The sequence below is a fragment of the Paracoccaceae bacterium Fryx2 genome (assembly GCA_032334235.1).
Classification (GTDB): domain Bacteria; phylum Pseudomonadota; class Alphaproteobacteria; order Rhodobacterales; family Rhodobacteraceae; genus JAVSGI01.
Map to the genome: position 1 here is coordinate 2,478,140 of JAVSGI010000005.1, position 57,671 is coordinate 2,535,810.

The 57,671-nt window shown below is 67.3% G+C and carries 50 protein-coding genes (2 of these 50 running past the window's edge); 35 read left to right on the forward strand and 15 right to left on the reverse strand.

Annotated elements, in window-relative coordinates; genetic code table 11:
• Together RNZ50_21180 and RNZ50_21185 are read right to left on the reverse strand one after the other, a co-directional pair.
• Window positions 1-564: the 5' portion of a MotA/TolQ/ExbB proton channel family protein gene (locus RNZ50_21180; GenBank protein ID MDT8857508.1), read on the reverse strand. Its footprint begins 57 nt before the window's first position; 564 of the gene's 621 nt are visible here — the first part of the coding sequence; the start codon lies at window positions 562-564; its stop codon lies off the left edge, out of view.
• Between the two features lie 3 nt (window positions 565-567).
• A complete protein-coding gene (locus tag RNZ50_21185) occupies window positions 568-1,020 on the reverse strand; it encodes a hypothetical protein (protein ID MDT8857509.1) in 453 nt (150 codons plus the stop codon).
• 180 nt (window positions 1,021-1,200) lie between these two features.
• Between RNZ50_21185 and tssA the strand changes: the two genes are divergently transcribed.
• The 19 genes from tssA to RNZ50_21280 all read left to right on the forward strand — a co-directional run bounded on the left by tssA (window position 1,201) and on the right by RNZ50_21280 (window position 24,316).
• Window positions 1,201-2,217, forward strand: coding sequence for a type VI secretion system protein TssA (tssA, locus tag RNZ50_21190; GenBank protein ID MDT8857510.1), 1,017 nt, complete (start codon window positions 1,201-1,203; stop codon window positions 2,215-2,217).
• Between the two features lie 59 nt (window positions 2,218-2,276).
• On the forward strand, window positions 2,277-2,789 hold the full coding sequence (tssB, locus tag RNZ50_21195) for a type VI secretion system contractile sheath small subunit (GenBank protein MDT8857511.1): 513 nt from the start codon (window positions 2,277-2,279) through the stop codon (window positions 2,787-2,789).
• A gap of 3 nt (window positions 2,790-2,792) precedes the next feature.
• Window positions 2,793-4,280: a type VI secretion system contractile sheath large subunit gene (tssC, locus tag RNZ50_21200; protein MDT8857512.1), complete on the forward strand. Its 1,488-nt coding sequence runs from the start codon at window positions 2,793-2,795 to the stop codon at window positions 4,278-4,280.
• Window positions 4,281-4,328: 48 nt separating this feature from the next.
• Complete coding sequence (locus RNZ50_21205; protein ID MDT8857513.1) at window positions 4,329-4,847, forward strand: type VI secretion system tube protein Hcp; 519 nt, start codon at window positions 4,329-4,331, stop codon at window positions 4,845-4,847.
• 92 nt (window positions 4,848-4,939) lie between these two features.
• Window positions 4,940-5,755 carry a type VI secretion system accessory protein TagJ gene (locus RNZ50_21210; GenBank protein ID MDT8857514.1) on the forward strand — a complete coding sequence of 272 codons (816 nt, stop codon included), beginning with the start codon at window positions 4,940-4,942 and terminating at the stop codon, window positions 5,753-5,755.
• Window positions 5,748-6,245 (forward strand): type VI secretion system baseplate subunit TssE, encoded by a 498-nt coding sequence (tssE, locus tag RNZ50_21215; GenBank protein ID MDT8857515.1) that lies wholly within the window; start codon window positions 5,748-5,750, stop codon window positions 6,243-6,245. Before RNZ50_21210 ends, tssE begins: the two co-directional genes overlap by 8 nt.
• A 3-nt stretch (window positions 6,246-6,248) precedes the next feature.
• The gene (gene tssF, locus RNZ50_21220; GenBank protein ID MDT8857516.1) at window positions 6,249-8,126 is read left to right on the forward strand and encodes a type VI secretion system baseplate subunit TssF; all 1,878 of its coding nucleotides are present in this window, start codon (window positions 6,249-6,251) and stop codon (window positions 8,124-8,126) included.
• Window positions 8,090-9,121 (forward strand): type VI secretion system baseplate subunit TssG, encoded by a 1,032-nt coding sequence (tssG, locus tag RNZ50_21225; GenBank protein ID MDT8857517.1) that lies wholly within the window; start codon window positions 8,090-8,092, stop codon window positions 9,119-9,121. Before tssF ends, tssG begins: the two co-directional genes overlap by 37 nt.
• 36 nt (window positions 9,122-9,157) lie before the next feature.
• Window positions 9,158-11,866: a type VI secretion system ATPase TssH gene (gene tssH, locus RNZ50_21230; protein MDT8857518.1), complete on the forward strand. Its 2,709-nt coding sequence runs from the start codon at window positions 9,158-9,160 to the stop codon at window positions 11,864-11,866.
• Between the two features lie 10 nt (window positions 11,867-11,876).
• On the forward strand, window positions 11,877-12,119 hold the full coding sequence (locus RNZ50_21235) for a hypothetical protein (protein ID MDT8857519.1): 243 nt from the start codon (window positions 11,877-11,879) through the stop codon (window positions 12,117-12,119).
• 27 nt (window positions 12,120-12,146) lie between these two features.
• Window positions 12,147-14,237 carry a type VI secretion system tip protein TssI/VgrG gene (gene tssI / locus RNZ50_21240; protein ID MDT8857520.1) on the forward strand — a complete coding sequence of 697 codons (2,091 nt, stop codon included), beginning with the start codon at window positions 12,147-12,149 and terminating at the stop codon, window positions 14,235-14,237.
• Window positions 14,238-14,250: 13 nt separating this feature from the next.
• A complete protein-coding gene (locus tag RNZ50_21245; GenBank protein ID MDT8857521.1) occupies window positions 14,251-14,862 on the forward strand; it encodes a hypothetical protein in 612 nt (203 codons plus the stop codon).
• Window positions 14,859-15,149, forward strand: coding sequence for a PAAR domain-containing protein (locus RNZ50_21250; protein ID MDT8857522.1), 291 nt, complete (start codon window positions 14,859-14,861; stop codon window positions 15,147-15,149). The genes RNZ50_21245 and RNZ50_21250 overlap by 4 nt, the downstream gene beginning before the upstream one ends.
• Before the next feature lie 4 nt (window positions 15,150-15,153).
• On the forward strand, window positions 15,154-16,659 hold the full coding sequence (gene tagH, locus RNZ50_21255) for a type VI secretion system-associated FHA domain protein TagH (protein ID MDT8857523.1): 1,506 nt from the start codon (window positions 15,154-15,156) through the stop codon (window positions 16,657-16,659).
• A 28-nt stretch (window positions 16,660-16,687) separates the two neighbouring features.
• Window positions 16,688-18,028 carry a type VI secretion system baseplate subunit TssK gene (tssK, locus tag RNZ50_21260; protein MDT8857524.1) on the forward strand — a complete coding sequence of 447 codons (1,341 nt, stop codon included), beginning with the start codon at window positions 16,688-16,690 and terminating at the stop codon, window positions 18,026-18,028.
• A 15-nt stretch (window positions 18,029-18,043) separates the two neighbouring features.
• A complete protein-coding gene (tssL, locus tag RNZ50_21265; protein MDT8857525.1) occupies window positions 18,044-19,417 on the forward strand; it encodes a type VI secretion system protein TssL, long form in 1,374 nt (457 codons plus the stop codon).
• A complete protein-coding gene (tssM, locus tag RNZ50_21270) occupies window positions 19,414-23,007 on the forward strand; it encodes a type VI secretion system membrane subunit TssM (GenBank protein MDT8857526.1) in 3,594 nt (1,197 codons plus the stop codon). Before tssL ends, tssM begins: the two co-directional genes overlap by 4 nt.
• Before the next feature lie 2 nt (window positions 23,008-23,009).
• Window positions 23,010-23,606: a type VI secretion system-associated protein TagF gene (gene tagF / locus RNZ50_21275; protein MDT8857527.1), complete on the forward strand. Its 597-nt coding sequence runs from the start codon at window positions 23,010-23,012 to the stop codon at window positions 23,604-23,606.
• On the forward strand, window positions 23,603-24,316 hold the full coding sequence (locus RNZ50_21280; protein ID MDT8857528.1) for a protein phosphatase 2C domain-containing protein: 714 nt from the start codon (window positions 23,603-23,605) through the stop codon (window positions 24,314-24,316). The genes tagF and RNZ50_21280 overlap by 4 nt, the downstream gene beginning before the upstream one ends.
• A 3-nt stretch (window positions 24,317-24,319) precedes the next feature.
• On the opposite strand, the gene RNZ50_21285 is transcribed toward RNZ50_21280, so the two are convergent.
• Together RNZ50_21285 and RNZ50_21290 are read right to left on the reverse strand one after the other, a co-directional pair.
• A complete protein-coding gene (locus RNZ50_21285; GenBank protein MDT8857529.1) occupies window positions 24,320-26,458 on the reverse strand; it encodes a serine/threonine-protein kinase in 2,139 nt (712 codons plus the stop codon).
• A gap of 54 nt (window positions 26,459-26,512) precedes the next feature.
• Window positions 26,513-27,076 (reverse strand): OmpA family protein, encoded by a 564-nt coding sequence (locus RNZ50_21290; protein MDT8857530.1) that lies wholly within the window; start codon window positions 27,074-27,076, stop codon window positions 26,513-26,515.
• Window positions 27,077-27,240: 164 nt separating this feature from the next.
• Between RNZ50_21290 and RNZ50_21295 the strand changes: the two genes are divergently transcribed.
• The 4 genes from RNZ50_21295 to RNZ50_21310 all read left to right on the forward strand — a co-directional run bounded on the left by RNZ50_21295 (window position 27,241) and on the right by RNZ50_21310 (window position 31,742).
• A complete protein-coding gene (locus RNZ50_21295) occupies window positions 27,241-28,089 on the forward strand; it encodes a M15 family metallopeptidase (GenBank protein MDT8857531.1) in 849 nt (282 codons plus the stop codon).
• 141 nt (window positions 28,090-28,230) lie between these two features.
• Entirely contained in the window at window positions 28,231-29,721 is a 1,491-nt protein-coding gene (locus tag RNZ50_21300; protein ID MDT8857532.1) for a caspase family protein, read from the forward strand.
• Window positions 29,722-29,736: 15 nt separating this feature from the next.
• Window positions 29,737-30,420 carry a hypothetical protein gene (locus RNZ50_21305; protein MDT8857533.1) on the forward strand — a complete coding sequence of 228 codons (684 nt, stop codon included), beginning with the start codon at window positions 29,737-29,739 and terminating at the stop codon, window positions 30,418-30,420.
• 74 nt (window positions 30,421-30,494) lie between these two features.
• A complete protein-coding gene (locus RNZ50_21310; GenBank protein ID MDT8857534.1) occupies window positions 30,495-31,742 on the forward strand; it encodes an MgtC/SapB family protein in 1,248 nt (415 codons plus the stop codon).
• Between the two features lie 11 nt (window positions 31,743-31,753).
• On the opposite strand, the gene RNZ50_21315 is transcribed toward RNZ50_21310, so the two are convergent.
• From RNZ50_21315 to RNZ50_21335, 5 genes are all read right to left on the reverse strand, one after another.
• Window positions 31,754-31,963, reverse strand: coding sequence for a twin-arginine translocase TatA/TatE family subunit (locus RNZ50_21315; GenBank protein MDT8857535.1), 210 nt, complete (start codon window positions 31,961-31,963; stop codon window positions 31,754-31,756).
• Window positions 31,964-32,016: 53 nt separating this feature from the next.
• Entirely contained in the window at window positions 32,017-32,319 is a 303-nt protein-coding gene (locus RNZ50_21320; GenBank protein MDT8857536.1) for a hypothetical protein, read from the reverse strand.
• Window positions 32,320-32,373: 54 nt separating this feature from the next.
• Entirely contained in the window at window positions 32,374-33,126 is a 753-nt protein-coding gene (locus RNZ50_21325) for a c-type cytochrome (protein MDT8857537.1), read from the reverse strand.
• A 33-nt stretch (window positions 33,127-33,159) separates the two neighbouring features.
• Window positions 33,160-34,089, reverse strand: coding sequence for a hypothetical protein (locus RNZ50_21330; GenBank protein MDT8857538.1), 930 nt, complete (start codon window positions 34,087-34,089; stop codon window positions 33,160-33,162).
• A gap of 71 nt (window positions 34,090-34,160) precedes the next feature.
• The gene (locus RNZ50_21335) at window positions 34,161-36,131 is read right to left on the reverse strand and encodes an FAD-dependent oxidoreductase (protein ID MDT8857539.1); all 1,971 of its coding nucleotides are present in this window, start codon (window positions 36,129-36,131) and stop codon (window positions 34,161-34,163) included.
• A gap of 363 nt (window positions 36,132-36,494) precedes the next feature.
• Here RNZ50_21335 and RNZ50_21340 point away from each other — a divergent pair, with 363 nt between their 5' ends.
• Entirely contained in the window at window positions 36,495-37,067 is a 573-nt protein-coding gene (locus RNZ50_21340) for a substrate-binding domain-containing protein (GenBank protein MDT8857540.1), read from the forward strand.
• Window positions 37,068-37,097: 30 nt separating this feature from the next.
• Here the strand turns inward: RNZ50_21340 and RNZ50_21345 are convergent, their stop codons facing one another.
• The 3 genes from RNZ50_21345 to RNZ50_21355 form a co-directional block, all read right to left on the reverse strand.
• Window positions 37,098-39,698, reverse strand: a complete 2,601-nt coding sequence (locus tag RNZ50_21345; GenBank protein MDT8857541.1) for an EAL domain-containing protein — start codon at window positions 39,696-39,698, stop codon at window positions 37,098-37,100.
• A 566-nt stretch (window positions 39,699-40,264) separates the two neighbouring features.
• Window positions 40,265-41,116, reverse strand: coding sequence for a sugar phosphate isomerase/epimerase (locus RNZ50_21350; protein MDT8857542.1), 852 nt, complete (start codon window positions 41,114-41,116; stop codon window positions 40,265-40,267).
• Entirely contained in the window at window positions 41,113-42,096 is a 984-nt protein-coding gene (locus RNZ50_21355; protein MDT8857543.1) for a sugar-binding domain-containing protein, read from the reverse strand. Before RNZ50_21355 ends, RNZ50_21350 begins: the two co-directional genes overlap by 4 nt.
• A gap of 158 nt (window positions 42,097-42,254) precedes the next feature.
• Here RNZ50_21355 and RNZ50_21360 point away from each other — a divergent pair, with 158 nt between their 5' ends.
• The 11 genes from RNZ50_21360 to RNZ50_21410 all read left to right on the forward strand — a co-directional run bounded on the left by RNZ50_21360 (window position 42,255) and on the right by RNZ50_21410 (window position 54,380).
• A complete protein-coding gene (locus RNZ50_21360; GenBank protein ID MDT8857544.1) occupies window positions 42,255-43,748 on the forward strand; it encodes an FGGY-family carbohydrate kinase in 1,494 nt (497 codons plus the stop codon).
• Window positions 43,745-44,767, forward strand: coding sequence for a thiamine pyrophosphate-dependent dehydrogenase E1 component subunit alpha (locus tag RNZ50_21365; protein MDT8857545.1), 1,023 nt, complete (start codon window positions 43,745-43,747; stop codon window positions 44,765-44,767). Before RNZ50_21360 ends, RNZ50_21365 begins: the two co-directional genes overlap by 4 nt.
• Window positions 44,764-45,771 (forward strand): alpha-ketoacid dehydrogenase subunit beta, encoded by a 1,008-nt coding sequence (locus tag RNZ50_21370; protein ID MDT8857546.1) that lies wholly within the window; start codon window positions 44,764-44,766, stop codon window positions 45,769-45,771. Before RNZ50_21365 ends, RNZ50_21370 begins: the two co-directional genes overlap by 4 nt.
• The gene (locus RNZ50_21375; protein ID MDT8857547.1) at window positions 45,771-47,018 is read left to right on the forward strand and encodes an alpha/beta fold hydrolase; all 1,248 of its coding nucleotides are present in this window, start codon (window positions 45,771-45,773) and stop codon (window positions 47,016-47,018) included. The genes RNZ50_21370 and RNZ50_21375 overlap by 1 nt, the downstream gene beginning before the upstream one ends.
• Before the next feature lie 230 nt (window positions 47,019-47,248).
• On the forward strand, window positions 47,249-48,229 hold the full coding sequence (locus RNZ50_21380; protein MDT8857548.1) for an autoinducer 2 ABC transporter substrate-binding protein: 981 nt from the start codon (window positions 47,249-47,251) through the stop codon (window positions 48,227-48,229).
• Window positions 48,230-48,299: 70 nt separating this feature from the next.
• Window positions 48,300-49,706 carry a sugar ABC transporter ATP-binding protein gene (locus tag RNZ50_21385; protein ID MDT8857549.1) on the forward strand — a complete coding sequence of 469 codons (1,407 nt, stop codon included), beginning with the start codon at window positions 48,300-48,302 and terminating at the stop codon, window positions 49,704-49,706.
• 92 nt (window positions 49,707-49,798) lie between these two features.
• Window positions 49,799-50,788 (forward strand): ABC transporter permease, encoded by a 990-nt coding sequence (locus RNZ50_21390; protein ID MDT8857550.1) that lies wholly within the window; start codon window positions 49,799-49,801, stop codon window positions 50,786-50,788.
• On the forward strand, window positions 50,785-51,810 hold the full coding sequence (locus RNZ50_21395; GenBank protein ID MDT8857551.1) for an ABC transporter permease: 1,026 nt from the start codon (window positions 50,785-50,787) through the stop codon (window positions 51,808-51,810). Before RNZ50_21390 ends, RNZ50_21395 begins: the two co-directional genes overlap by 4 nt.
• A 14-nt stretch (window positions 51,811-51,824) precedes the next feature.
• On the forward strand, window positions 51,825-52,826 hold the full coding sequence (locus tag RNZ50_21400) for a dihydroxyacetone kinase subunit DhaK (protein MDT8857552.1): 1,002 nt from the start codon (window positions 51,825-51,827) through the stop codon (window positions 52,824-52,826).
• Complete coding sequence (locus RNZ50_21405; protein MDT8857553.1) at window positions 52,823-53,428, forward strand: dihydroxyacetone kinase subunit L; 606 nt, start codon at window positions 52,823-52,825, stop codon at window positions 53,426-53,428. Before RNZ50_21400 ends, RNZ50_21405 begins: the two co-directional genes overlap by 4 nt.
• Window positions 53,429-53,705: 277 nt before the next feature.
• Entirely contained in the window at window positions 53,706-54,380 is a 675-nt protein-coding gene (locus tag RNZ50_21410) for a hypothetical protein (GenBank protein ID MDT8857554.1), read from the forward strand.
• Here the strand turns inward: RNZ50_21410 and RNZ50_21415 are convergent.
• From RNZ50_21415 to RNZ50_21425, 3 genes are all read right to left on the reverse strand, one after another.
• Entirely contained in the window at window positions 54,377-55,621 is a 1,245-nt protein-coding gene (locus RNZ50_21415) for a VWA-like domain-containing protein (protein MDT8857555.1), read from the reverse strand. The genes RNZ50_21410 and RNZ50_21415 overlap by 4 nt on opposite strands.
• The gene (locus RNZ50_21420) at window positions 55,618-56,736 is read right to left on the reverse strand and encodes a MoxR family ATPase (GenBank protein MDT8857556.1); all 1,119 of its coding nucleotides are present in this window, start codon (window positions 56,734-56,736) and stop codon (window positions 55,618-55,620) included. The genes RNZ50_21415 and RNZ50_21420 overlap by 4 nt, the downstream gene beginning before the upstream one ends.
• 81 nt (window positions 56,737-56,817) lie before the next feature.
• On the reverse strand, window positions 56,818-57,671 hold the 3' portion of the coding sequence (locus tag RNZ50_21425) for an AarF/ABC1/UbiB kinase family protein (GenBank protein MDT8857557.1). It continues 469 nt past the right edge of the window; only the last 854 of its 1,323 coding nucleotides appear in the window; its start codon lies beyond the right edge, outside the window; its stop codon occupies window positions 56,818-56,820.

The window sequence follows — 57,671 nt, forward strand, 5'->3', positions numbered from 1 at the left end:
GGCCGCGCGGTCGGCGCGGTCGGCCAGCAGACCGGCAGCGACGGCGGCGGGAATCGCCACCAGCAGCCCGGCGGCGGTGGTCAGCAGCGCCTCCCAGATGCCGCCCGCCAGCAGCGAGGCGTTGGCGGCCCCTTCGGCCATCGCCAGTTCCTGAAACGCCTTGATCATCCCCAGCACGGTGCCCAGCAGGCCCAGCAGCGGGCTGACCATGGCGATCAGGTCCAGCAGTCGCAGATGCCGGTTCATCGCCGCCAGTTCGGCATTGCCGCGCCATTCCAGATCGGCATCCAGCCCCGGCCGGCGCTGGCCCGCCAGCAGGCCCTGCATCGCGGCCAGGGCGATACGGTCGGCCGGCGCGCGCCCGTCCCGAAGCGCGGCGCCGGCCCCGACCCGGTCGCCCTGCGCCCAGAGCGCGTAGGCCCGCTCGCGAAGCTCGGCACCCGAAAGAACGGCCCGCATCTGCCAGACCTTCGCGGCGATCAACGCCAGCGAGAACACCGACAGCGCGATCAGCAGCCAGATGACCGGACCACCCGCCGCCAGCATTCCGAACGGGCCGGACATGGCCTACTGCACCAGTGCGGCAGAGGTGCGGCTGACAAGGTTCAGCATGGGAAAACAGTCTGTCTCGGCGGCGTTCTGCGGGCGGCAGGAGCCGATCTCGTGCAGCAGAACCTCGGAGATCGCGGCGCAGCGCGTATCCGGAATCTCGAACAATTTCAATGTGGTGCGCGCGGCGGGTATCGGGGCTGCGTCGATGGTCAGCAGCCGGTCGATGACGCCTTCGGTGTTCAGGATGGCCAGCGACATCTCGAACCCCTCGAAGGTCAGGCCGGTCTGGTTGCGAAACAGGAAGAAGGCGCGGCAACTGCCGCTGTCGCCATCCTCGATCTTGTTCAGTTCGACCGTCAGCGGGCCGGGTTGCGCGAACGACGGCCCCGGCGGCGCGTCCTGTGCGACGGCGACCCCCAGTGCAAGGCCCCGCGCGCAGGAACAGGACAAGACCGCAACCGCTTTCATTGATGGCGCCCCTCGGCATTGATAGCCAAAGGAAACGGGATCACCGACCCCGGGTCAAGCAATGATTTCGGCGGTGGCGGCGCCGCATAAATCCAATAAATCACCCTCTGGATTTGTGCGGACGATGTGCTACGCTGCGACTTAATGTTTCGGTTTTAGCAATTTTTCATCGGGGAAGCCATGCGTTTGGACGCCTATCTTAGCGATCGGGCTGGGAATGGGCCTAGCGGTGAGAATCTGGAATACGATCCGGCTTTCACCGCCCTGATCCTTGCGGCTCAGCCGGGCGAGGAACGGCAGGCGGGCAACGAGATCATCGCCGCAGAAGAACCGGATTTCCGGCAGGTTACCGAAAGGGCGCTGGCAGTCCTCGAACGCAGCCACGACCTGCGCGCTGCCGTGATGCTGGGCTATGCGCAACTGCGGCTGAACGGGCTGGAAGGCTTGGCGGGGGCAGTCGCCTATGTCCGCCACTGCCTCGAAAACCACTGGGATACCTGCCACCCCCAGCTCGACGCCGAGGACGACAATGATCCGACGATGCGAATCAATGCCGTGCTTGGTCTGGCCGAACCGGCCCGGATGCTGCGGGCGCTGCGGCTTGCACCGTTGACGCACAGCGCGTCCTTCGGGCGGTTCTGCCTGCGCGACATCGCGGTTGCCGATGGCGAACTGGCCGCCCCGGAAGACATGACCACGGTGCCCGATGCCGCCGCGATCCGCGCCGCGTTCAAGGATACCAGGCCCGATGTGCTGCGCGCCCGGCTGGAGGCGGCCCGCAGCCTGCTGGAGGACAGCACGGCGATCAACGCGGTGTTCGATGCCCGGACGCCGGGCGAAGGCCCCGACATGGACCCGCTGATCCGCATGGCGAAGAAAGCGGTGGGGCGACTGGCCGAGGCGGTGGGCGAACCGGCAGAGGCCGCGACGGAAGCGTCGGCAGGCCCCCCCGCGACGGAAAGCGCGGCCGCCGCCGTGCCCGGCAGCATCAGCTCGCGGCGCGACATCGAAGACGCGCTCGACCGCATCATGGCCTATTACGCCGCCAACGAACCTTCCAGCCCCCTGCCGATCATTCTGGCGCGCGCGCGCCGACTGGTGGGGGCGGATTTCATGACGATCATGACCGACCTTGCCCCCCTGGGGATCGAGAACGTCAAGCTAGTGGGCGGTATCGCCGAAGAAGACCAGTATTGACCACCCAAACCTGAAGGGGCGGCGCAACGGACCGCCCACGATCCGAACAACGGGAGATCTTGATGTCTAGTTCGCAGAAGTTCATCGCGCGCAACCGCGCACCGCGTGTCCAGATCGAATATGATGTGGAGCTTTACGGGGCGCAGAAGAAGGTCCAGCTGCCCTTCGTGATGGGGGTCATGGCCGATCTGGCAGGCAAGTCGGAAGTGCCGCAGCCCGGCATCGCAGACCGGAAGTTCCTGGAAATCGATGTCGACAACTTCGACAGCCGCATGAAGGCGATGAAACCCCGGGCCGCCTTTCAGGTGCCCAACACACTGACCGGGCAAGGGAACATGTCGGTCGATCTGACCTTCGAAAGCATGGACGATTTCTCGCCTGCCGCCATCGCGAAACAGGTCGAGCCGCTGAACGCCCTGCTGGAGGCGCGCAACGAACTGTCGAACCTGATCACCTACATGGATGGCAAGCCGGGGGCCGAGGAGCTGATTGCCAAGGTTCTGGCCGACCCTGCACTGCTGAAGACGCTGGCGGGCGCACCTGCACCCAAATCTGAAACCGGGGGGGAATGAGCGATGGCGCAGGAAGCAACCGAAACCACCCTTGGCGCCGTGCAGTTCGGCGACACCGACTTCGCCAGCCTGCTGAACAAGGAATTCCGGCCGCGCACCGATCAGGCGAAAAGCGCGGTTGAAACCGCGGTCAAGACGCTGGCCGCGCAGGCGCTGGTCAACACCGCGCTGATTTCCGACGACGTCGTGAATTCGCTGAACGCGATGGTCGCGGAAATCGACCGCAAGCTCAGCGAGCAGATCAACCAGATCATCCACCATCCCGACTATCAGCAGCTTGAAAGCTCGTGGCGCGGGCTGGCCTATCTGGTCAACAACACCGAGACCGACGAGCAGCTGAAGATCCGGGTGCTGAACATCTCGAAGAAGGATCTGCACAAGACCCTGAAGAAGTTCAAGGGTGCGGCCTGGGACCAGTCTCCGATCTTCAAGAAGCTATATGAGGAAGAATACGGCCAGTTCGGCGGCGAGCCCTACGGCTGTCTGGTGGGCGACTACCACTTCAACCATTCGGCCCCGGATATCGAGCTGCTGGGCGAAATGTCGAAGGTCGCGGCGGCGGCACATGCGCCGTTCATCTCGGGCGCGGATGCCTCGCTGATGCAGTTCGAAAGCTGGCAGGAACTGGCCAACCCGCGCGATCTGACCAAGATCACCACCACGCCGGAATATGCGGGCTGGCGCAGCTTGCGCGATTCCGAAGACAGCAAGTACCTTGGCCTGACCATGCCGCGCTTCCTCGGGCGGCAGCCTTACGGGGCCAAGTCGAACCCGGTCGAGGAATTCGCCTTTGAAGAAGACACCAACGGCGCCGATTCCTCGCGGTTCAACTGGCTGAACGCGGCCTATGGCATGGCGGCCAACATCAACCGGTCGTTCAAGGAATACGGCTGGTGCTCGCGGATCAGGGGCATCGAGTCAGGCGGGGCATTGTCGAACCTGCCGACCCACACTTTCCCCACCGACGATGGCGGCGTCGACATGAAATGCCCGACCGAGATCGGCATTTCCGACCGGCGCGAGGCGGAACTTGCGAAAAGCGGGCTGATGCCGCTGGTGCACCGCAAGAACAGCGACATGGCGGCCTTCATCGGCGCGCAGTCGCTGCACAAGCCCGCCGAATACGACGATCCGGACGCGACATCCAACGCCAACCTTGCCGCGCGCCTGCCCTATCTTTTCGCGACCTGCCGCTTTGCGCATTATCTGAAATGCATGGTCCGGGACAAGGTCGGCAGCTTCAAGGGTCGCGACGACATGGAAAGCTGGCTGCAAGGCTGGATCACGCAATATGTGGATTTCAACCCCGGCAGTTCCCCGGAATCGGTGAAGGCGCGCCTGCCGCTGGCTGCGGCACAGGTCGTGGTTGAAGAAGTCGAGGGCAATCCGGGCTATTATTCCTCGAAATTTTTTCTGCGCCCGCATTACCAACTGGAGGGGCTGACAGTGTCCCTTCGCCTTGTTGCCAAACTGCCGTCCGAAAAGGCCTGAGTCCTCCCGGGCGGCTTCAAACCCCAACACTGACAAGGAGCGAACCAGATGTATGATTCTTATATGTACTTTCCCGGCTTCGACGAATTCAAAGGCGAGACCCAGGATACCGAATTCAAGAAGAAATCCGCCTACGAACTGATGTCCTTCTCGATCGGGGCCTACAACACGGTCAACATCGGCTCTGCCTCGGGCGGCGGCGGTGCGGGCAAGGGCGAGTTCCAGCCGCTGGCGGTGATGAAGACCACCGACTCGGCCTCGCCGGTCTTGTTCCGGATGCTGATGAGCGGCAAGCACTTCGATTCCGCGATCATCGAGATGCGCCGCGCCGGCCAGACCTCGACCACCTCGGGCGGGACTTTCGTCAAGTATGAAATGAAGCTGGTGATGGTTGAAAGCCTGAACTGGGCGGGCTCGCAAGGGTCCGATGTCTTCATGGAAAGCGTGTCGTTCCGGTTCGGCGCGATCAAGATGGAATACTTCGCGCAGGCCAAGGACGGCAAGATGACCAAGGTTTCCGACGCCATGTGGAGCCGCGTCAACAACACCGCCTCGCTGGAAGTCTGACCCGGCCAAGACTGACCTGCAAACCTGCACCCTGCGCGCGACCCGCGCGGGGTGCCCCCTGCCAACCGCCCTGACCCAAGCCGGAGAGTGCAATGCAGGCCCCAGACCTTATCAAGACCGGCGATCTGGACGGCGCGCTGGCTGCCCTGCAGGCGCAGGTCCGCACCCGTCCGGCCGATGCCAAGCTGCGGATCTTCCTGTTTCAACTGCTCTGCGTGCTGGGCGACTGGAAGCGGGCCATCACGCAACTGAAGCTCTGCGCCGAACTGGACGGCGAGGCGCTGACCATGGCACAGACCTACCGCGAGGCGATCATCTGCGAGGTTTACCGCGAAAAGGTGTTCGCAGGCGAAAAGTCGCCCCTGATCTTCGGTGAACCGCAGGAATGGCTGGCGCTGCTGATCGAGGCGACGCGCGCGCTGGCCGAAGGCCGCGCCACCGAAGCCGCCACCCTGCGCGCCCGCGCCTTCGAGGCCGCACCGGCGGCGTCGGGCGACCTGAACGGCGAACATTTCGACTGGATCGCGGATGCCGACATGCGGCTGGGCCCGGTGCTGGAAATCATCGTCAACGGCAAGTATTACTGGATGCCGTTCACGGCACTGTCGGCCCTGCGCTGCGACGCCCCGTCCGACCTGCGCGATGCGGTCTGGACGCCGGCCAACATCACCCTGCGCAATGGCGGCGAGATCGTCGGCCTGATTCCGACGCGCTATGCCGGCACCTCGGCCAGCACCGACCCCGCCGCGCGGCTGGCCCGCGCGACCCATTGGGTCGATGCCGGGGGCGAGACGTGGGTCGGGATTGGCCAGCGCCTGCTGACCACCGACCACGGCGACACCGCCCTGATGGATCTGCGCGCCCTGCGGATGGATGCCGCCCCCGGGGCGGCGCGTGGCGATGGCTGACAAGACAATTGTCGAACGCCTGCAACCCTCGCTGCTGGACCGGCTGACCGACCAGAACCCCGGCGAGATGACCGAAACCCGCGACGACCGGGTGATCGACATCCGCCGCCTGCGCGACATCATCCGCCGCGACCTGTCGTGGTTGCTGAACACCAACAACGCCGAAACCATGATCGACCCCGACCGCCATCCGCATGTGGCGCGCTCGGTCGTCAATTACGGCGTGCGCGAGGTGTCGGGCGATTTTTCGACACATGAGCGGGCCGCGCAGATGCGCGCTTCGATTCACCGCGCCATCGAGCAATTCGAGCCCCGCATCAAGCGCGGCACGCTGAACGTGATGCTGCGGCAGGATGAAAAGGGGGCGCAGACCATCGTGGTGTTCGACATCCGCGCCGACATGTGGGCGCAGCCGGTGCCGATGGAGCTTTACCTGCGGTCAGAGATCGACATCACCACCGGGCATGTCGAACTGGAACGGAAGGGCTGACGGATGGACACGCGCCTGCTGCGCCACTACGAATCCGAGCTTTCCTACCTGCGCGAGATGGGGGCCGAATTCGCGCAATCCTACCCCAAGATCGCCGCTCGGCTGGGGATGGACGGGGTCGAGGTGCTGGACCCTTACGTCGAACGCCTGCTGGAAGGCGTGGCTTTCCTCTCGGCACGCGTGCAGCTTGAGCTGGAGCTGCAATATCCGGCCTTCACCAGCCACCTGCTGGAAATCGTCTATCCGCAATACCTGGCACCCACGCCGTCGATGATGATCGCCGTGCTGGAGCCCGAGATGATCAACCAGATCCTGAAGGACGGCTCGGTGCTGCCGCGCCACACCGTGCTGCGCGCCGCGTTGGCCGAGGGGCAGCAGACCGCCGTCCAGTTCCGCACCGCCCATGCGCTGACCCTGTGGCCGGTCGAGATTGCCGAGGCCGAATACATCGACGGCCGGGGGGCACTGGTCGCGGCCGGGGTCGCGGCGGGGGTGGATGCGCGCGCGGGCATCCGGCTGCGCCTGCGCCGCCATGGGGGGCTGCCGCTGGGCGCCGTTCCGCTGGACCGGCTGACGCTTTTCCTTGGCGGGCAGGCGGCGCGCGGCTGGCAGTTGCACGAGCTTCTGTGCACCGAGGTCACCGGGCTGGTGGCGCGTTCCACCGACCGGCGCGCCGACTGGGTGCTGCCGCTGCCGCGCGGCGGCGTGGCGCCCAAGGGCTATGCCCGCGACGAGGCGCTGCTGCCGACACCCCGCGCCTCGTTCGACGGCTACCGGCTGCTGCAGGAATATTTCGCCATGCCGGAGCGGTTTCATTTCATCGACCTGTTCGGCCTGTCGCCCGCGCTGGCCCGCACCGAAGGCTCCGAGGTCGATTTCTACATCCTGCTGCGCAACGGCAAGCCGGAGCTTGCCCCCGGCATCACCCCCGAAGCCTTCACCCTGAACGCCGTGCCCGCGATCAACCTGTTCGAGAAACGCTGCGACCGGGTGCTGATGACCGACCGCGACACCGAGCACCACGTCATCCCCGACCGCACCGCCCCGATGGATTTCGAGGTCTATTCGGTGGAACAGGTCACCGGCATCAGCGGCGAGGGGCAGGAGGATCAGCCGTTCCGCCCGTTCTATTCCAGCGACGATTTCACCGCCGCCGGGCAGCGCGGTCCGGCCTACTACACCGTCAGCCGCAAGATGCGCCAGCGCACCGAACGTGAACGGCTGAAGGGGGCGCGGACCTCGTATCTGGGCTCGGAAACCTATCTGACGCTGGTCGATGCCGCGCAGGCACCCTATGCGCCCGACATCAAGCAACTGGCGGTGCGGGCGATGGTTTCCAACCGCGACCTGCCGATGCTGCTGGCAACCGGCGCCAAGGATCTGTTCCACCTGCCCGGCGGCGGCCCGGTGCTGTCGATCCGCACCCCCGTGACCCCGACCCGCCCGCGTCCGACATTGGCGCAGGGCGAGGCGGCCTGGCGGATCATCGGGCACCTGAGCCTGAACTACCTGTCGATTGCCGATGCCGAGCGCGGCAGCGGTGCGGCGGCCCTGCGCGAGTTGATCGGGCTCTATGCGCCGCTGGGCGACCGCGTGGTGGAAAAGCAGCTTGAAGGCATCACCCGCGTGACCAGCCGCCCCATCGTGCGCCGGATGAGCGACGAGGTGCTTTCCACCGCCGTGCGCGGGCTGGAGATCAATCTGCACATGGACGACAGCTTTTTCGAAGGCACCGGCAGCTATCTGCTGGCCTCGGTGCTGGAAAGGTTTTTCCGCAAGTATGTCTCGATCAACAGTTTCACCGAAACGGTATTGACCACGCAACAACGGGGGGAGATTTCCCGATGGCGACCTCAGACGGGTCTGGGTCGGATCATCTGACGCATTTCGACCGCTTCTGTCAGACTCCGCAGGCCTATCACATCTTTCAGGCGTTGCGCGTCATCGAGGCGCGGTTTGACGATGCGCCGCCGATGGGCACGACCAAGCGGCCGCGCGAAGACCGGGTGCGGCTGGCGCAGGAGGCGGAACTAGCGTTTCCGCCCAGCACCATCCGCGCCTTCACCCCGCCCACAGGCGATGCGCCGGGCGAATTGATCAACCGCTTCTTCGGCCTGTTCGGCCCGCACGGCCCCCTGCCGCTGCACCTGACCGAGTATGCCCGCGAACGCCAGATCAACGCCCGCGATCCGACCTTCGTCGCCTTCGCCAACATGCTGACCCACCGCATGATGGGGCTTCTGTATCGCGCCTGGGCCACCGGCAACCCTGCCACCAGCTTCGACCGGGGCGAAGACGGGCTGATGGAACGCAAGGTCGCGGCGCTGACCGGGCTGCAGGGCGCACGGATGCGCAACCGCGATGCCATGCCCGACCTCGCGAAACGGTTCTTTGGCGGGCACCTTTCTGCCGGGCCGCGCAACGCCGAAAGCCTGGAATCGATGCTGGAATCGTTCTTCCGCACCCCGGTGCGGGTGCAGCAGTTCATCGGAAGCTGGCTGGACCTGGAGCCTTCGGACCGCTGGCAACTGGGGGCGCGGGCCGGGCTGGGGCAGGCCACCAGCATCGGGGTGCGGGTCTGGTCGCGCACCGCCAAGTTCCGGCTGCGGGTGGGGCCGCTGTCGCTTCCCGAATACCAGCGGATGCTGCCCGGCACGCCCTCGATGGCGCGTCTGACCTCGATCGTGCGCAGCCATGTCGGGGACGTGCTGGATTGGGATGTGAACCTGGTGCTGAAGGGCGATCAGGTGCCGGTCGCCATTCTGGGGCAATCGGCACGGCTGGGGCATACCAGCTGGCTTGGCAAGCGCCAGACACAACAAGACGCGGATGAGCTGATGCTTTCACCGCAGACCAACAGGGAAATGGCCGCCTGACGGGAACCCGCAGCGCGCCGAGGGAAGGGAACGGAAATGACGGAAATCAGCCGCGTCGCCTTGTTCGGAAAGCTCAACCGCCTTGGGTATCAGGCGGTCGAAGGGGCCACGGTGTTCTGCAAGATGCGGGGCAACCCCTATGTGGAAATCGTGCACTGGATGGCGCAGATCCTGAACGTGCAGGACAGCGACGTGATCCGCATCATACGGCACTACAAGCTGGACGCGGGCAAGATCGCGACCGACATGACCAAGGCGCTGGATGCCCTGCCGCGCGGCGCCAGCACCATCACCGACCTGTCGGCCCATCTGGAAAACGCGATGGAGCGGGCCTGGGTCTATGGCTCGCTGCTTTTCAGCAGCAATCAGGTGCGGACGGGGCATCTGATCCTCGGGATGCTCAAGACGCCGGGGCTGCGCAACCTTTTCCTCGGCATCTCGCCCGAGTTCGGCAAGATCAACGCCGACGACCTGTCGGAGAGTTTCCACAAGATCACCGACGGCTCGCCCGAGGACGGCCAGCGCCCGCAGGACGGGTCTGCCACAGGCGGGGGCGCGGTGCCGGGCGAGGCGTCGGGGGCAATGTCGCCCGCCGCGATGGGCAAGCAGGAGGCGCTGAAGCAGTTCACCACCGACCTCACGCAACAGGCGCGCGACGGCAAGATCGACCCCATCGTGGGGCGCGACGAGGAAATCCGCCAGATCGTCGATGTGCTGATGCGACGGCGGCAGAACAACCCGATCCTGACCGGCGAGGCTGGGGTGGGCAAGACCGCCGTTGTGGAAGGTTTCGCGCTGCGCATCGCGCGCGGCGACGTGCCGCCCGCACTGGCCGACGCGCGGATTCTGGCGCTGGATGTCGGGCTGTTGCAGGCCGGGGCCAGCATGAAGGGCGAGTTCGAGAACCGGCTGAAGTCGGTGATCGAGGAGGTTCAGGCCTCCACCACGCCGATCATCATGTTCATCGACGAGACCCACACGCTGGTGGGGGCCGGCGGGGCGGCGGGCACCGGCGATGCGGCGAACCTGCTGAAACCCGCTTTGGCGCGGGGCACGCTGCGAACCATCGGCGCCACCACCTGGGCCGAATACAAGAAACACATCGAGAAAGACCCGGCCCTTTCCCGCCGCTTCCAGACCGTGGTGGTGGAAGAACCGTCGATCCCCAAGGCGATCATGATGATGCGCGGCATCGCGTCGATGCTGGAAAAGCACCACCGGGTGCAGGTGCTGGACGAGGGCATCGAGGCTGCGGTGTCGCTGTCGGCGCGCTACATCCCGGCCCGGCAACTGCCCGACAAGTCGGTGTCGGTGCTTGATACCGCCTGCGCCCGCGTCTCGATCAGCCAGCACGCGGTGCCGGCCGAGGTTGACGACAGCCGCAAGCGGATCGACGCCTTCACCACCGAGCTTGAAATCATCTCGCGCGATGAAACGGCCGGGTATGATGTCGAGGAACGCCGCGCCGCGATTTCCCACGCCAAGGCCGAGGAAGACCTGCGCCTTGCCTCCCTGACCGGGCGGTGGGAGGCGGAAAAGGCGGTGGTCGAGGAGATTTTGGCCCTGCGCGCCAAGCTCCGCGAAGGCGGCGCGCCGGTCGACAGCCCCGCCCCGGTCGAAGGCACCGAGCCTGCCCCCGATGCAGCCGCCGCCCGCGCCGACCTGATGGCGCAACTCAAGGCCAAGAATGCCGAACTGACCGCCCTGCAAGGCGACGCGCCGCTGATCCTGCCGATTGTCGATGCGCAGGCGGTGGCATCCGTGATCGGCGACTGGACCGGGATTCCGGTCGGCCGCATGGTGCGCGACGAGATCCAGACCGTGCTCGATCTGGAAAAGCACCTGGCCAAGCGGGTCATCGGGCAGGATCACGCGATGAAGATGATCGCCAAGCGCATCCAGACCAGCCGCGCCGGGCTCGACAACCCGAACAAGCCGATTGGCGTGTTTCTGCTGGCGGGCACCAGCGGCGTCGGCAAGACCGAGACCGCGCTGGCGCTGGCCGAGGTGATGTATGGCGGCGAACAGAACGTCATCACCATCAACATGAGCGAGTATCAGGAAGCGCACACCGTCAGCAGCCTGAAGGGCGCGCCGCCCGGCTATGTCGGCTATGGCGAGGGCGGGGTGCTGACCGAGGCTGTGCGGCGCAAGCCCTATTCGGTCGTGCTGCTCGACGAGGTTGAAAAGGCCCACCCCGACGTGCACGAGGTGTTCTTCCAGGTGTTCGACAAGGGCGTGATGGAGGATGGCGAGGGCCGGGTGATCGACTTCAAGAACACCCTGATCCTGCTGACCTCCAACGTCGGGTCCGACATGATCATGGACATGTGCTCCGACCCCGACCTGATGCCCGAACCCGAAGGCATCGCCAAGGCCCTGCGCGAACCGCTGCTGAAGGTGTTTCCCGCCGCCCTGCTGGGCCGTCTGGTCACCATTCCCTACTATCCGCTGAACCCCGAGATGATCGGCAAGATCGCCCGGCTGCAGCTTGACCGCATCAAGAAGCGGGTGATGGCAGCGCATGGCGTGCCCTTCACCTATTCCGATGCAGTGGTGGACACGATCGTGTCGCGCTGTCAGGAATTGGAGTCGGGCGGCCGGATGATCGACGCCATTGTGACCAATACCATGTTGCCCGATATTTCCGCCGAGTTCCTGAAACGAATGCTGGAGGGTCACGACATTGCCAGAGTTGCCATCGACATCGCAGACGGAGAGTTCGCCTACAGCTTCGACCTCTGACCCCGAGATCGTGCTGGTCTCGGTCGGCGGGGAAGCGTGGCTGGTGAAGGGCGAGGAACACCTTGACGTGCTGCTGGCCCACACGACCGGCTTTCCGCTGCCGGTCGGCTTCATCCACTTTCCGACCCGGCCCGCGCTCCAGCGCGAGCTTGGGCCGGATGTGACGGTGGCCGACCTGTGGCTGATCCACCCGGCCATCATCGACCGCCTGCGCGCGGACCGGCACCTGCTGGAGATCACGGCCCCGGCGTGACGCGCCGTGCCGAAGGAGGATTGATCCATGCCCATTGAAGCCGGCCCCTTTGAAAACCGCTCCATCCGGATGTCGGGCAGCTATGGCCCGACCGACCTGCGCCTGAAATGCGCCGTGGTCGAGGAAGGCATGAACCGCGTGGTGGCGACGACGCTGGAATTCCTGTCCAAGGACAAGGCGCTGGATCTGAAGACCGTGGTCGGCGCGCAGATGGATATCGAGGTGGACGCCGCCGACGATCAGAAACGCTGGTTCCGCGGCATGTGCATTTCGGCGCAGACACTGGGCACCTATCAGGGCTACGGCCACTACACCGCCGAGGTGCGCAGCTGGAACTGGTTCCTGACCCGCAGCCGCGAATGCCGGGTGTTTCAGGACAAGTCGACCGTTGATATCATCCAGTCGGTTCTGGGCGACCACGGTTTTTCCGCGTTGCTTCAGAAGAAGCTGAGCGAGACCTACCCGCCCCGCGCCTTCTGTCTGCAATACCGCGAAACCGATCTCGATTTCCTGACGCGCCTGATGGAGGAGGAAGGCATCTACTGCTATTTCATCCACAGCGGCAGCCGCGAAAAGCTGGTCCTTGCCGATGCGATCGCCGCGCATGAACCGGTGCCGGGCGCGGCGCAGATCGAGTATTTCGAACCCGACACCGATTACCGCCGCACCAAGGACCATATCTTCCAATGGGTCGCGTCTGAAAACGCCACGACCGGGCGGGTGACGCTGACCGATTACGACTTCGAGCGGCCGAAGCTTGACCTGAAGATGTCGAAGTCGATGCCGAAGGGCACGCATGGCGAGACCGGGCACGAACATTACGACCACCCCGGTCACTACCGCGACGCCGATCCCGGCGAACGCTACACCCGCGTCAGGATAGAGGCCGAGGCGATACGGCACAAGCTGTGGCAGGGCGTCGGCAACGTGCGCATGATGGGCATCGGCCAGACTTTCCAGCTGACCGGGCACCCTCGGACCGGCGACGAGGGTCAATACCTGATCACCCGCGCCACCCATCAGATCCAGGTCGAGACGCTGGCCGAAGACATGGCCGACCGGCAGGTGGTGGGCAGGCGGCTCGAATTCGCACCCGACAACACCGACACCTATCGCTGCATCTTCGATGCGGTGCCGAAGTCCGAACCCTATCGCGCGCCCCACATCACCCCCTGGCCGGAGATTCCAGGGGTGCAGACTGCCCTGGTGGTCGGCACGGCAGGCGAGGAAATCGACACCGATGAATATGGCCGCGTCCGAATCCAGTTCCACTGGGACAGGCTGGGCAAGAAGAACGAGACATCGTCGGTCTGGGTCCGCACGATGATGCCCTGGACCGGCAAGGGCTGGGGGATGATCCACATCCCCCGCATCGGGCAGGAAGTCGTGGTGCAGTTCGAGGAAGGCAACCCCGACCGCCCCCTGATCATCGGCATGATGTACAACGCCGACACAATGCCGCCCTACGCCCTGCCCGACAACAAGACGCAGTCGGGCATCAAGACCAACAGCTCCAAAGGGGGCAACGGCTTCAACGAACTGATGATGGAGGACAAGAAGGGAGAAGAACTCGTCCGCTTCCAGGCGGAAAAGGATTATACCCAGATCGTGAAGAACAATGCGACGATCACCGTGGGGCTGGAAAAGAAGGATGCGGGCGACATGACGCTGACCGTGCATCATGACCTGACCGAAACGGTCAAGACCGGCGACCATACCTTCAAGATCGAGACCGGCAGCCAGATAATCGACATCAAGACCGACAAGACCGAAACCATCACCGGCAAGTCGGATCTGACCGTGACCGGCAACGTGACCGAAACCGTGAAGACCGGCAACGTCACCGCGACGGTCGAGATGGGCAACGAGGCGCGCACCCTGAAGCTGGGGAACTACACGCTCGACACCTCGCTGGGGAAGATCGCGCTGACGGCGATGCAGGAAATCTCGTTGACGGTCGGGGCGAATTCGGTCGTCATCGACCAGTCGGGGGTCAAGATCACCGGCATCATGGTCACGGTCGAAGGCAAGGCGATGCTGGAAGCCAAGGCACCCATGACTCAGGTCAAGGGCGATGCGCTCTTGATCCTGAAGGGCGGCCTGACGATGATCAATTGAAAGAGGGTCGGCCATGAACCCGCGATTTGCAGACCTCAAGAAGATCCCGAAGGAACCTGCGGCCCGGATGCTGGCGGTGGCGAATGCCCGGCTGAAGGCGCCGCTGAAGGCCCCGGCCAGTGCGGCGCTGCCGGTGGTGCTGGAAGAACTGGAATCGCAGGGCGCGCTGATCGACATGCTGCGCCTGCTGTCCGTGGCGCTGCCGCCGCGCGAACGCACCTGGTGGGCCTGTCTGGCCGCGCGCGACCTGCTGGGGCCGGGGGCGACCAAGGTGCCCGCCCCGCTGCTGGCGGCCGAGCAATGGGTGTTCAAGCCCGGCGACGACACCCGCAACGCCACCCGAGCGGCGCTGGATGCCGCCGACAGCGACGATGACACCACGCTCTGCGCCACCTGCGTGATCTTCTGCGACGGGATGCTGGGCACCGGCGATCTGGCAAAGCTGCCCGGCCCGCCGGGGGCGTCGCAGGCCGCGGCCTTCGGGATGAACCTGCTGGCGCTCAGCCGGGTGGGCGGCGACTTTCCCAGCATGGCCAACCGCTTCATCGACCGCGCACTGGACATCGCGCGCGGCGGCAACGGCAGGCTTGCCGAGACGGCCACCAGTGCCGGGGGGGCTGCATGACCTTTCCGCAGGCCCGCATCCTTGATCCGCACATCTGCCCGGCGACGCTGGGCGCGCCCGCGCCCGTCATCGGCCCCTGCGCCGTGACGGTGCTGGTCAACTACCTGCCCGCCGCCCGGATGACCGACATGTGCGCGGGCGTCTGGCCCCCGGCACCCCACCCGCTGGTCAAGGGTTCGATGACGGTGCTGATCATGAACCTGCCAGCCGCGCGGCTGGGGGTGGACCCCTGCGCGCTGGGCGGGGCCATCGTGATGGGCTCCTTCACCGTGCTGACGGGGGGCTGAGGCCATGGCCGTCACGCTGCGCTTCCAGTCCACCGGCACGGTTCCGGGCAATGGCCGCCCGATCACGATGAACGGCCCGTCGCTGACCATCGGGCGCGGCGACGAGAACGACCTGGTGCTGCCCGACCCCGAGAAGCTGATCTCGAAACGCCACTGCGCCATCGAGGATCACGCGGGCAACATCATCGTGGTCGATTTCTCGACCAACGGCACTTTCCTGAATTACGGCAAGGTGCCGCTGGGCCGGGTCGCCACGCCGCTGAACGACGGCGACATCCTGACCATGGGCACCTATGAACTGGTGGTCGAAATCACCTATGCCAAGTCTGCGGCGGCGGGCATCCCCGCGCCGCTGGAGGATGGGCCGGTGTCGCACGGCCGCGCCGACGCCTCGCCCGATCTGATGAGCCTGCTCGATGATACCGCCGCCAGCGGCCGTCCGGGGGCGGTGGATTTTCTGGATGAACTGCTGGGTGCCTCGGTTCCGGACGGCCCGTCGCGGGTCAAGCGGCCGGAACTGGGTGACGACGGCCTGCTGCCGCCGCTGGGCGAGGATGCGGCGGGCGGGATGCTGTCGGCACGGCCCGATCCCTATGACGGGCTGGGGGCCAGTCAGTCGTCGCACAGCCCGGCAATGCAGGACAGTTTCGTCCCACCCCGCACGGCCAGGCCCGCCAGCACGATCCCCGACGACTGGGACGAGGATTTTCTCTCGCCCGCCCCGCGCCGCCCCGAGGCCGAACCCGCGCCGCCGCCGCTGGCCGCCCCGGTGTTCATCCCCGACGATCTGACGGATTTCGGACCGGAACCCGATGCGGCACCACCCCCGCCTGCCCCGGCGTTCATTCCCGATCACCTTGCGGGGCTCGCGTCAACCCCCACGCCGCCGACACCGCCCGCCCCGCCGCCTGGCCCCCGGCCCGTGGCGGACGATGTGGCCGCCCGCGCCTTCCTGCGCGCCACCGGGGCCGACCATCTGCCGATCAGCGACGAGGAACTGGTGCCCACCCTTTCACGGCTGGGCCATGTGCTGCGCATCCTGATCCACGGGATGCGCGAGGTGCTGATGACCCGCAGTTCGATCAAGTCGGAGTTCCGCATCCAGCAGACGGTGATCGGTGCCGGCGGCAACAACCCGCTGAAATTCTCGATCAGCCCGGAACAGGCAGTCGAGGCGATGGTCAAGCCGATGACGCGCGGCTATCTCGACGCGGCCGAAGCCGCCGAACAGGCGATGCGCGACATCAAGGCCCATGAGATCGCCATGATGACCGGGATGGAGGCCGCGATGAAGGGCATCCTGAAACGGCTGGACCCGGCGGCGCTGGAAGGGAAAATCGCGACAAGTGCCGGGATCGGGTCTATCCTGAAAGGCAGGAAGGCGCTGTATTGGGAAGCCTATGAAAAGATGTATGCCGAAATCTCGGATCAGGCCGAAAACGATTTTCACGAACTGTTCGCCCGCGAGTTTGCCCGCGCCTACCAGGCCCAGCTTGAAAGATTGAAATGACGCAGAGACCCGGAAGAGAGACGCGCTGATGTCGTGGGATAGCAAGGTCCTGTGGACCGAAGGGTTGTTTCTGCAACCCCACCACTTCCAGCAGGCCGACCGCCACGCCGAGGCGATGCGCGCGGGTCTGGCGCGCAGGCTGGCGCCCTACGCCTGGGGCGTCAGCGATCTGGAGATCGACCTCGATGTGCTGAAGGTCGGGCAGTTCGCGCTGAAATCCTGTTCCGGCCTGACGCAAGATGGCACTGTGTTCCGCGTTCCGGGGGCAGAGGATCACCCGCCCGCGCTGGAAGTGCCGCTCGCGATCAAGGATTGCATCGTCTACCTGTCGGTGCCGCAGCACCGGCAGGGCGCGCTTGAGGTGGACATGACCGGCGCCGAGCTCTCGGCCGCACGCCTGCGCCCGGCAGAGCTGGAGGTGACCGATACCATGGGCTCGGGGCGTAAGGCCGCGACCCTGTCGGTCGGCAAGCTGCGGCTGCAGTTTGCGCTGGCGGTGGACGATCTGGCCGACCGGCTGGTGATCGCCGTGGCCCGCATCGTCGAGGTCCGTCCCGACCGCGAGGTGGTGCTGGACAAGGGGTTCATCCCGTCCTGTCTCGACCTGCGCGCCGCCGCCCCGCTGGAGGGCTTTCTGCGCGAGCTGGACGGGCTGCTGGGCCACCGAATGACAGCGCTGGCCGGGCGGATGACGCAAATCGGCGGGGCCAAGGGAGCGGCCGAGATTCAGGACTTTCTGCTGCTGATGGCGATCAACCGCATGGTGCCGCAGGTGCGCCATCTGGCCAGCATCGAGAACGTGCATCCGGTGACGTTCTATCGCGATTGTGTGGCGATGGCGGGCGAGCTTGCCACCTTCATGGCGCCGGAAAAGACCGCCCCCGCCTTCCCGCCCTACCAGCACCACGACCTGACCGCGACCTTCCAGCCGGTGATCCGCACCCTGCGGCGCTACCTGTCGGCGGTGCTGGAACAGACGGCGGTTTCCATCCCCCTCGATCCGCGTAAATACGGCATCTCGGTGGGCGTGATCGCCGACCGCAAGCTGGTTTCCACCGCGAATTTCGTGCTTGCGGTCAGCGCCGACATTCCGGCCGAAAACCTGCGGCGGCATTTTTCGGGTCAGGCCAAGATCGGCCCCGTCGAGGAGATCCGGCAACTGGTGAACTCTGCCCTGCCCGGCATCACGCTGCGCCCCTTGCCGGTGGCGCCGCGCCAGATCCCCTATCATGCCGGTGTGGTCTATTTCGAACTGGCGGGCGACAGCCCGTATTGGGGCAAGATGACAACCTCCGGCGGCATCGCGGTGCATGTGTCGGGCGAGTATCCGGGGTTGAAGATGGAGCTTTGGGCGATCCGCCAAAGCTGAGCGAGGACGCGGGCCATGTCTGACGACGATCCCTTCGCGGAACCGAACGACACCGAACGCACGGTGATCCGGCCCAACCCGGCCGGACGTCGCCCCAGCGTCGCCCCTGCGCCCCCCGCCCAGCCGTTCGGCATGCCCCAGCCGCAGCCCCGCGATACACCCGAACCGCGCCGCAGCGATGCCGGAATGGATGCCGCCCTGACCGGCATGAACCCGCTGAACGCTGCCGCCTCGACCCTGTTTTCGCTGGTCAGCCGCATCCGCAACCGCGCGCAGCATCTGGACCCCGAGGCGCTGCGCCGGTCGGTGGTGGCCGAGGTGCGCGGCTTTGAATCCCGCGCGTTGCAGGCTCGCGTCGATGCGCAGGATGTGAAGGTGGCCCGCTATGCCATCTGCGCCACGCTGGATGATGTGGTGCTGAACACGCCATGGGGCGGCACCTCGATCTGGGCGCAGCAAAGCATGGTCGGCACCTTCCACCGCGAAACCGTGGGCGGCGACCGCTTCTACGACGTGCTGGCCCGGCTGGAACAGGACCCCGGCCGCAACATCGAATTGCTGGAGTTCATGTTCGTCTGCCTGTCGCTGGGCTTCGAGGGCCGGTTGCGGGTCGAACAGGGCGGCCATGACAAGCACGCCAACATCCGCGCCGGGCTGGCCAAGATCATCCGCACCCAGCGCGGCGAGGTGGACCGCGATCTGTCGCCGCACTGGCCCGGCCTCGACAAGCCGCACCGCGTGCTGTCGGCGTGGAAGCCGTTCCTGATCGCGCTGGGTGCCGTGGCCGCATTGTTGGGGTCGGGGTTCGTCGGCCTGTCGTTCGCGCTTTCCAGCCAGACGGAACGGCTGCTGGGACAGGTCTCGACCCTGACGCCGGGCGGGGTTGCCACGCTGGAACGCCGCGCCCCGCCGGTAGTCGCCCCGGAACCGACCCCCGAGGATACCGTGCAACTGGATAAGGTGGCCGAATTCCTGAAGGCCGAGATCGACGAGGGTCTGGTGGCAGTGTTTCAGGACGCCAACACCATCACGGTGCGGATCAAGGGTTCGGGCATGTTCGGTTCGGGGTCCGACAAGCTGAAGGCGGCTTTCGACGTGCCGCTGCAACGGGTCGCCAACGCGCTGAAGGACACCGACGAGCCGGTGATCATCGTCGGCCATTCCGACAACCAGCCGATCAACTCGGCGCGCTTTCCGTCTAACATGCACCTGTCGCTTGCGCGGGCGGAATCGGTCAAGAAAACGCTGGCCAAGGCTCTGGGCGACGACAAGCGCCTGACCGCCGAGGGCCGCGCCGACAAGGAGCCGCTGGTGTCCAATGACAGCGCCGAAGGCCGCGCCACCAACCGCCGCATCGAGATTGTTCTGGTCCGGGAGAAGTCGGAATGATGCGCCGCATCCTGCGCGCCCTTGGCTCTGCCATCGGCATCGTGATCATCGTCGGGCTGATCCTGTCGGCCTGCCTGTGGTTTCTGGGCGCCTTTCTGGCCTTTGGCGAGGCGCGGCCGTTCGACACCGTGCTGGGGCGGCTGGTCGGGCTGGCGGTGCTGTGGATCGGGCTGCTGATCGTCATTCTGGTGATCCTGCTGACCGCCAGGAAGCGCGATGTGGCGATGGCAGAGGAGATCATGAATGCGGTCGATCCGGGTCAGGGACCGGACGAGGTGGTCACGGCCGAACTGGGCGAGATGCGCGCCAAGCTGAAACAGGCGCTGGCGAGGCTGCGCAAGTCGAAGATGGGGCGCAAGCATCTTTATGAACTGCCGTGGTATGTGATGATCGGCCCGCCGGGGGCCGGCAAGACCACGGCCATCGTCAATTCCGGCCTGCAGTTCCCGCTGGCCGACGAAATGGGAAAGACCGCCATCGGCGGCGTCGGCGGCACGCGCAACTGCGACTGGTGGTTCACCAACAACGCGGTGATTGTCGATACCGCCGGGCGCTACACCACGCAGGAATCCGACGCCGAGGCCGACAACGCCGCGTGGCTGGGCTTCCTCGCGCTGCTGAAGAAGCACCGCAAGCGCCAGCCGATCAACGGCGCGATCATTGCCATCAGCCTGTCGGACCTGTCGCAGCAGGACGAGCTGACGCAGAAAAGCCACGCCGCCGCGATCCGTCGCCGCCTGCACGAATTGCGCGACAAGCTGGGGGTGCGCTTTCCGGTCTATGTCATCTTCACCAAGGCCGACCTTATCGCCGGCTTCACCGAGTTCTTCGAGCCGTTGCAGAAGGACGAACGCGAACAGGTCTGGGGCTTCACCCTGCCCTTGCAGAAGGCGCGCGGCGAAGCCTCGCCCATCGCGGGGTTCGACGAGGAGTTCGGGCTGCTGCTGGGCCGCCTCAATGCGCAATCGCTGGAGCGGATGCAGAATGAATCCGACCCGCAGCGCCGCAGCCTGATCGCCACCTTCCCGATGCAGGTCGCCTCGGTCCGGCAGGTGGCGCGCGATTTCCTGTCGGAAGCGTTTCAGGACAACAAGTTCGAACACCGCCAGATGCTGCGCGGCGTGTATTTCGCCAGCGGCACCCAGGAAGGCACGCCGATCGACCGGCTGATGATGGGCATGGCGCGCACCTTCGGCATCGGGCGGCAGGCCATCGGGTCGGGGCGTGGCACCGGGCGGTCGTATTTCCTGACCCGGCTGTTCGAGGGCGTGATGTTCCGCGAGGCCGGGCTGGTTTCGGCCGACGACAAGGTTGAACGCCGCTACCGCTGGACCCAGCGGGCCGCCCTTGCGGGCACGGCGATCATGGCGGTGGCGGCAGGCACGGTGTGGACGCGCAGCTATCTGGCGAATGACGCGCTGCTGGATCAGACCACCGCGCAGATCGATGCGTATCGCGCCGCCGCCGCGCAGATTCCCGGCAGCCCGATCGGCGATTCCGACCTGCTGCTGGTGGTGCCCGCCCTCGACATCCTGCGAACCCTGCCCGGGCTTGATCCGGCGCAGACGGGCGTGCCGCCGGGGGCCGGCTGGGGCCTCTATCAGGGCGATGTGGTCGGCAACGACGCGCGGCAGGCCTACCGTGCCAGCCTGAACCAGCATTTCCTGCCGCGCCTGCTGCTGCGGCTGGAAGAGCAGATGCAGGCCAACACCAACAATCCCGACCTCTTGTATGAAACGCTGAAGATCTACCTGATGCTGGGAATGGTCGGCCCGATGAACGCCGATCTGGTCACCGACTGGATGGTGGCCGACTGGGAGCAGGCCTATGCCGGCGCCTCGCGGATCGAGCTGCGCGCGACGCTGGCCAGCCACCTGCAGGCGCTGCTTGCGCAACCGATGCAGAAGATCGACCTCAACGCCGATCTGGTGACAGCCGTGCAGGGCGTTCTGACCCAGATGCCGCAATCGCAGCGGGTCTACAACGGCATCATCAATAGTCAGGCTGCCACATCGCTGCCCGAATGGCGGCTGACCGATGTCGGCGGCCCGGCGATAGCGCGAGCATTCGTGCGGTCTTCGGGCGTGCCGCTGAACGAGGGCGTCGAGGGTATCTTCACCTATGACGGCTTCCAGAACGTGTTTCTGGAACAGGCGCTTGGCGTCGCCACCCAGATCCAGCGGGACAGTTATGTGCTGGGGCCGCAGGGCGAGATCGAGCAGACCGAGGCGTCGCTGCTGAACATGAGCCGCGACGTGCTGAACCTGTATTTCAACGACTATGTCGCGCGGTATGACCAGATTCTGGGCGATCTTGACGTGATCCCGCTGGAATCGCTGTCGCACGCGGTCGAGGTGACCAACGTGCTGTCGGGGCCTACCTCGCCGATCCTCAACGTGCTGACCGCCATCGCGTCGGAAACCCGGCTGACGGAGGAACGGGCCGACCCCACCGCCATCGTGGTGCCGCAGCAGGCCGAAGGCGTGGTCGATGCGCTGGGCACCATCACCAAGGGCAACATCGGCGCGCGGCTCAGCCCGCAGAACCGCTTCCTGCTGGATGCGCTGGTCAGGTCGAGCGCGGCCGAGAACAACGGCCGGCCGCGGCAGCCGGGCTATTACGTCGAGGACCGGTTCTCGTGGCTGCAAGATCTGGTGGCGCAGCGCGAAGGCCAGCCGTCGCAACTGGACGGCATGTTGCAGACCCTGACCGAAGTCTATCAGGAACTGAACAAGCTGAACTTCGCGGGGGGTCTTGGCACACCGCAGGGCGACAGCACGGCGCTGGCGCGGTTTACCGAAGCCGCGGCCCGCCTGCCCGGCCCGATGCAGCGCTGGGCGGCGCAGATCGCCACCGGCTCGTCGGGCATCACCGCGGACGGCACGCGCGCCGGGATCAACGCACGCTGGCAAGCCTCGGTGCTGCCGCTGTGCGAACGGGCGGTAGGCGATGCCTATCCTTTCAACCGCCGCTCGCGCGCCGACATCTCGATGCAGGATTTCACCACCCTGTTCGGCCCCGGCGGGCAGATTGACACCTTCTTCAACGAGAATCTGGCGAAATTCGTCGATACCCGCACCCGGCCCTGGACGTGGCGCAAGGTCAACGACACCGATCTGGGCATGTCTGCGGCCGTGCTGTTGCAGATGCAGCAGGCAGCCGAGATCCGCGATGCGTTCTTTGCCGGCGGGCCGATCCCGGTCGTGAAGTTCCAGATCACGCCCGAGGCGCTGGACCCAAAGGCCCGCGGCATCGTGCTGGAAATCGACGGCCAGCAGGTGGCCTTCAAGCACAGCGACGGCCAGCCGCGCCCGGCGGCGATCACCTGGCCGGGGGCGGTGGGTCTGGCCCGCGTCAGCTTCGAGCCGGGCGAGTCGGGGTCGGAAAGCACGCTCAGCCGCGACGGGCCCTGGGCGTGGTATCGCCTGCTGGATGCCGCCGAGATCCGCAAGACCAACGTGTCGGATCGCAGCCGGATGATCTTCAACGTCGGCGGGCGCATCGCGATCTTCCAGATGCAGTCGGGGTCGGTGCTGAACCCCTTTGCCCTGCCGGCGCTGTCGAAATTCAGCTGCCCGAAGTCGTTCTGATCGTGGGGGGGTTCGGGGCCTACGGCAAGATGCCTTCCTTGGGAGACTTCTTCCGCATCGGCATCGGGCCGGGCTTCACCGACCCGTGGGACCGCTGGCTGCAATCGACGTTGCTGGCCGCACGCGAGGCGTTGGGCGACCGCTGGCAGGCGTGCTATTTCTCGGCGCCGATCTGGCGGTTCACGCTGGCGGCCGGGTTGACTGGTCCGGATGCGGCGCAGGGAGTCATGATGCCTTCGGTCGACCGGGTGGGGCGGCAGTTTCCGCTGACGCTGGTGACGCTGCTGCCCGGCGCGCCAGACCCGATGCAGGCGCATCTGTCCGCAACCCCGGTCTTCGACGCACTGGAGCATCTGGCGCTGGACGCGCTGGACGACGCCATGACCCGCGACCTGCTGGCCACCCGGCTTGCCGCGCAGACGCCCCCCCCGCGCCCGCTGTCCGGCACAGCCCGGCGCCGCGCCAGCGTGTGGAGCGCATTGCTGGCCGACGACACCCGATTCCTGACCACCGAGGGCCTGCCATCCCCCTTGCAGGTCACCGCCCTGTTCGACTGCGACGCCGCCCATTGGCACACGGCAACCGGAGCCACGTCATGACGATCATCCGCCATTCCGCGCTGACCCATATCGGCCGGGTCCGCCGCATCAACGAAGACAGCATCCTGGCGCTTCCCGACCAGAAGATCTGGGTGGTGGCCGACGGCATGGGCGGGCATGAGGGCGGCGATTTTGCCAGCCAGACCGTGGTCGAGGCGGTCGCTGCCCTGCCGCCCGATCTGGAACCGGCGCAGCGGATGCAGGCCCTGCGCGCGGCGGTGCTGCAGGCGCATGACACGATCCGCGCTGAAACCCTGCGGCGGGGGGCCAAGGTCGTCGGGGCGACCGTGGTGGCCCTGATGCTGACCGACGGCCATTTCGTGGCGTTCTGGGCCGGCGACAGCCGCCTTTACCGCTTTCGCGACGGCACGATCGAAATGCTGACCACCGATCATTCCACCGTGGCGGCGCTGGTCGCGGCTGGCAGCATGACCTGGGACGAGGCAGAATATCACCCGCAGTCCAACGCCATCACCCGCGCGGTCGGGGTGGGGGAAGAACTCGACCTCGACAAGGTGCGGGGCGAGGTGCGTCCGGGCGACCGTTTCCTGATCTGTTCGGATGGGCTGACGAAATACGCGGGCTTCGAAACGCTGCGCCGCACCGTAGGCCGCGCCCCGATCGAAACGGTGTGCGAAGGGCTGGTGCAGATGGCGCTTGATGGCGGCGGGGCCGACAACATCTCGGTCATCGTGGTGGATGTGGTCTGAGGGTCAGGGTTTGGCGGTCGTCAGGATGCGACTGTCGAGCGAGCGCACGGGGCCGGAAAGGTCGGCCAAAGCCTGCGCGTAGCCGCCCGCCGATTCCGTGGTGGGGCGCAACTGGTCGAAGATCTGGCTTTCGGCATGGATCACGACGATCCGGGTCTTGCCCAGCGCGGTATCGTCCACCGTGAAGGCCAGCTTGCCTGTGCCCTGCGCCTCGGCCAGACCGTAGGCCATCCGCACCTTGACAGGGCCGGAAACTCCCGCCCGCAGCGCCTCGATGCTGTTGGATTCGCGGTTCATGTTGGGCAGCATGTGGAACACGTTGCCCGAAACATCCAGCGCCGAGACGAACAGGAAACCGCTGGTGACCGAGGCCGGGATGGTCACGTCGATCACCGGATTCTCACCGACGAAAAAGCGCCCGGTCGGGTTGGCATCGGGCCGGTCGCCAAAGCCGAAGGTCACGTCAAACCCGCCCTGCGGCGCCTGCGGCAGCGCCGCGTCGATGCTGCACAGCACCGGGTTCAGCAGTTCGGTTTCCAGATCGAGGCGGCGGGTGCCCAGCGTCGCGGTCAGCGCATCGGTCAGCGCGACCTGCGTCGCCATTTCGGCCACCTGCCCCGAGATCACCACGGTCGCATCGTTCGGGTATCCCAGCGGCGGCACGTTCTCCAGTTTTAGCGCGCCGCAGTCGGCATGGGCCGCCAGAATCGGCTCCAGCCTTTCGCGGGTCAGGAAGCGCGGGCCAAGCTCTATGTCGATGCTGCCCGACAGGGCGGCGGGCAGGGGCGTGGCGGCCAGCGCCCTCTGCTCGGCGGCATCCAGCGTCAGGCCGGTGACCCGCACCTGATTGTCGTTCGCCACCACCCGCCATTCCGGCAGCACCGACACCGCATCGACCAGCGTCAGGATGTCTGCGCCCCAGCTTTCGGCAATCGCACCGCGGGCCAGCGTCAGTTGTGCCGCCCCGCCCTGCGCCGCAATGCGCTGGCCCAGCGCCGCCTGAATATCCTCCGACGGCACGAAGCCAACGGCCTCGGCCGGGCCGTCCTGCTTGCGCCCGGCCACCAGCGAATAGGGCTCTGCCACCGCCAGTTTCGGCCCGAGCAGCCCGTCGAACAGCCCCAGCGCAAAGCCGCCGCCGCCAATCGCCGCCAGCGCCACCAGCCCCAGCACCGCGATCAGCCCGCCCGACGACTTCTTCGCCTCGGGTGCGGACTTCGCGGGCTTTGCCGTGCCGCGCTGCGCCGGGTCGGTTGGCGGCTGGGTCGGCGGGCGCGGCGCGATCACGGTGCGCTCGTCCTTGCCCGGCAGGTCGCCGCCCGTCACGCGCCGCACCTCGGCCAGCAACGCTTGCGCCGATTGCAGGCGCAGGTTGCGGTCGGGGTGGGTCATCCTGTCGATCAGGGTCTTCAGCGGTTCGGGCACGCCCGCGGTATCCAGCGGCTGCGCCTTGCGGGTCACCACCTCCATCGGGTTGTTGCCGCTGTCGGGCGCGCGGCCACGGTAGGTCGCCAGCAGCAGCGCGCCCAGAGAATAGATGTCCGACCGCTCGTCGGTCTGGCCGTTCAGCTGTTCCGGCGCGGCATAGGCATACTTGCCGGCGAACTCGTTGCCGACGATGGTTGCGGCGCCCGGGTTGGTGTCCTTGGCGATGCCGAAGTCGATGATCACCGCCTCGGCCGGGTTGCCGTTGCGCAGGATGATGTTGTCGGGCGACAGGTCGCGATGGACGATCTTCTTGGCGTGCGCGGCGCAAAGCGCATCGGCCAGCCGCCCGGCGACAACCAGCAGATCGGCGGCCGACATCCCGCCCTGCTTCATCTTGCGGTCCAGCCCCGGACCATCGACGAAATCCATCACCAGATAGACGGTGCCATCGTCGGTGCGCTGGTTGTCGAAATAGCGCACGATCCCGTCGTGGCGGATCTCGCGCACGTCCTCCTCGCGGGTCATCAACGCCAGATAATCGACGTTGCGCGCGAACTCCGACCGCAGCGCCTTCAGCGCCACCACCCGGCCCGAGATTTCAGACCGCGCCCGATACACTTCGGATGTGCCGCCCCGTCCGAGGATCGCCTCGATCCGGTAGGTGTTGTTCAGCAGATCGCCCGGCCGGAAGATTGCATCGGGATTCCCGCTCATGCGTCACCGCCGGGCGCTACGGGGAAATTGGCCGGGGCGGATGCGCTCATCGGATCAGCTGAGCGCCTGAAACTCGACCCGGCGGTTTACGTCGCCGCGCGGATTGGCGGCATCGAACGGGAACTGCGCCCCGACGCCGACCGCCTGCATCCGGTCATCGGCAATGCCGCAATCGGTGGCCAGATGGCGCTTCACCTCTTCGGCGCGCAGCAGCGACAGCTTTTCGTTGTATTGGGCCGACCCCGAGCTGTCGGTATGCCCGACAATGCGGAACACCGGGATGTCGGCCGCTTTCATCACGTTGCACAGCGCGACCAGTTTCGGCTTCTGGTCCTCGCGCAGGGCGGCGCTGTCGAAATCGAAACCGATGGCGATGTTGACCTGCTCCTCTTCGGGAATTTCGGCGTAAAACACCTGTGTTGCGGTGGCGGTCGGGTCGGTGGGCGCGGTGCCGACCGGGGACGTGGGGGCGATGGTCAGGCCGCGGGTCTTCTGCTTGGCGAAAGCCTCGGCAATCTCGGCTTCGGTCATGCCGTCCGCCTGCGCCTTGACCGGAAAGGCGGGCAGCATCGCGAAACCCAGAGTGATGAAAACCGCAAGAAAAATGCTTCTGATCATGGCATCACCTTTCGTGGCAAAAATTCTTGCCCTGTGTATCATGCTACACCAGTTCCATCCGTGCTGCCAACGGGTTTGGAACCCGCGCGCGTCCGGGCCGCCGATGGTTGACTTGTCATCCGCCGCTGCTCATCTTCGGCGGATTGTTCCAAACAGAGTGCCACATGCGCCTTGTGCCTGTCATCATTCTTGCCATCGTTCTGCTGGCCGCCCCGCTGGTCTGGCTGCTGGTGAAGGACATGATGCCGGCGCCCGAGTTCGGGTCGGAAGGCGGGTCGGCGATCGACAGCGGCGCGCGGATCGAGATCGAGGCGCTGCGCCAGCAGATCGAGGCGTTGCAGGAACAGATCGCCTCGCTGGAAACCGAGATTCGGGGCATAGGCGCGGGCAGCGGCGAGGCGCAGGACGGGTTCGCGGCCCAGCCGCAGGATACGCCCTTCGTGAACGAGGGCCCGAACGCCATCATCGACGCCTATGCGCAGGTGGTGCTGATCGCCAACCGGCGCAACGTCAACAGGGGCATCACCGTCGCCTCGCCCAGCTTTCTGGAAGGGTTTCTCGGCCGCCCGCGCGAAGTGCTGTCGGACGATTGCGAACCGATGACCAACCCCAAGCTGAAGGATCTGCTGCGAGTCGAGGATGTCGGTCCGATCCGGGTGCAGATGCTGCAACCCGCCATCGACAGCCTGAAGCGCGTGTTCAAGAACGTCGAAGAGGCAGACCCAGACCTTTACGCCCGCATCAGCACCGCAGGCTCGCTGTGCGTGCGCCGCATCCGCGGCACCATTGACCGAACCTCGACGCATTCCTTCGGACTGGCAGTCGATCTGAACATCGACGGCAAGCTGGACAGTCTGGCGGATGGCAAGACCCAGCTTGGCCTGACGATTCTGGCCGATTTCTTCAACGCCGAAGGCTGGGTCTGGGGTGCCGGCTTTTCGCGCGAGGATTCGATGCACTTCGAGGTCAGCCAGAAACAGCTGGAAACCTGGCGTGCCGAGGGCAATATCTGACCCCCGACGCCGCGATCCGGCTGCCGGTATCGGAAGAACAGGCCGCAGATCCGCGGAAACCGATTTTTGATTGGATTGCGGCGCCGGTTCGCGGCACTGTGGGGATGCCCGTTCAGCCAACCCGATTTCCGGATGACCCCGATGCGCGCGCTTGTGATCTGCTTTTTCCTGCTGTTTCCGTTTGCCACCCAGGCGGCCGAAAGGATCGCGCTGGTGGTGGGCATGAGCGCCTATCAGACCGTGGTCACGCTCGACAACACGGTGAACGACGCCCGCGCGATTTCAGACACGCTGGCGGGTATCGGCTTTCAGGTGACGACGCTTGTCGACGGCACCGCCGACGAGTTCCGCCTTGCCGTGGCCGAGTTCGCCTTCCGGTCCGAAACCGCCGATCTTGCGCTGATCTACTTCGCCGGCCACGGGGTCGAGGTTCAGGGCGAGAATTACCTGATACCCGTCGATGCCGACATACGGTCGAACAAGGATGTGCAGCGACAGGCGATTTCGCTCAAGGAACTGCTCGCCTCGGTCGATCATGCCCGCAAGATGCGGATCGTGATCCTCGATTCCTGCCGCGACAACCCGTTCGGAGACGCGCTGGATGTCGAGGCGCTGACCCAGACCGCCGAGGCGGCGCAGGCGACCCGCAGCACAAGCGGAAGGGGCGGGCTGGCCGCCCCTTCGCCCGATCGCGGCACGCTGGTGGCCTTTGCCGCCAAGGACGGCGAACGCGCGCTGGATGGCACCGGCGAGAACAGCCCCTTCGCGCTGGCGCTGATAAAGGCGCTGCCGAAGCCGGGGCTGGAGATCAGCCTGATGTTCCGCCAGGTGCGCGACGAGGTCATGCAGGCGACCTTCAACCGGCAGGAGCCCTATAACTACGGCTCGCTGGCCGGCACGCCGTTCTACCTTGCCGGGGCCGATGCGACCGACAGCGTGATCGACAACGAAAACCTGCGCGTCGCATGGTCCGACCTGCGGCCCGACCAGGAATCGCAGATCGCCGCCCTGGCCGATCAGGGCGACACACGGTCGATGACCGGGCTGGCCTACATGCGGCTGAATGCCGAAGACAGCCGTTACGCACCTTCCGAGGCAGCGAAACTGCTGAGCCGGGCCGCGGACGCGGGTTATGCAGAAGCGCAGTTCGAACTGGCGCAGCTTTACGAGATCGGGTTGGGCGTCGAGCAGGACATTCCGCGGGCGGTGGCCCTGTATCACAGCGCAGCCGCGCAGGATTTTCCCGATGCGCTGAACGACCTCGGGTTCCTGTATTATCAAGGCGACCTTGGCGTGGCGCGCGACCCGGAAAAGGCGCTGGCCTATTTTGCCCGCGCGGCCGATCTGCGCCAGCCGCAGTCGATGTTCAACTATGCCGCCCTGATCGACGACGGCAAGATCGCGGGCAAGGGCCCGGCGGATGCGGCAGAATACCTGTATCGCGCGCTGCGCACCGGCAGCCAGCAGGTCTACGAGATCCTGCGCGACAAGCCTGCGATGTTCAAGGCCGACACCCGCAAGGCGCTTCAGGCCAAACTGGCAGAGCATGACTTCTATGCGGGCGCGCTTGATGGCAGCTTTGGCCCCGGCACGCAGCGCGGCATCCGCGCGGCCTACGGGCTTAACGACTGAGGAGGCAAGGACGCCATGACGATCCTGCAACCGCTCTGCCGCGCGCCCTTCACCGCCTGGTCGGTCTCGCTGGCGCTGGCGCTGAGCCAGGTTTCGGCTTTGCCGCTGCACGCGCAGCCCCTGCCCCGCTGGGCGCTGACGCCCGATCAGCCGATGCCTGACGGGATCATCCTGGCCCAGTCGGAAGGGCGCGACTACAACGACCGTGGCAACGTCGGGAACTGGCGGTCCGCCAGCGACCTGTCGAACGTCACCGCGACACGGGTGGTCTCGGCCCTGAAGCAGGCAGAGGATTATTGCGGCTGGCTGCCGGATGTCTATGTGGTCGATTGCCTGTCGGACCAGTATCGCAACATCCAGCGATCGCTGCCCCGGGCGGGCGACAGTTCGGTGCTGCGCGAGATCCTGCGTGTTGCGCGGGTGAAACTGGAGGGGATCGCCGGGCAATATGAAGACCCCGCCGCCAGAAGGGCGATGCCGGGCGAGTCTCCGCCCCGATTCGGCACCACCGCGACCCGCCCGCTGCGCGCGGTGCGGCAGGGCAGCCTGCCCGCCGCCCGCAGGGCCGCCCAGCAGGTGCTGGCGGAAACCCAGACGCTGCTGCTGCGGTCGGCGGAAAGCTCGGCGGCGCGCAAGGCCCATTTCACCACGATTGCCCAGGCCGTCGGGTCGAACAGCAAGGTCCTGCTGCGTGCCTGACGCACGCGGCAGACATCGGGGTTTCCGGCGGGCACGCCGGGGCAGAGGCCAGGGCCAGGGTATCGGGTGACGGGATGAACGAGTTGATACTGCGGTTCGGCGTGGCGCTCGCCATCGGCCTGCTGGTCGGGCTGGAACGCGGCTGGCGCGAGCGCGACGAACCCGACGGCAGCCGTACGGCCGGCATCCGCACCTATGGCATCACCGGGCTGCTGGGCGGCGTGTTCGCGGCCGTCGCCATGCAGATGGACGCGCCCTATGTCTTTGCCATCGGCTTTGTCGGCTTCGCCGCCGTGTTCGGCTGGTTTCAGGCGCATGAGGCGGAACACGATGCCTCTTTCAGCGTTACGGCGGCGGTGTCGGGCCTCTGTGTCTTTGCCCTTGGCGGGCTGGCGGTTGCGGGCGACTTCCGCGCCGCAGCGGCCGGCGGGGCGGCGTTGGCGGGTCTGCTGGCCAGCCGGAATGCGCTGCACGAGCTGCTGAAGCGCCTGACATGGCCGGAGCTGCGCTCGGCGCTGATCCTGGCGGTGATGACTGCGATCGTGCTGCCGCTGCTGCCGAACCGCACCATCGACCCGTGGAACGGGCTGAACCCGTGGGAAATCTGGTTCTTTACGGTGCTGACGGCGGCGATCTCGTTTCTCGGCTATGTTGCCTTCCGCTTTCTGGGGCCGACGCGGGGGTTTCTGGTCGGGGCGCTGACCGGGGCGCTGGTTTCCTCGACCGCCGTTACCATCGCCTTCGCCCACACCGCCCGATCCGGCGGCAATGCGCGTGCCCTGTCAGGCGGGGCGGCACTGGCGGCGATGATTTCGGTGTTGCGCGTCACGGTCGTGGTGGCGCTGCTCGCCCCTTCGGTGTTCATCTTCATCGCGCCCGAGGCGCTGGCGGCGGGTGCGACCTTCGGCCTGTGCGGTCTGGCCCTGCTGTCGCGTGGCGGAAGCGAGGCCGAGGGCACGCTGCCGCCCAACCCGTTCTCGCTTGGGCCCCTGCTGCTGTTCGCGCTTCTGCTGGCGGTTGTCTCGACGGCCAGCGCCGCCGTGACCAGCCGGTTCGGTGACCTCGGAGCGGTGGCAAGTTCCGGGCTGGCGGGGACGTTCGATGTGGATGTGGCCGTGCTGTCCGCCATCCGCCAGCTCGGCCAAGCGGTGCCGCCGGAGACGGTGGGCACGGCCGTGCTGGCCGGCCTTCTGGCAAATGCCGGCGGGCGCCTGTCGATGGCCATCGTCGCCGGGCCGCCGCGCTACTGGTGGCCGCTGATCGGCGCGACGGCACTGGCGGCGGGGGCCGGGCTGCTGGCCCATGCCGTCGTGCCGTTCTGAACCGCGACCGGTCAGCCGCGCTTTTCGGCAGCGGTCTCGGTCTGGGCGACGGCGATGCGCGAACCCTCGACCGCTTCGTCGGCCTTGCGCACCTCGCGCCGGAAACCCGAGATGCCGTTGCCGACCTCGCCCATCAGCGAGGCGACCCTGCCCCGCCCGAACAGCACCAGAACGACGAGTGCGATGACGACAAGGCCCATCGGGCCGATATTGTGGAACATGTGAAACCTCCCTTGATTGCGGCTCAGATGCGGCCCGGCGTGTCTGGCGGACCCTATTGCCCAAGGCCGGCCTCGCAGGGTTTGGGCCGGCCGAGATACGTCGAGACCAGCGCGCCGGTCAGGAACACCCGCTGTTGCGGCTCCAGCGCCGCTTCCAGCACATGTTCGCCCTTCAGCCGGACAAACGGCACCGACCAGGTCAGCACCGCGTCGACCGGAAGGGTTTCGCTGCCGACATTCTGGAAGATCACGTCATAACCCGCTACCGAGCAGGCCACCGCGCGGGCCAAGATCGGGGTTTCGGCTGCGGCCATCGCCGGCAAGACAGTTGTCATAATGGCAACAAGGGCTCGCATTCCGGCCTCCCGCTGGGGTCACCCGCCCCGGGCACCACGCCCGGGATCAGGGTTTCATGACTTCGGACTGATCACGATGCGCCCCATGCCCTCTACATCGACCGGAAGCTCGGTCGTGCCGGGCGGGGCGCCGCTGGTTTCCAGCATGTAGGCGATCATCGCCACATAATCCTCGTCGGGCAGGAAGCCGGGGTTGCTTTGCGGCATGGTCGATTTGGCGTAGGAGAACAGGATCCCCAGCGAGCGGCCATCCCAGACCCGCAGGAACTTTTCGCGTGCCAGCGGCGGCGCGCTGGCCATGTCCATGTCTTCTGCGACGCCGTTCAGCCGCTTGCCGTGGCAGGTGCCGCAGGGGCTGCCGAACACCGACTTGCCGCGGTCGGCCTGCGCCTGGGTATAGACGCCGTCCCAGATCGAGCGCACCGGCCCGGTCGGATCAAGGTCGGCGCGCATCTCGGTGACCTCCTCGACGGTCACGCCGCCAAAGGTGTTGTCCCACGCGTTGCGGACATAGGTTGCCACGGCCGCGATCTCTGCGTCAGTCAGCACGGCGAAGGGGGGCATGTTGTTTTGCCCGTGGTGGACGTTGTGCACGATCAGATAGGGGTCGGAGAGGTTCTGGTTGCCCTTCAGGGCTGGAAACAGCGGCGGTCTGCCCTCGCCTTCGGCCTTGTGGCAGACCATGCAGTTGGTCTGGAAAAGCGCGTGGCCCTTTGCAAGCATGTCCGGGTCGATTGGCCCTTGCGACAGGGCTGCCATCGGGTTCAGCACGGCCGCACCGATCAGCCAGGCAAGACGGTTTCGCATCGGTTGGTCCCCTTGGGGTTGGTTTGCCGGGGTTCAGGCCCAGGCATCGGCTTCGGTGAATTCCCGGTCGAGGTGCAGATCGGCCCGGATCGTGATGTCCTGCGTCAGCGTGCCCTCGCCCTTGTAGGCAAAGTACTGCTTGCCCGAGACGAAAACCGTGTAGGCACCGCGCGGCAGCCGCAGCTCGGCCATGCCGCGCGCATCGGTCAGGGTGCGCCACGGATGGGCGACCACCTTTGCGCGCTCTACCGGCGCACCGCTGACGGCATCGACGGCCTCTATCGTCAGGGTGAATTCGGGGGCGGGCACGGTCTGGATGCGGACCGTGGCGCTTTGCCCGGCATGGGCGCAGCCCGTGTCGGTGGCCGGGGTCGTGACGGTCCAGCCATACCGGCCCTCGGTGGGGGGGGCCGTCAGCGCCACGTCGGCATAGTGCAGGCCGGTGGTGCCGGGCGCAGGATCGGGGCCGACCTGTCCGGTCGCGACCGTCTGGCCGTCATGGTCGTGAACCGTGAAGGCCAGCCCTTCGGAGGTGCAGCCGAACGGGCATTTGATGCCGACCCGAAAGCCGAAGGCGCTGCCCGCTTCGATTGCGGTCGGCACATCCCAGACATTGACGCTGAGCAGATGCGGGTTGACCGTGAAGGCGGCATCGGCGGTGCAGGGGTCTGCCCCGTCCTGCGCCACCGCAGCCTGCCAGAGGTGCTCTCCGGGGTCGGTCGGGCCACGGACCTCGCAGGGTTCGGATTGCCAGGTGCCGTCAGGCCGCCGGACAAGCGGCGCGCGTGCCAGTTCCACGCCCTGATGGTCGCGGAAGATGACCTCGCGCGTGGTTGGCGGGCCCTGCGGTGCTTCGGTCAGGCAGGCGGTCAGGCAAACGACGGCTCCGGCATCCGCCGCCCGTGGCGTGATGTCGAAGGACAGTCGGTGCGTGCTTTCGGCGGTATCTGTCTGGGGTGTCATGAAGCGGACTCCGGTTCCTTGATCGGGGAAACGGGGTCGGCAGGCAACGCCACCGACCCCGGCAGGTCTGGTCAGACAGGCTCCCGCGCGGCATTGGTTCCGGCGATGAAGCCGTGCACATGGCCCTTGCCGAGCCCGTGCTTGTTGAAGCCGCCCACCGCCTCGCCGCCCGCATAGAGGCCGGGGATCACCAGTCCATCCATGTCGATCACCTGCTGGCGGCCGTTGACGCGCAGGCCGCCGTAGCTGTCATGCCACACCGGCATGATCGACAGGGCATAGAAGGGCGGCCGGGCGATCTTGTGCATCGGCGCGTCTTTCTCGCGTTCGAAGTCGGGGTCGATCCCGGTGTCGACATAGCCGTTCCAGGCAGTGACGGTTTCCGTCAGGTAGCTCAGTGGAACCCGAGAATAGGGGTGGCCCTCGTAGATCATCCGGGCCAGTTCCTCGATGGTGTCGCACTTGAAGTAGTACCCGTTCTTCTCGTTCACATAGGGGAAGCGCAGCTCCCATCCGGTGCGCTCGACCGTATCCTGGTCGAAGATCGCCCAGATCGGCCCCGAAAAGTAATGCGGCGGCTTGGAGCCTTCGTTGATCGCCAGCGCCGCATCAAGCCCGTGGTCGTAGGTATAGCTTTGCTTGATCCACGCCGCGCTGCAGTTGCGCCAGTCGAGCGGGGTGTGGGCCATCCCCTGCCCGGGGGCCGCGCCGTCGCCGGGATAGCGGTTGCCGCCGGGGCGCTTGGGCAGGCGCACCTCGTTGAAGAAACGCTTGCCGACCTGGTTGACGGCGATGAACTCCTCATACCCCGCGTTGCCGACGCCCAGACCGGCAGACCCGCGAAACACGAAGGCGGGGTGGCCCGGCATCATGTCGGTGTAGGCGTCGCGCGTGCCAAGCCGCGAGGCGATGTGGTAGGTGGTGGGGTAGGACAGGTTCTGCTGCATCCCCGCCATGTTCGCCCCGACACGGAGCGCCGCCTTCAGCGCACTGGCATCCTGCCCGCCGGGGCCTTGCAAGGCCGAACCCGAGGTCGGGAACGCCGGGTCGCGGAACGCCGGATAGAACATGCTGCGCACCTCGGGGTTGCCGGCATGGCCGCCACTGGCCAGAATCACCGCCTTGCGCGCCCGGATCGAAATCGTCGGCCGCCGGTCATCGACGTTGCCGTTCTGCCAGAAGCTTTCCAGCCTTTCGCCCGACTCCGGGTTGATGCGCGGCGAATAGGTGGCGCGGATGCCCAGCACCCGGCCCGAGAAGGGTTCCGCACGGATGATGTCGGTGAACTTGCGGTGCAGGATGAACTGAACCCCCTTCTCGCGGGCCGAAAACTCCAGCGGGCGGGCGAGGGCCACGCCGTTGCGCAGCGCGTTGGGGCCGACGAAGGCCGAGGCGTCCTCCATCTGCACCGGGGCCATCGGGCTGGTGCGTTCGTCGTTCGCCACGCCCGCATCCTCGGCGGTGATGGTGCCCGCCTTGATGTCGGTCACGTCGCCCAGCATCAGGAAGCAATAGGGCGCGCGTGCCCGTGACAGGCCGCCGCCGCCATGCGTGCCGCTGATCCGGGTGAAACGGACATAGTTCGCCATCAGGAATTCACGGGTCGGCGGGCAGTTCTCGGCCCAGGCGCGCATCAGCTCGCGTTCATTGTAGCGGTAGGGGCTTTGCGCCTTGGCATCAACGACCGACCAGTCGGTGACATCGGTGAACAGCAGGTCGATGCTGTCATCCAGTTCGGCGGGCTCTTCGGTCGGGGGCACGGTGATGAAGCCTTCGGCGTCGGGCAGCCCTGCCATGTCGCGCTTCTGGATCGCATCGCCGCCTCCCAACGACAGATACGACCCCGAGTGCAGCATCCGCCCGCCCAGATCGAAGTTCTGGTCCACGACCAGCACCGAAACACCGGCGTCGCGTGCCCGGATGGCGGCCGTGATGCCCGCGCAGCCACCGCCCGCGATCACCACATCCACCTCGTAATCCCAGTGCATGTCGGCACCGGCAGAACCTGCCGCCTGCGCCAGCACCGCACCGGGGGCCACCATGGCCGCAGCACCGACACCGGCGGAGCGCCCGCCTTGAAGAAATCGCGGCGGCTCAGCCCGCCTTCGTCGGCGCCGCCGGGCTTGATTTCGTCGTCATCCCTGTTTCTGGTCATTCTTGTCCCTCTCCCTCGTTGACCGCAGTTGCGTAGGTTTTTTTGGCCGCAGGTCGCGGCCGGGCAGTATCAGGCAACCGCCGGTGCCCGCACCGGAAGCCAGCCGAACCGATCATTTCATGATCGTCTTCTTGACCACGACCCTGCCGATCCGGCTGCAGGTCTGGTGGAGGCGACTCAATACGAAGTGCCTGGCCTGAACCCCCAAGGTCCGAAGGCCCTCCACTCCTCCGATCATCGCCCTAGCTGATTGTTAACCCGCAAAAATCGTGCGTCCAGCGACCTGCGCCTTCAACTGGAAAAGGCCGAGCTGGATTTCGTGGTGGGCTGCGGGCTGGAAGCCTCGGAAAGGATTCATGTCATCGACCTGATCGAGAATCGCTTCGTCTTTGCCTCTGCGCCCGACGGCGAATCCCCGGATACCCCGATTGCCCTGCGGGACGCGCTGCAATCCAACCTGATCTTCTATGGCGAGAAAAGCGTCAGCTGGCGGGCCGCGCGCGATGCCGCCGAGGCGACCCGGCAGCCGCTGAACGGCGAACAGCACGTCACGTCGATCGACCTGTGGCGGTCGTTGCTGCGTCAGGGTGTCGGCACGTCGATCACGCCCTTCGGGGCCATCGCGGAAGAGGTGGCGCGGGGCGAGATCGCCGTCCGCGAAATTGCGGACCAGCCGATCTTCCGCCGGATCGGCATCGCCTGCCCGATCGAGCTTGCAGCCGAAGCCTGGGCCGGCGTCTTTGTCGACGTGATCGTCGATCTGGTGCTGACCGGGCATTCCCGCACCGGCACCCATTATCGCGGCCTGGACTGGACATGGTGACACCCGCGCGCCCGGGCCGGGCGCAGGCGATCACGATATGCGGGTGACCTTGTCGGCGCAGGCGGCGGCCGTGAAATCGTCGATCTCCTGCGGGAGGCCAAGCAGGTAGCCCTGCGCCGCATTGCAGCCGTGGTTGCGCAGCCAATCCAGTTGCGCGACGGTTTCGACACCTTCGGCGATGGTGTTCATGTCCAGTGCCTGAGCCATGACCAGAATCGCCTTAACGATGGCCGAACTGCCGTCGATGTCCTGAAACAGCGAACTGACGAAGCTCTGGTCGATCTTCAGCTCGTTCAGCCGCAGGCGTTGCAGCGCGCTCAGCGAGGAATAGCCGGTGCCGAAATCGTCCAGCGACGTGTAGATCCCGGCGGCATGAAGCCTCGCGATGTTCTCGCGCGTGGTCTCGGTATGGGCCATAAGCGCGGTTTCGGTGATCTCGACATGCACCTCCGAAGGGGCGATGCCAAGCCGCGCGAATTCGCCCAGCAGCACTTCCGCGAAACGCTTGCCCCGAAAGCTGCCCGCCGACAGGTTGAACGACACCGGCACGCGCAGGCCCGCCTTGCGACAGCGGCGCAGCAGGTTGCTCAGCAACTCGACCACATGAAGGTCGATGGTCCGCGCCAGACCGACATCTTCCGCCAGCGGAATGAATTCCGCCGGGCTGATCTCGCCCAGGTCGGGGTCTTTCCAGCGCAGCAACGCCTCTGCCCCGATCATCCGCATGGTTCCGTCGAGGCTGAACTGCGGCTGCAGCACCAGACGGAAGCGGTGTTCGCGCAGGCCGCGCTGCATCGCCTGGATGATCCGGCTGTTGCGCGAAATGTGCTCGCGCAGGTCGGCGTTGAACACGGCATACTGGTTTCGCCCGGTCGCCTTGGCGCGATACATGGCAATATCGGCGTTCTTGATCAGCTCGGCTTCCGCGGTGCCGTCTTCGGGGGCCACGGTGATGCCGAAGCTGGAGGTCAGGAACACGGTCTGCCCCGCCAGGTCGAACGGATGCTTCATCACCTCCAGCAGGCGGTGGGTGACCTGCAGCGCATCCTGCCGGTCGGAACCCGGCAGCAGCACGATGAATTCGTCGCCGCCAAGCCGCGCCAGCGTGTCGGTCTGGCGCAGAACCGATATCAGCCGGCCTGCAACCTGACGCAGCAGCATGTCGCCCTTGTCGTGACCAAGGCTGTCGTTGATGTTCTTGAAGTTGTCGAGGTCGAGAAAGATAAGTGCCGTGCAGCCGTGGTTTTCGACGCTGGCGCTTAGGGCCAGACCCAGCAGTTCCTGAAAGCGCCAGCGGTTCGGCAGCCCGGTAAGGGCATCATGGTTGGCCATGTGGCCGGCATCGCGTGCCGCATCCTTCAGCGCCTGTTCGGCCAGTATCTGGGCGGTGATGTCGGTGAAGGTGCAGACCACCTGCGCATCGGCCCCGACCATCCCGAGCGGTGCCGCGTTCGAAGACAGGATGCGGCGCTGGCCGTCCGGCCAGACGATCGCCTGCCGGATGTCGCGCACCGGCTTTCCTGTCTGTTTCACCAGGGCATAGGGCATTTCTTCGGGCAGGAATACACCGCCGTCGATCGCCTCGACCCTGAAGCGCGGATCGTCGTAGGTCCGCCCGCAGATCCGGGCCTCGTCAAGGGCCAGGATCCGCTCGGCCTCCTTGTTGGCAAAGACGATCTCGCCGCCGTCGTTGAAGGCGATGATGCCCGAGATGCTGGTCTCGGCCAGGCGGGCCAGAAGATCCCGTTCGGCGTGCAGGGCCTTTTCAAGGCTCTTGCGGTCGGTGATGTCGAGGTCCACCCCCGCCATCATCGCCGCCGATCCGTCGGCTGCCCAGGTCACCACCCGGCCGCGCGAATGCACCCAGACCCAATGCCCCGCCTTGTGATGCAGCCGCAATTCGCAGTCGAACTGCGGCACCTCACGGCCAAACACCCGATCCAGCGTCGCCGCGGCACGCTCCCAGTCATCGGGATGCATCAGCCGGTGCCACACGTCGATGGTCAGCGGCTGCAACTCCGCGATGTCATAGCCCAGCATTTCCGCCCAGCGAGCGTTGACGATGTTCTCGCCGGTGTCCACGCTCCATTCCCAGGTTCCGACCCCGGCCCCGTCGATGATGTTCGATACCCGCTTTTCCGCCGCGTCGCGCGCCGCTAGGCTGGCATTCAACGCCTCGTTGGCGGCCTCCAGCCAGGCATACTGGGCGCGGCGTTCCGTGATGTCGAGACGCAGCCCGACGTGCAGGCCCTGTGCCGTCTTGATATCAATCTGGCGCAGCCATCGGCCATCGGGCAGGCAAATCTCGCGCATCGGCCCCGCCGCATAGAATTCCTGCAGCCGTTCGGCGATCCACGCCTCCTCGCGGCCGGCAGCCTGGGGGAACAGCCCCGCGCCGATTGCGGAACGCAGGTTCTCCTCCAGCGTCGAACCCTCGACGAGGCTGGACTCGAATTCCGGATAAAGCGCCCGATACAGGCTGTTTGCGAACATCAGCCGACTGGTGCCGTCACGCACCACCACCGCGTCGGGAAGCGCCTCGACAACATCCGCCAGTTGCTCGCATGGCACCATCGCGGCAAAGCCGGGGTGCGGCGCAGACGGGTCTTCGGGGTCGCGCTCCGGGGTCACGGCAGATCCGGTCTGAAGGTAACGGCGCAGGCCGCAGACGGGCGGTCAGGCGAAGGGCCAGCCTGACCCCTTGCGCCACAGGGCTCTGCGGCGCCCCAAAGGGGTGACGATGCTGCGGCGTCTGTCATGCCCAACCCTTCGCATACGCCTGCCTTCGATTCGAATCACCGATACCGGACCAGGCTCAGGAGACAGTCTTTGTCAAAATGCCCTGAGGTTTCGTTATCTAGCGACAGCCGATCAGAGTCCAGCATCGCAGTGCGTCAAATGCGCAGTCGGCAGGATTTTGTCAAATTGAGATAATTTGTGGCATCTTCGCACCGGGGGCGGACGCCGGAAACGCAGCCCCCGCCGCGCTGGCGGGCGCAAGAAGGCAGGCATCCGCAGGTCGGGGGCGCTGGTGGTCTTCATCACGTTCAGGCCCCAGGGGCATCGCGCAACGTCGGCACGAAGCCCCGGCCGTCGATCCTGTCCGCAAGAGGCAATGCGGGGCCAGGGCCGCCGGATGCGTTCCGCACCGTTTCGCACGATACCACGCCAAGGGGTCGAAAACGCCCGCCCGGTTGTCAGATCAACCGATACTGCCGCGCCTTGCCGCGCAGGAAGGGCAGGCCGTTGCCCATCACCTCGGCCTCGCTTTCGGCCACCGGGCGCCAGACCGACAGGCCGAAACCGACCTCGGGCGGCATGTTGATGAAGCTTTCCATCGCCAGCCCGCCGTCAAACCCGATGGCGGCCAGCGTGGCGAAAACCTCGTCCCACTGGCAGGTGCCCTGACCGGGGGTGCCGCGATCGGATTCCGACAGGTGAATGTATTTCAGATGGGCGCGGGCATCCAGAATGCCGTTGGCGATGCCCTTTTCCTCGATGTTCATGTGGTAGGTATCGAGGTGGATGAAGATGTTGTCCGACCCGATCCGCTCGATCATCGCCACCGCCTGCCAGCCGGTGTTGATCAGATGGTTCTCGTAGCGGTTCACCGGTTCGATGCCGAATTGCAGGCCCAGCCCCCCGGCATGGCGGGCGGCGGCGTCCAGAACCCGGGCGACGTTGTCATATTCCGCTTCGGTCGGCGGCAGGCCGGTGCGCTGTCCGATGCCGCCATAGGTCACCCCGGTCAGCGCGAGGCAGCCCATTTCGGCGGTCTTGTCGAGTGCCAGTTTCAGAAACTCCACCGCCGCATCGGGCCGCACCGAGGCCCAGGCCCGCTCGGGCAGCCCGAGCGAGCAGACGCCCGCCAGCTCGTGCCGTTCCAGCAGGGCGCGGGTATGCGGCGCATCGACCCCGGCGGGGTTCAGCAGCGCGACCTCCAGAAAATCCATGCCGTGCCGCGCGGCCTCGGCCACCGCGCGCTCGGCGCCCGCGCGGTCCCATGTCATCGTCCACATGCTGGTGTGAACCCCGAACCCCTTCATCATGCATCCTCCCCCTGTTCTTCGCTGGCCTGCAGGTCCAGCAGTGCCCGCGCCAGCGCCTCGTCGGCGATCACCCGGTTGACGAACCCCGCGCGCAGCACCGCCAGCGTCGCCCGCGCCTTGGCCGTGCCCGCGGCCAGCAGCGTCACGTCGGTGCGGCGCAGGTCGGCCAGCCTTATCGAGGGCGCGCGGCGGTTCAGGTCGGTTTCCGCCAGACTGCCGTCGGCGCGAAAGAACTTGCCGGTGCTGTCGGCCACCGCCTTCGCCGCGCGCAGCGCCCGGGCTTCGGCCGCCGTCAGGATCCCGCTGGTGTAAAGCAGCGCGTCGGGCGTGCATTCGCCGACGCTGATGATGGCATGTTGCGCCGCGCGCGCCGCCTCCAGCGTTTCGCGCACGAGCCGCTGGTTCAGGATCACGGTGCAGTCGGCCTCGCTGTCGGCCAGGAAGGGCGCGGGCAGGAACATCGCGGAACCGCCGGTCAGCGCCGCCAGCCGGGCGCAGACATCGAACGGACTGGTGTCGGATGTGCGCGCCATCGACCCCATCAGCGACACGAAGCGCAGGCCGGGGTTGCGCAACCCGGTCAGCGCCTCGGCCATCGCCGCCAGGGTGCGGCCCCAGCCAAGCCCGATGGTCAGCCCCGTGTCGCCCCGCCCGATCCGCGCCAGGAAGCCCGCCGCCACGATGCCCACCGCACGTCGCGCCATGGCCGCATCGGTGATGCCGCCGGGCATCGGCGCCACCTGCGCCTCGGTCAGGGCAAAGCGCGCCGCCAGCCGGTCGGCCAGCGCCAGCGTGCCGGTCGTCTCATGCTCGATGCTGACGCGCACCAGCCCGCGGTCGCGCGCCTCGGCCAGCAGCCGCAGCACCTTGAAGCGCGAAATGCCCAGACGGCGGCTGACCTCCTCCTGGCTCATCTGCCCGACATGATAGAGCCAGGCCGCCTGCAGAAGGTCGTCGGTTTCGCTGCCGGTCTGGGTCATCGGGGCCTTGCCACCTTCGGGGGATTTCCCGGATTAGGCGCTTGACCGAAGGCGGCGTCAACGCTTATCACAAATGTGCAGGTAGTGCACATATATTGCAATGCAGCATTGCAGGCGCAGAAAAGCCCCGTAGGCAGCAACCCCTGACGGATGACGCCATGAGCTATGTGATCGGCATCGACGGCGGCACGGAAAGCTTGCGGGCGCATGTCTTCGATCTGTCGGGGCGGTCGCGCGGGTCGGGCAAGGGGGCCTATGCCACCGCCTTTCCCGAACCGGGGCAGGCCGAACAGGCGCCCGACGACTGGTGGCACGCCGCAGGCATCGCCGTGCGCGAGGCGATGGCGGCCTCGGGCGTCGCCCCCGGCCAGATCGCGGCGATTGCCTGCGACACCACCTCCTGCACCGTGGTGGCACTGGACGACGAGGGCCGCCCCCTGCGCCCTGCGCTGCTGTGGATGGACGTGCGCGCGCACCGCGAGGCCGACGCGGTTGCCGCCTGCGGCGACCCCGCCTTGCGGGTGAACGGCGCGGGTGCGAGGCCGGTGTCGCCGGAATGGATGATCCCCAAGGCGTTGTGGATCGCGCGGCACCAGCCCGACCTGTGGGACCGGGCCGCGATGATCGGCGAGTATCAGGATTACCTGACACTGCGCCTGACCGGGCGGTGGTGCGCCTCGCTGAACAACGCGACGATGCGCTGGCACTTCCAGACCGAACACGGCGGCTGGCCCGACAGCCTGCTGGAAAGGCTGGGGCTGGCCGGGTTGCGCGCGAAATGGCCGCGCCAGATCGTGGCGCCGGGTCAGCCGCTGGGCGGACTGACCGACGACGCCGCGCAGCACCTGGGGCTGAACCCCGGCACATTGGTGGTCCAGGGCGGGGCCGATGCCTTCATCGGCATGATCGGGCTGGGGGTCACCCAACCGGGCGATCTGGCGCTGATCACCGGGTCGTCGCATCTGCATCTGGGGGTGGCCAGCCGGTCGGTTCATGCGCCGGGCGTCTGGGGCACCTACATGGATTGCGTCTATCCCGGCCGCCCGATCATCGAGGGCGGCCAGACATCGACCGGATCGGTGATCGCCTGGTTCAAGCGCCATTTCGCCGAAACCACCGATTTCGACAAGCTGAACACCGAAGCCGCCGCCCTGCCGCCGGGGGCCGAGGGGCTGCTGGCGGTCGATCATTTCCAGGGCAACCGCACGCCGCACACCGATGCGCTGGCGCGGGGCGCGATCATCGGGCTGACGCTGAGCCACACCCCCGCGCATGTCTACCGCGCGCTGGTCGAGGGCGTGTGCTTCGGCACGAGGCTGATCGTGGAAACCTTCGGCGACGCCTTTGCCGCCCGGCGGATCGTGGTGGCAGGCGGCGCGACCCGATCGCCGTTCTGGTTGCAGGTTCATGCCGACACGCTGGGCCTGCCGCTGCTGGTGACCGAGGAAACCGAGGCCTGCGCGCTGGGGTCGGCCATACTGGCGGCGACCGGGGCGGGGCTGTTCGCCAGCATCGACGACGGTTGCGCCGCCATGGTCCGCGTGGCGCGCCGTATCGACCCCGACGCCGCCCGCCACGCGGCCTACGCCCCCATCCATGCGCGCTATCTGGCCGCCTATGCCGCGCTCAAGCCCCTGAGGGAGACCCCGTGACCGCCAACTCCGCCGCCTTGCAGCGTTACCGCACCATGCGGCGCATCCGGTCCTTCGAGGAACGGGTGGGCGAATTGTTCCTGCGCGGCGAATCCGCGGGCTCGATGCTGCATCTGTCGATCGGGGAAGAGGCGGTGGTGGGCATGGCGGGCGCCATGGCGCCGGGCGACACCTTCACCACGCACCATCGCGGGCATGGCGTGTTTCTGGCGCGCGGCGCCGACCCCGCCCGGATGATGGCCGAGATTGCCGGGAAAGAGGCCGGCTACTGCCGGGGCAAGGGCGGCTCGATGCACATCGCGGACCGGGCGCTGGGGCATCTGGGGGCGAACGCCATCGTCGGCGGCGGCATTCCGCATGTGGTGGGGGCGGGGCTGACCTACCGGAACCGGCGGTCCGGGCAGGTTTCGGTCGCGTTCTTCGGAGACGGGGCGATGCAGCAGGGCATCCTCTACGAGGCGATGAACATGGCCGCGCTCTGGCGTCTGCCGGTGATCTTCTGCTGCATCAACAACCAGTATGGCATGGGCACCCGGGTGGACCGCGCCGCCGGACGGCTGGCCTTCGGCGCACGGGCCAAGGCGTTCGGACTTCAGGCCGCGATTGCCGACGGCCGCGATGTCGAGGCGGTGAGCGATGCCGCGCAGGGCCTGCTCGCCGCCGCGCGCGCCGGTCAGCCGGGGTTTCTGGAAATCGACGCCTACCGCTTCTACGGCCACGCCCGGATGGACAAGAGCCCCTACCGCACCGCCGAGGAGGAAGCGGCCGGCCGCCTGCGCGACCCGGTGCTGACCGCCCGCGCCCGTCTGGCCGCCGAAGGGCAGGCCGATGCCGCCGACCTGGACCGGATCGACGCCGAGGCTGCGGCCGAAATGGATGCGGCGCTTGAGGCGGCGGTGCAGGCCGCCCCGCCGCCCGATGCCTCGATGTTCGAGGATGTCTTCGCCCCCGGCACCCCCGCCCCCCGCCCGCAACGCGACCGCCTGTGCGCGATCCTGTCCGAAGGGGCGCGGGCATGAGCGCCGTCGAGACCACCTACCGCGAGGCGATCCGCCAGGCGCTGCTGGATGCGATGCAGGCCGACCCCGACGTGATCCTGATCGGCGAGGAGGTCGGGGTATATGGCGGCGCCTACGGCGTGACCAAGGGGCTGATCGAGGTTTACGGCGCCGAACGGGTGATCGACGCGCCGATCTCGGAACCCGGCATCGTCGGCGTCGCGGTGGGGGCGGCCATGACCGGCCTGCGCCCCGTGGCGGAACTGATGTATGTCGATTTCATCGGGCTGGTGATGGATCAGCTTGCCAATCAGGCCGCGAAAAGCCGCTACATGTTCGGCGGGCAGATGGGCGTGCCGATGGTGCTGCGCACGCAGGGCGGCACTGGCAGGTCCGCCGCAGCCCAGCACAGCCAGAGCCTTGAGGCGTGGCTGCTGCACGTTCCGGGCCTGCGGCTGGTGATGCCCGCCACGGTGAACGATGCCTATCACCTGCTGCGTGCCGCACTGGTGCAGCCGGACCCGGTGGTGTTCATCGAACACAAGAGGCTTTACACGATGAAGGGCCCGCTGGACGTGGCGGTTCCGGATGGCGACTGGGGCCGCCCGGTGCTGCGCCGCGCGGGCAATGACCTGACGATCATCAGCTATTCCCGGATGCTGCACGAAAGCCTTGCCGCCGCCGCCACGCTGGCGGCGCAGGGCGTCGAGTCCGATGTGATCGACCTGCGCTGCCTGAATCCGCTGGACGAGGCGGTGCTGTTCGACAGCGTGCGCCGCACCGGGCGGGTGATGGTGGTAACCGAGGCGGCGCTGACCGGATCGGTCGCCTCCGAGATCGCGGCGCGGATCGGAGAGGCGTGCTTCGACTGGCTGGAAGAACCGGTGCTGCGGATCGGCGGCGAGGATATCCCGATCCCGGTCGCCCCGGCGCTGGAACGCGCCGCCATCCCCACGGCGGGGCTGATTGCCGAAGCCGGGCTGTGGCTGGTGCGGCGGGAGGCTCCGGCATGGGCGGCCCGGTGATGGACATGCAAACCGTGCTGACCCTGCCCCGCCTGGGCGAGACGATGGAACAGGCGCGCGTCACCGACTGGCTGAAGGCTCCGGGCGACGCCTTCCGGCGCGGCGACGTGCTGCTGGAGGTGGAAACCGACAAGACCGTGGTCGAGGTGCCCGCATTGCAGGACGGCGTGCTGTTGACCCACCTTGTCGCGGCGGGGGACATGGTCGATCTGCACCAGCCGATTGCCGAGGTGCGGGTGGCGGCGGGTGAAGGCGCCCCTGCCCCGGCCGCACCGCGGGTGGCCATCGCGCCAATGGCCCCGAACCCCGCGCCCGATGCCGTCCGGGCAGATGCCCGCCCCGCCGCCAGCCCGCGGGCACGGGCGCTGGCGCGGCAGGCCGGGGTCGATCTGGCGGGGCTGGCGGGCAGCGGGCGGCGCGGGCGGATCACCGGGGCGGATGTGGTGGCCGGCGGCGACGGCGTGCAGCAGGTCGCGACGCCGCAAGGGCCGCTGGCGCTTCGGCGGGTCACCCCCGTCAAAGCCACGGGCGCGCCGATCCTGCTGCTGCACGGGTTGTTCGACGATGGCCGGGGCTGGCGTGACCTGCCGCAGCGGCTGGCCCGGGCCGGGCATCCGGTGCTGGTGCCGGACCTGCCGGGCCATGGCGCCAGCGAGGCCCGTGCCGATGATCTGGACAGCGCGACCGCCGCACTTGCCGCCCTGCTGGACCGGGTGGCGCCGGATGGGCCCCTGCGGCTGGTCGGGCATTCGCTGGGGGCGGTGCTGGCGACCCGGCTGGCCGTGCTGCTGGGCAACCGGGTTGAGCGGCTGGTGCTGCTGTCCCCGGCCGGGCTTGGCCCGCGCCTGAACCCCGATTTCCTCGATCTGATGGCCGCGGCGGAAACCCCGGCCGCGCTGGCCCGGGCACTTTCGCTGCTGGGGGCGGTGCCGCTGTCCGGCGCGGCGCTGGCGACCGAACTGGCGACGCTGCGGAAGCGCCGGGCCGCCACCGCACCGCTGGCGCGGTTGCTGGCGGTGGCGGGCATCCAGCAGACCGACATCGCGCCGCAGCTCGACACGCTGGCCTGCCCGCTGGTCGCGCTGTTCGGCCTGAACGACCGCATCGTGAACTGGCAGGATTGCGCCAGCCTGCCCGCCCGCACCGCGATCCACCTGCTGCGCGACGCAGGCCACCAGCCCCACACCTCCGCGGCCGATCTGGTGGCGCGGCTGATCATCCAGGGGCCGCCGACCCCGCAACCCTGAAAGGACAGACGCCACCCATCGCCCAAAGGTCGGCACCATCATCGCCGAAGGCCCGCCCCGGCCCTTCGCCAAAGCGTCACGGCGGGTCGTTGATGCCAATCAACATATTGTAACCGTTCATAAAATTGCCAGACTTCAAAAAACAGTGCTGGAAAAACCGGCCACCCGAAATAAGCTGCGACCACGCAATCCGGCCCCCGGGAACTGGGGGCGCTTCTGGGAGGAAGACCATGACACTGAAACTGATCGCCGGCCTGATGACCTCCGCCGCCGTGGCCACGCTGGCCCTGCCTGCGGTGGCGCAGGAAAAAACCATTGCCACGGTGGTGAAGATCTCGGGCATCCAGTGGTTCAACCGGATGGAGGAGGGCGTGAAGAAATTCGCCGCCGACACCGGGACCAAGGCGTTCCAGGTCGGCCCGGCGCAGGCCGACCCGCAGCAGCAGGCTGCCCTGCTGGAAGACATGATCGCGCAGGGCGTAGACGCCATTGCCGTGGTGCCGATGTCGCCCGAGGCGCTGGAGCCGGTGCTCAAGCGCGCCATGGAGGCGGGCATCGCCGTGGTCAGCCACGAGGCCGCCAGCCAGCAGAACGTGAATTACGACATCGAGGCGTTCCAGAACGAGGATTTCGGCGCCAACCTGATGAAGAACCTGGCCGAATGCATGGGCGGGGCGGGTGAATACGCGGTGTTCGTGGGATCGCTGACCAGCCAGACCCACAACCAGTGGGTCGATGGTGCGATTGCCTATCAGAAAGCCAACTTCCCGGACATGGTTCTGGTCGGCGACAAGAACGAAACCTTCGACGATCAGCAGAAAGCCTATGAAAAGGCGCAGGAAGTTCTGCGCGCCTTCCCCAATATCAAGGGCTTCCAGGGGTCGGCCTCGACCGATGTCGGCGGCATCGGGCTGGCGATCGAGGAACGCGGCATGGCCGACGGCACCTGCGTCGTCGGCACCTCGCTGCCGTCGATTGCCGGGCAGTATCTTGAAACCGGCGCGGTCGACATGATCTCGTTCTGGGATCCGGCGCTGGCGGGCTATGTGATGAACACCGTCGCCACCATGGTCATGAACGGCGAGGCCGTGACCGACGGCATGGATCTGGGGCAGATCGGGTATGAAAGCGTCAAGCTGGACGGCAAGGTGATCTATGGTCAGGCCTTCGTCGAGGTGACCAAGGACAACATGGCCGAATACCCGTTCTGACCGGGCGGAACCGGGGGGTGGCGCAGGCTGCCCCCCAACTGCCCCCCGCCTGCCAGCACGCGAGCATCCCATGCCCCACAGCCCACCGCCTGCCGTGCCGCTGATCGACATGCGCGGCGTTACCAAGACCTATGCCGGCGTCACCGCGCTGGCGGAGGTGTCGTTTGCCGTGGCGCCGGGCGAGGCGGTGTGCCTTGCGGGCGAGAACGGGTCCGGCAAATCGACGCTGATCAAGATCCTCGCGGGGGTGGAACAGCCCGACACGGGCGAGATCGCCTTTGCCGGGCAGGTGCAGGGCGCCTTGTCGCCGCGCCGGTCGGCCGATGCCGGGGTCAAGGTGATCTTTCAGGATTTCAGCCTGTTCCCCAACCTCAGCGTCGCGGAAAACATCGCCTTCAGCGCCGAGCTGGGGGCCGGGCGCCGGCTGTTCAGCCGGGGCCGGGTGCGGGCGCTGGCGGCGCGGACGCTGGAACGGGTGGGCGTGCGGATCGACCTTGATGCGCGGGTCGAAAGCCTGTCGGTGGCGCACAAGCAACTGGTCGCGATCTGCCGCGCGCTGGCTACAGAGGCCCGGCTGATCATCATGGATGAACCGACCACCGCCCTGACCGGGCGCGAGGTCGCGACACTTCTGTCCATCATCCGCCGCCTGAAGGCCGACGGCGTGGCGGTGCTGTTCGTCAGCCACAAGCTGGCCGAGGTGCTGGAGGTCTGCGAAAAGGTCGTGGTGCTGCGCAACGGCCGCAAGGTGGCCGAGGGGCCCGCCCGCGACTTTGACGCGGTCTCGCTGACCCGCCACATGACCGGCCGCGCGGTGGGCGAAACCCCGCCGTCGCCGCTGCGGCCGGGCGTGCCGCTGCTGATGCAAGTGCGCGATCTGGGCAAGGCGGGGGCTTTTCAGTCGGTCAGCTTCGATCTGCACGCGGGCGAGGTGCTGGGCATCTCGGGCCTTCTGGGCAGCGGGCGCACGGCGCTGGCCAAGGCGCTGTTCGGGCTGGTGGCCCCCGAGGGCGGCCAGGTGCAGGTCGATGGCCGGGCGGTGCCGCTGGGCGACCCGCTGGCCGCCGCGCGGGCGGGCATCGGCTATGTGCCCGAGGACCGGCTGACCGAGGGGCTGTTTCTGGCGCAATCCATCGCGCGCAACGTCGCCATCGGGCGGCTGGAGGCGCATGGCCGCGGCGGGATGCTGGATCTGGCGGCGCTGTGGGCCGAGGCGGCCGATTGGCTGGCCCGGCTGCGCGTCCGGGCGGCCGATGTCACGGCGCCGGTGCAGTCGCTGTCGGGCGGCAACCAGCAGCGGGTGGTGCTGGCGCGCTGGCTGGCGCGCGGCCCGCGCGTGCTGGTGCTGAACGGGCCGAGCGTCGGTGTCGATGTCGGATCGAAAGCCGACATCCACGGCATCATCGGCGATCTGTCGGCGCAGGGGCTGGGGGTGATCGTGATTTCCGACGACCTGCCCGAACTGCTGGCCACCTGACACCGCATTCTGGTGATGAAGGCCGGGCGCATCACCGAGGATATTCCCGGCATCGCCACGTCGGAAGCCGATCTGACGCAAAGGCTGGCGTCATGACCCGGGTCAACCTGGCCCGAAACGAGGTGCTGGTGGCGCTGGTGATCCTGGCATTCTGCGCGCTGGCCACCCTGTCGGACCCCGGCTTCCTGTCGATGCCGACCCTGACCGACCTGCTGCGCGGCGGCATCGTGCTGGGCATCTTTGCCGTGGCCGCCATGCTGGTGCTGGTGTCCGGCGGCATCGATGTCAGCTTTACCGCCGTTGCCGCCTTTGCCATGTATTCGACCACGCTGTTCCTGGTGACCCACGCGCCGGGGATGCCCTGGCCGCTGGCCTTCCTGATCTCGATGGCGATCGGGGCGGCGCTGGGGGCGATCAACGGCCTGTTCATTGCGGGCTTCGGGCTGCCGACGCTGATCGTCACGCTGGGAACGCTGTCGATCTTTCGCGGCTTCCTGCTGACCTTCGTCGGCAGCAAGCTGATTTCAAACCTGCCGCCGGAAATGCGCGCGTTTTCCCGGCTGATGATGCTGCGCGGCACCAATGCCGACGGGTCGTTCTATTCGCTGCCCTGGGCCTTTGCCGCGCTGGTGGCGGTGGTGGTGGTGACCTGGGCCATCCTGCACCGCACCATGCTGGGCCGGTCGATCTTTGCCATCGGCGGGTCGGTGGAATCGGCGCGGCGGATCGGGGTCAGCGTGCGGGCGGTGCAGTTCTTCGTCTATGTCTATGTGGGGATGCTGGCGGGGCTGGCGGGCATCATCCATGCCTCGATGGCGCGGGTGGCGAACCCGTTCGATCTGGTCGGGCTGGAGCTTTCGGTGATCGCCGCCGTTGTGCTGGGCGGCGCGCGGCTGACCGGCGGGCACGGCACGCTGACCGGCACGCTGCTGGGGGTGGCGCTGATCGTGCTGGTGCGCAACAGCCTGATCGTGATCGGCATCCCGTCAACCTGGCAATCGGTGGCGATCGGCGTGCTGATCCTGGTGGGCACCGGCCTGCCCGCCTGGCAGGCCAAGCGCGCCGAAGCGAGGGCGGCATGACGGGGCGCGCGCGTCTCGGCGCCCTGCTGGCCGGGCCGGAAGGGCGGCTGGCGGTGATCGCCGTCGTGGTCTTTGCCGCCATGGCGCTGCTGTCGCCCGACCGCTTCCTGTCGGTGCAGAACATGACCTCGATGGCCTTCCAGTTCCCCGAATTCGCCATTCTGGCGCTGGCGACCACCGTTGCCATGCTGACCGGCGGCATCGACCTTTCGGTGGTCGGCATCGCCAACCTGTCGGCGATCATCGCCGCCACCATCCTGACGCAACTGGCAGGTCCGGGGGTGGAAGGGGCCGCCGCAGCGGGCTGGATGGCCGGGGCGGTGGCCGCCTCGCTGGCGGTGGGGGCGGTGGCGGGGCTGTTCAACGGCGTGCTGATCGCGGTGCTGGGGCTGCCGCCGATCCTGGCCACGCTGGGCTCGGGGCTGATCTTCACCGGCATCGCCATCGCGCTGACCGGGGGCAGCGCGGTGATGGGCTTCCCGCCGGTGGTGGCCTGGCTTGGCAACGGGCTGGTGTTCGGCATTCCGGTGCCGCTGATCCTGTTCGCGCTGCTGGCGGGGGCGATTGCGCTGCTGCTGGCGCGCACCGGCTTCGGGCTGAAGATACAGATGCTGGGCACCAACCCGCTGGCCGCCCGCTTTGCCGCGATGAACGTGACCGGCGTGCTGATCCGGGTCTACATGCTGTCGGGGATGCTGGCCGCGACCTCGGGGCTGGTGATCATGAGCCGGGCCAACTCGGCCAAGGCCGACTACGGGTCCAGCTACATCCTGCTGGCGGTGCTGATCGCGGTGCTGGGCGGGGTGAACCCCTATGGCGGCCACGGCCGGGTGATCGGCGTCGTCCTGGCGGTGCTGTCGATGCAGTTCCTGTCCTCCGGGCTGAACATGCTGCAAGTGTCGAATTTCGCGCGGGAACTGATCTGGGGGGCGCTGCTGATCTTCGTGATGATCGTGAACTCCCAAGGCCGTTTCCGCCCGGCGCGGGGGGCCAGACCCGCCGCACCTCCCACCCAACCCTGACCCGGAGCCCCGAGATGAAGAAGATCCTCAACGACCCGACCGACTATGTCGATGAAATGCTGGCCGGTCTGGTGGCGGCCCACCCCGGCCACTACCGCCTGCACGGCGACACCGGCCGCGTGGTGGCCCGCGCCACACCGGGGGCGGCGGGCAAGGTGGGCATCGTGACCGGCGGCGGGTCGGGGCACCTTCCGGTGTTCACCGGCTATGTCGGGACCGGCCTGCTGGACGCCTGCGCCATCGGCGACGTTTTCGCCTCGCCCTCTGCCGAACAGATGGCCGATGCGATCCGCGCCGCCGATCAGGGCGCGGGCGTGCTGCGGCTTTACGGAAACTACGGCGGCGACGTGATGAACTTCGACATGGCGGGTGACCTGGTGGAGTTTGACGACATCGCCTGCACCACGGTCGTGCTGGCCGACGACGTGGCCTCGGCCCCGCCGACCGAGCGTGAAAAGCGGCGCGGCGTGGCGGGCATGGTCTATGCGTTCAAGATCGCCGGGGCGGCGGCAGAGGCCGGGCAGGACTTGGCCGCCGTGACCAGGGTTGCGCAGAAGGCTGCCGATGCCTGCCGGTCGGTCGGGGCGGCGCTGTCGTCCTGCACCGTGCCGCAGGCCGGGAAGCCCACCTTTCACATCGCCGAAGACGAAATGGAAATGGGCATGGGCATCCATGGCGAACCCGGCGTGTGGCGCGACAAGCTGCGCCCCGCCGATGCCATCGCCGCCGAGATGATGGACCGGCTGCTGGCCGACATGCCGCTGGCACCTGGCGACCGGGTGTCGGTGCTGGTCAACAGCCTCGGCGCGACCCCGCACGAGGAGCTTTACATCCTGTTCCGCAGCGTCAAGGCGCGGCTGGAGGCGGCCGGGGCGACCATCGTGATGCCGCTGGTCGGGCGCTATGCCACCTCGATGGAAATGGCGGGGGTTTCGTTCACCCTGCTGAAGCTGGACGACGAACTGGAGGGGTTTCTGACCGCGCCCTGCGACTGCGCGTTCTGGAGCGTGGCATGAGCATCGACATCACCGCGATGCGCGCCGCGATCACCCGGCTGGCGGCGGCGATGGAACGTGATTTCGAAGCCCTGAATGCGGCCGACGGCGCGCTGGGTGACGGCGATCTGGGCGTGACCATGACGCGCGGGATGCGGCTGGTGGCCGAAGGCGCGCCCGACCTGCCAGAGGATCTGGGGCAGGCGCTGCTTCGCTGCGCGCAGGCATTCACCAGGTCGTCGGGGTCGTCCTATGGCACGCTTCTTGCCACCGGACTGATGGCGATGGCCAAGGCGGTGAAGGGCCGAACCGGCATCGAGGCGGCAGAGGTATCGGACCTGGTGGCGCTGGCGCGCGACGCGATGATCGCGCGCGGCAAGGCCGAAACCGGTGGCAAGACCGTGCTCGATTCGCTGGACGCCGTGGCGCGGGCGACAGAGGGGCTGACCGAACCGGCTGAAGTGGCCGGGGCGGCGGTGGCGGCCTGCCGTGCCGCGCTGGATGCCTTTCGCGACCGGTCCGCCACAGTGGGCCGGGCGCGAATCTTCGCCGAAAAAAGCCGGGGGATGGACGATCCGGGGATGCTGGCGATGGCTGCGATCGTCGTCGCGCTTGCAGGGTGACGGGGGCAGGCAGGGGGGCTGTCTGCCCCCCTCTGCGCCTTGCGGCGCATTCACCCCCCGAGGATACTTGGACAAGGTGAATGGGGGGGGGCCAGTCGGGTTGTGTGATGCCGCGGCAAGGGAAAGAATGAGGGTCGGCCGTCTGGCACGGTGGGGCCAACCTCGGTGAAATTGGCATGGAACGGGGGCACTGGCCCATGCTAGGCAAGGGGTCAGGCAAGGCGGGAGGCGGCATGGCACGGCAAGGCGATCATTCCGGCCCCCTGCGGTGCGCGCCATGATCTTCATGCTCAGCCCGGCGACGATCTGGAACAGCGCGGCGCTGAAGACGCGCCATCTGCCGCGTGTTGTGTTCGGGCGGATCATGCTGGTGCCGCGGCGGGGCGTCTCGGCCGGGCTGATCCTTCGGCTGATGGTCGAGATGCAGTTCCTGCGCTATCTGGTGCCGCTGCTGCCGTTCGTCGCGGGGATGCTGATCTGGCCGCAAAGCGCGCTGCCGATCAGCCAGGCACCGATACCGATGCTGCTGGTGATCTATGCGGTGGAAACCACGGTGCTGCACATCCCCTACACCCGCCGCGCCCGGCTGATCGACCCGGCGGCGGCAGAGCGCGGGCTGGACCTGCTGCGGGTGCGGGCCACGGCCATCCTGACACGCATCGCCGCCGGGCGCGGGCTGGCGGACGGGCGGCTGCATCTGGTGGTGGAACAGTCGGCGCTGGCACGGGTCGCGCCGCTGACGCTGGTTTCGGTGCAGTCGGAGGATGGACCCGAACTGTTGGTGCTATCGGCAGAGGAGTCGGCGCTGATCCGCGATACGCTGTTCGCACCGGGGTTGGACGAGCGGCTGCTGCAGCGCATCAATCTTGCCGCCAACACCTTCGTCCGCGACACCGTGCTGGAGGTGCGCAGCATTTCCGCCCATGCCCGCCTGGCCGCGATGATGCCCTAGCGGGCAAGGTCGAGCATCTGGCCGAAGGGCGGCGGCGGGGCCGGTTCGGGCACCGCCCAGATCACCGGCACACCACGCGGGGCCGGGCCGAAGTCGCCTTCAAGATCGGTCAGAACCACGATGATCGAGGGCGCGAGGGCCACGGCCTGCGCCAGCATGGGCACGAACGAGGTGCCGCCGCCGCGCGGCAGTGCCAGCGCCGCCAGTTGCCTGCGCCAGCCTGCAGGGTCCAGCCGCAGCCCGGCCTGCACCGCCTCGTCGAACGGGATCAGCCAGACCTCGGCCCGGCAGCGTTGCGCGATGCCCGCGACCTCGGCCATGAACAGGGCAAGGCGTGTGTCGTCGATCGACGACGAGGTGTCGAGTGCCACCACAATGCGCGGCTCGACCGTGCTGCGCTGCTGGCCGGGCTGGAAGGCGGGGCTGGGGCTGCCGCTGCGGATCGCCTCGGCCTCGGCCGCGATCCAGCCGCGGGCGGGGCGGCGGTGGGTGGGCTGCGGGGCCTGTGTCACCACGCGGGTGACGAGGCGGCGCAAGATCACCTCCCAGGGCGTGCGGGGTTCGGGGATGTCGGCCATCCGGTGGCCCAGCACGCCGATGCCGCGCCCTGCCATCCGCCCGGCCTCCAGCGCGCGGGAGAGGTGCTGGCGCCAGTCGGCGGCGTCATCGGTCTTGCCGGGCCTGTCGGGGGATGCGGCGGGGCGCATGTCGCGCCCCTGCAACCGGCTGGCAGCATGGGCACGCGCCCGGGCTGCCGTGCCGTCCTTCCCCGGTCCGCCCTGCATCAGGCGGATGTACAGCCGGTCGGCGTCCCACTCTGCCAGCGCCTGGGCCGCCGGGACGATGCTGCCGAGGCTTGCCTGCAGCACCCCCGTCAGGGTCAGCGCCGGGCGCGGCAGGGCGTAGCCTGCCAGCAAGAGCGCCTCGTTGATGATGGCATCGGCGGCGATGTTGTAGAGCGCCGGGTCGAAGCCGTCGCCCAGTCGCGCCTGCATCTCGCCCAGCCGCTGGCTGTGGCGCAGCGCGACGTGCAGGATGTGGTGCGCCGCCAGCCCGATCTGTTCGTGCGGCGGCAGGGCGTCGAAACCGGGGGCATAGCGGATGGTGCTGCCGCAGGTTTCGGCGGGCGGGCCGTCGTCGCGGTCGCGGTGGTCGCACCATAGCGCCAGCGCCGCCAGTGCCGGGTCGGTTTCGCCCAGCGCGCGCAGGGCCAGCGTGGCACGGGCCGAATGGCGGGTCATTCCAGCCCGGCGGCCTTGCGTTCCGCCGCATAGGCCGCATAGGCGGGCGAGGTCAGGAAGGCTGCCTGCAAGCCCTTCTCCAGCGCCCGGGCGATCAGCGTCTCGAAGCCGTAGGTGCAAAGCTCGGCCAGCGGCAGGCAGGCCAGCGCGGGGTCGCCGCGCAGCCGCGACAGGTGCCGGATCTCGGCCATGATCTCGATCACGCCCGGCAGGGTGCGGGCGTCGGCAATGCCGATCAGCCCGTAGATCAGCGCCGTCAGCCCGTGCATCGTCACCGGATAGAGCGGCAGCCGCGCCTTTGGCCCGAGGTCCAGCATTTCCGTAACCTGCACCGTCGCCGCGATGTCGTCGGCGATCAGGGTGAATTCGGCCGCCGCCGCCTCGCCCACCGTGCCCGCGATCAGGATGTTGCGCAGGCGGCGGTCTGGCACTGATGCCAGAATGGTGCTGACGCGCGCCCAGGAGCGCGGCGTGCAGGCGATCATCTGGCCGCGGCGCAGCGACTCTTCGGTGGTTTCCAGCAGGTCGGGGCGGGTGCGGATGAACGTGATCACCGCCGGGTGCAGCCCTTGCGGCAGCGCGAAATTGGCCAGCCAGTCCTGCGCCTCGGCCTTCAGGTTCAGGTGAATCAGCCGGTCCGAAAGTGCGGTGCCCATCTCGTAAGCGACCGCGCCATCCTCGACGCCGTTGCCCGCCGCGACAATGAAGGTGCCGGGGGGCAACCGGTGCCGCCCCACCCGGCGTTCCTGCAACAGCCCGTAGACGGTCGGTTGCAGCGGGGGCGCGGCAGCGGTCAGTTCATCCAGAAACAGGATCGCCGGGCGGGCGGGGTCGTCGGGCAGGTCTTCGGGGCGATACCAGACGGTGCGTTTTGCCTCGTGGTCGTAGTAGGGCAGGCCGCGCAGGTCCTGCGGCTCGATGGTGGTCAGGCGCAGGTCGAACAGGGGTGCGCCGGTGCGGGTGGCCAGTTGCTGCACGATTTCGGTCTTGCCGATGCCGGGGCGGCCATGAAGCATCCACGAGGCGGTCATCTGCCCCGCCTGCTGCGCGGTCCAGCCGTGCAGCAGCGCCTCGTATGCCTGCCCGGCCGAAACCGGCATGGTGTTGACGCTCATCCGATTATCCCCGATCTTGCCGAACCGCTGACCCTTCTGGGGCATCACGGGCGGCCTGCGCAAGACGCGGAATGCGGGCGGTCACAGATGCGGCTCCAGCAGCGCCCGCAGGTCGACGCGGGCGCCGAGGCGGCTGGCCAGCAGATAGACGCCGCCGAACTTGCGCTGCAGGAACAGCGTGTCCATTGGCGGGATCTGCATGTGGTCGCGTTCGGCCCCCATCGCCATGCCGGCATCCCGCAGGCGCAGCGGCAGGTCGGTGGCGGCAAAGTCGAACCGGCCGCTCTGTCGCAGCGGTTCAAGCGACATCTCGAACATCGCCATCATCGACTGCCGGTGATGCTCGGGTGCCGACGCCGACAGAAAGCCGATCTCGACCGCCGCATCGCGCACCCCGTCCCGGTCGCCCGCCAGCCCCGCGCGCATCAGCCTGCGATAGCCATCGGCAAAGCCCGGCGTGAAGCTGCGCGTCGCGCCGAAGTCGAGCAGGATCAATTGGCCGGTTTCGGGGCTGTAGCGGTAGTTGGCAAAGTTGGCGTCGGTCTGCATCAGTTGGAACTCGAAAAGCTCGCGGAACAGCAGGCCGATCAGCAGGGTCACGATCCGGTCCCGCTCGTCCTGCGGTGCCCCGGCCAGATCGTCCACCGGGACGCCCGCGACGAAGGACATGGCCAGCACGCTGTTCGTGGTCAGATCGTCCTGCAGAACCGGCACCGCGAAATCGGGCGCACCGGCCAGCAGCTTGCCGAACTGGGCAAGGCACCGGCCCTCACGTTCGTAATCGGCTTCTTCGTGCAGTTGCCGCTTGGCCTCGTCCAGCATCGGGGCAAGGTCGATGCCCTTCGGCACCAGCCCGGAAAGGCGCATCAGCGCGGCCACGTTGGTCACGTCGGAATCGATGCTCTGGCGGACGCCGGGGTATTGCACCTTGATGG

What these genes read in the sequence shown, in the direction of transcription:
- RNZ50_21410 (MDT8857554.1), top strand. Translation starts at nt 53,706, where the DNA reads ATGATCTTCATGCTCAGCCCGGCGACGATCTGGAACAGCGCGGCGCTG.
- RNZ50_21295 (MDT8857531.1), top strand. Translation starts at nt 27,241, where the DNA reads ATGCGCCTTGTGCCTGTCATCATTCTTGCCATCGTTCTGCTGGCCGCC.
- RNZ50_21320 (MDT8857536.1), bottom strand. Translation starts at nt 32,319, where the DNA reads ATGCGAGCCCTTGTTGCCATTATGACAACTGTCTTGCCGGCGATGGCC.
- RNZ50_21305 (MDT8857533.1), top strand. Translation starts at nt 29,737, where the DNA reads ATGACGATCCTGCAACCGCTCTGCCGCGCGCCCTTCACCGCCTGGTCG.
- tagH (MDT8857523.1), top strand. Translation starts at nt 15,154, where the DNA reads ATGGCCGTCACGCTGCGCTTCCAGTCCACCGGCACGGTTCCGGGCAAT.
- RNZ50_21285 (MDT8857529.1), bottom strand. Translation starts at nt 26,458, where the DNA reads ATGAGCGGGAATCCCGATGCAATCTTCCGGCCGGGCGATCTGCTGAAC.
- RNZ50_21415 (MDT8857555.1), bottom strand. Translation starts at nt 55,621, where the DNA reads ATGACCCGCCATTCGGCCCGTGCCACGCTGGCCCTGCGCGCGCTGGGC.
- RNZ50_21420 (MDT8857556.1), bottom strand. Translation starts at nt 56,736, where the DNA reads ATGAGCGTCAACACCATGCCGGTTTCGGCCGGGCAGGCATACGAGGCG.
- RNZ50_21385 (MDT8857549.1), top strand. Translation starts at nt 48,300, where the DNA reads ATGCCCCACAGCCCACCGCCTGCCGTGCCGCTGATCGACATGCGCGGC.
- RNZ50_21325 (MDT8857537.1), bottom strand. Translation starts at nt 33,126, where the DNA reads ATGCGAAACCGTCTTGCCTGGCTGATCGGTGCGGCCGTGCTGAACCCG.
- tssE (MDT8857515.1), top strand. Translation starts at nt 5,748, where the DNA reads ATGGCTGACAAGACAATTGTCGAACGCCTGCAACCCTCGCTGCTGGAC.
- RNZ50_21185 (MDT8857509.1), bottom strand. Translation starts at nt 1,020, where the DNA reads ATGAAAGCGGTTGCGGTCTTGTCCTGTTCCTGCGCGCGGGGCCTTGCA.
- tssG (MDT8857517.1), top strand. Translation starts at nt 8,090, where the DNA reads ATGGCGACCTCAGACGGGTCTGGGTCGGATCATCTGACGCATTTCGAC.
- RNZ50_21395 (MDT8857551.1), top strand. Translation starts at nt 50,785, where the DNA reads ATGACGGGGCGCGCGCGTCTCGGCGCCCTGCTGGCCGGGCCGGAAGGG.
- RNZ50_21205 (MDT8857513.1), top strand. Translation starts at nt 4,329, where the DNA reads ATGTATGATTCTTATATGTACTTTCCCGGCTTCGACGAATTCAAAGGC.
- RNZ50_21310 (MDT8857534.1), top strand. Translation starts at nt 30,495, where the DNA reads ATGAACGAGTTGATACTGCGGTTCGGCGTGGCGCTCGCCATCGGCCTG.
- tssC (MDT8857512.1), top strand. Translation starts at nt 2,793, where the DNA reads ATGGCGCAGGAAGCAACCGAAACCACCCTTGGCGCCGTGCAGTTCGGC.
- RNZ50_21290 (MDT8857530.1), bottom strand. Translation starts at nt 27,076, where the DNA reads ATGATCAGAAGCATTTTTCTTGCGGTTTTCATCACTCTGGGTTTCGCG.
- RNZ50_21315 (MDT8857535.1), bottom strand. Translation starts at nt 31,963, where the DNA reads ATGTTCCACAATATCGGCCCGATGGGCCTTGTCGTCATCGCACTCGTC.
- RNZ50_21390 (MDT8857550.1), top strand. Translation starts at nt 49,799, where the DNA reads ATGACCCGGGTCAACCTGGCCCGAAACGAGGTGCTGGTGGCGCTGGTG.
- RNZ50_21375 (MDT8857547.1), top strand. Translation starts at nt 45,771, where the DNA reads ATGGACATGCAAACCGTGCTGACCCTGCCCCGCCTGGGCGAGACGATG.
- RNZ50_21350 (MDT8857542.1), bottom strand. Translation starts at nt 41,116, where the DNA reads ATGATGAAGGGGTTCGGGGTTCACACCAGCATGTGGACGATGACATGG.
- tssL (MDT8857525.1), top strand. Translation starts at nt 18,044, where the DNA reads ATGTCTGACGACGATCCCTTCGCGGAACCGAACGACACCGAACGCACG.
- RNZ50_21300 (MDT8857532.1), top strand. Translation starts at nt 28,231, where the DNA reads ATGCGCGCGCTTGTGATCTGCTTTTTCCTGCTGTTTCCGTTTGCCACC.
- RNZ50_21280 (MDT8857528.1), top strand. Translation starts at nt 23,603, where the DNA reads ATGACGATCATCCGCCATTCCGCGCTGACCCATATCGGCCGGGTCCGC.
- RNZ50_21405 (MDT8857553.1), top strand. Translation starts at nt 52,823, where the DNA reads ATGAGCATCGACATCACCGCGATGCGCGCCGCGATCACCCGGCTGGCG.
- RNZ50_21245 (MDT8857521.1), top strand. Translation starts at nt 14,251, where the DNA reads ATGAACCCGCGATTTGCAGACCTCAAGAAGATCCCGAAGGAACCTGCG.
- RNZ50_21250 (MDT8857522.1), top strand. Translation starts at nt 14,859, where the DNA reads ATGACCTTTCCGCAGGCCCGCATCCTTGATCCGCACATCTGCCCGGCG.
- RNZ50_21330 (MDT8857538.1), bottom strand. Translation starts at nt 34,089, where the DNA reads ATGACACCCCAGACAGATACCGCCGAAAGCACGCACCGACTGTCCTTC.
- tssK (MDT8857524.1), top strand. Translation starts at nt 16,688, where the DNA reads ATGTCGTGGGATAGCAAGGTCCTGTGGACCGAAGGGTTGTTTCTGCAA.
- RNZ50_21210 (MDT8857514.1), top strand. Translation starts at nt 4,940, where the DNA reads ATGCAGGCCCCAGACCTTATCAAGACCGGCGATCTGGACGGCGCGCTG.
- RNZ50_21380 (MDT8857548.1), top strand. Translation starts at nt 47,249, where the DNA reads ATGACACTGAAACTGATCGCCGGCCTGATGACCTCCGCCGCCGTGGCC.
- tssA (MDT8857510.1), top strand. Translation starts at nt 1,201, where the DNA reads ATGCGTTTGGACGCCTATCTTAGCGATCGGGCTGGGAATGGGCCTAGC.
- RNZ50_21400 (MDT8857552.1), top strand. Translation starts at nt 51,825, where the DNA reads ATGAAGAAGATCCTCAACGACCCGACCGACTATGTCGATGAAATGCTG.
- tssM (MDT8857526.1), top strand. Translation starts at nt 19,414, where the DNA reads ATGATGCGCCGCATCCTGCGCGCCCTTGGCTCTGCCATCGGCATCGTG.
- RNZ50_21370 (MDT8857546.1), top strand. Translation starts at nt 44,764, where the DNA reads ATGAGCGCCGTCGAGACCACCTACCGCGAGGCGATCCGCCAGGCGCTG.
- tssI (MDT8857520.1), top strand. Translation starts at nt 12,147, where the DNA reads ATGCCCATTGAAGCCGGCCCCTTTGAAAACCGCTCCATCCGGATGTCG.
- RNZ50_21355 (MDT8857543.1), bottom strand. Translation starts at nt 42,096, where the DNA reads ATGACCCAGACCGGCAGCGAAACCGACGACCTTCTGCAGGCGGCCTGG.
- RNZ50_21360 (MDT8857544.1), top strand. Translation starts at nt 42,255, where the DNA reads ATGAGCTATGTGATCGGCATCGACGGCGGCACGGAAAGCTTGCGGGCG.
- RNZ50_21335 (MDT8857539.1), bottom strand. Translation starts at nt 36,131, where the DNA reads ATGGTGGCCCCCGGTGCGGTGCTGGCGCAGGCGGCAGGTTCTGCCGGT.
- tssH (MDT8857518.1), top strand. Translation starts at nt 9,158, where the DNA reads ATGACGGAAATCAGCCGCGTCGCCTTGTTCGGAAAGCTCAACCGCCTT.
- tssF (MDT8857516.1), top strand. Translation starts at nt 6,249, where the DNA reads ATGGACACGCGCCTGCTGCGCCACTACGAATCCGAGCTTTCCTACCTG.